Here is a 57003-nt window from a genome sequence, read left to right on the forward strand (position 1 = left end):
GCCGGAACCGGCCTTGACCAGCAGGCTGTCGGAGTGGCCGTGGTAGCAGCCTTCAAACTTGATGATGCTGTCGCGGCCAGTGAAACCACGGGCCAGACGGATAGCGCTCATGGTTGCTTCAGTGCCGGAGCTGACCATGCGGACCATTTCCATCGATGGCACGATGGAGCAGACCAGATCGGCCATCTGGGTTTCCATTTCAGTCGGGGCGCCATAGGACAGCCCGTGTTCGAGCTGCTTGCGCACCGCATCGAGCACGTCCGGGTGGCTGTGGCCGAGGATCATCGGGCCCCAGGACCCGACGTAGTCGACATAGCGCTTGTCATCTTCGTCCGTCACATAGGCGCCTTCGGCGTGCTTGAAGAACAACGGCGTGCCGCCGACGCTCTTGAAGGCACGAACAGGCGAGTTCACGCCGCCGGGAATATGTTTCTGGGCATTGGCAAACAACGTTTCGGAACGAGACATGATCGGGCTCTCTGAATCAGGATTCGGCTATTTAGATATGAAGCAAGGCTTTGAAGGCAAGGGCGCGCCGCGTCACTTCCTGGGTGCTCTCGGCGCCGAACAGGCCGTGGACCACGGCCAGCAGGTCGGCACCATGGGCCACCAGCGGGGGGGCGTTTTCCAGGGTGATGCCACCAATCACGCAGATCGGCATGTGTAATTTGGTACGGGCCTGGTCGAGCAAGTCGAGGCTGGCCGTCGGCGCGCCAGGCTTGGTGTTGGAGTTGAAGAAGCGGCCGAAGGCGACATAGCTGGCGCCTTCTTTGGCAGCTTGTTCAGCGAGTTCGAGTTGACCGTGGCAGGTCGAGCCGATGATCGCGTTGCGCCCGAGCAGAGCGCGGGCCGGTGTCAGCGGGCCATCGGTTTGACCCAGGTGGACGCCGACACCAAGGCGGGCGGCCAGTTCGGCATCGTCATTGATGATCAACTGGGCGTTGTATCGCTCGCACAACGTGCGCAGGGTTTCGGCTTCGCGCAGGCGACGGGCTTCGTCGGCGCTCTTGTCGCGGTACTGCAGCAGCGTGACGCCACCATCCAGTGCTGCTTCCACATAGGGCAGGAATTTACCGGCCAACAGTTGGCTGTCGGTAATGGCATACAGGCCACGTAGTTTCATCGAGCAAGCCTCATGGCGTTACGAGCAAAAATCCAGCGGCAGACGACGCGGGACGAACTGGCCTTTGCCAAGTTGTTCTGCATCGCGCAGCGTGCGCCAGGTGTAGTTCAGTGCTGATTGCACGGCGCTGGAGAGGTTTTCACCTAAGGCCAGACGACCGGCCAACGCGCTGGCCAATGTGCAGCCGGAGCCGTGGTAACTGCCCGGCAAGCGTTGGCAGGTGTAGGTCTGGCGGCTGCCATCGCGGCTGTACAGGCGATTATGGACTTCATGCTCATCACCATGGCCGCCGGTGATCAACAGATGTTTGCAGTAGGGCAGGAGTTTTTCTGCGCACTCGTCAGGGGTGCCTTCAGGCAGTTCGGCGAGGATGCGGGCTTCGGGAAGGTTAGGGGTAGCGATGGTCGCCAGCGGCAGCAGTCGCTCGCGCATGGCGTAGCCGACTTCGTCTTTACCCAGGCGACCGCCGCCGCCGGCGCGCAATACCGGGTCACAGACCAGCGGCAGATGCGGATGCGCCCGGAGCAGTTCGACCACGGTGTCGACCATTTCCAGTGACCCGAGCATGCCCAGCTTGACCGCCGCGACCGTCGAGTCGTTGAGTACGGCGTTGGCTTGAGCCAATACCCACTCGCGATCGAGGACGCGGAAGTCGCTGACATTGACGGTGTCTTGCACGGTCAGAGCGGTCACTGCGGGAGCAGCATGACAACCCTGAGCGAGCAGGGCTTCGATATCTGCCTGCAAGCCGGCGCCACCACTTGGGTCGTGGCCGGAGAGACAGAGGACAACGGGGCGAGAGCTGTAGATATTCATGGTGCGCGAGCTTACCACCAAACGCTTTTTTTCGGGGCAGTGGCCGGCCCTATAAAGATGGCGGGCGAATGCAAAACCGTAGGAGCAGCCGGTCGACGCTCGATTGCTCGCGATGGACTTGAAGCTGACGCATTTCGTCAGGAAGCACGCGTAATCGTTAACGACCATCGCGAGCAATCGAGCGTCGACCGGCTGCTCCTACAAAGGCATGTAGCGACAGTTGCTTACACGGGCCTTATCACAACCCGATCAGACAAACAGCTCTAGATCAAATGATTGCGCTGAGACGCCCGTTCTAGAGCCTTTAAACTAAAATTTTCAGTGGTGTTCAATGGCCACCAACGGCTATGCTAGAGTGGATCCAAACCAATAACAGGTAATGCCGGTTTTACGTCTACTCAAAGGGAATGGGGGGCTTCCTGACACAACCGGATAGGCCACGCTGGGGCTTTATGCGCTATTTGCTGATGTTGCTGTTGAGCTTGCCGATGCTGGCTGGCGCGGCTGAGTTTAATGAGTTCACTCAAAGACTCCCTTTGGGCCGAGTGATGCAGGTGTTCGAAGACGTGGGCGGCGAGGCGAGCATCGCCGATGTCAGTTCGCAGGCCTTGGCCGGCAGCTTCAAAACGCACGATAAAGACACCCTGAATGCCGGTTATTCGCACTCGGCGTTCTGGTTGAAAATCGACCTGCATTACCGCCCGAGCAACCCTACCTCTCAGCGCAACTGGTTGCTGGAACTGGCCTATCCGCCCCTGGATCACCTCGACTTATACCTGCCCGATGCCGCAGGTCGCTATCAATTGGTCCAGCGTACGGGAGATGCCTTGCCGTTTGCCAGCCGGCAGATCCGCCATAATAACTATGTATTTGACCTTGATTTCGAGCCGGATCAGCGCAAAACCGTGTATCTGCGGCTGCAAAGCCAAGGCTCGATCCAGGCTCCGCTGACCCTTTGGTCAAGTACGGCCTATCTCGAAGAGCAGCCTCTGCGTCTATACGTGCTGGGCCTGATCTATGGCGTACTGCTGGGTATGCTGGTCTACAACCTGTTTATCTATCTCGCCGTGCGCGACACCAGCTATCTCTATTACATCCTCTATATAGCCTCGTTCGGTTTGTACCAGCTGTCGGTGAATGGTGCCGCGGTTGAGTATTTCTGGCCGAACAACCCTTGGTGGGCCAACGCCTCGACACCTTTCTTCATCGGTGCTGCTGGATTGTTCGGAAGCCAGTTCGCCCGTAGCTTTTTGCAGACGGCCAGCCACAGTCGCTGGCTCGACCGGTTGCTGTTGGTGTTGATTGCATGCAGCGCGGTGGTCGTTGTGCTGTCGTTGATGACCAGTTATGCGCTGGCTCTGCGTTTGGCGACGGCGTTGGCGCTGGCCTTTACCGTGACGATTTTCGCCGCCGGGATTTTCGCGTGGTGTCGCGGTCTGCGAGTGGCCCGGTATTTCATCATCGCCTGGTCGGCGTTTTTGCTCGGTGGTGTGGTTAACACGCTGATGGTGTTGGGTTACCTGCCGAACGTGTTTCTGACCATGTACGCCAGCCAGATCGGTTCGGCAATTGAAGTGGCGTTGCTGTCGTTGGCGCTGGCCGATCGCATCAACACGATGCGTGAACAGCAGGCCCGGATATTGTTTGATGCGGGTCAGAAACTCGAGGTGTTGAACCAGAAGCTGGCCCACAGCAATCGGCTCAAGGACGAGTTCCTCGCGACCCTGACCCATGAGTTGCGCACGCCCATGAACGGGGTGATCGGTTCGCTGGAACTCATGGAGACCATGGATCTGGATCTGGATCCGGAGCTGGAGCAATATCAACAGACCGCCGCCGGCTCGGCGCGGGACATGATGCGCATGGTCAATGGCATCCTGACCCTGACGGAGTTGCAAGCCGGCAGGCTCAAGGTGCAACGGGAGGACTTCAACCTGCGTGGCGTGCTCGATAGGCTGCGAACACAGTTTGCCGCCAACGCCATGAGCAAGGCGCTGGACTTTGAGATCGAGGTGGCGACGGGTCTGCCAGACCGCCTGCAAGGTGACAGCACAAAACTGATTCAATGCCTGGAGTGCTTGCTGGATAACGCCATCAAGTTCACTCGCGAGGGCGGGCTGGTGCTGCGGGTGACTGGCAAATCGGCGGGCAAGGGCCGGATGGCGCTGACCTTCGCAGTGATCGACACCGGTATCGGTTTCACCCATCTGGATGAAGCCGCCCTGTATCAGCGATTCTTCCAGCTCGACGGTTCGATGACCCGCGAATACGGCGGGCTGGGAGTGGGCTTGGCCATTTGCCGGCAACTGATCGAGCTGCTGGGCGGGCGTTTGACCCATCAATCGGAGCTGGGACGCGGCAGTCGTTTCCAGTTGGACGTCGAGTTCGATGTTCGCAATGTGCAACCGTCCCCTGCTGAGCAAACCTTCAAGGGGCGTGCGCCGATAGTTCGTCGTGTGCCTCAGGAGTGCACGGTGTTGTTGGTCGATGATAACAGCGTCAATCAGCTGGTGGTGCGCGGCATGCTGCTCAAGTTGGGCTATCGAGTGCGCACGGCGGACAGTGGTCGGGCGACACTGGAGCTGCTGCGGCGCGAATCCTTTGACGCGGTGTTGCTTGATTGCCAGCTGCCGCAGCTTGAGGGTGTCTCGATCTGTTCCCAATTGCGTGCTCTGCCAGGTTACGCAGAGTTGCCGGTGCTGGCGGTGGTTCAGATCGCTGAACGCGAACGTTGCCAGGCTGCCGGGATGACGGATTACTTGAGCAAACCGGTGAAATTCGAAGAGCTGCAGGCGACTTTGTATCGCCGGGTGTTGTGTCCTGAACAAGGTGAAAGCGCCGACATTTAGGCGTATATGCCACTTTTTTCGGGCGGGGGGCGGTGATTAACTGGAGTTCTGGTCCACCCTAAAGGAGCCCCGCCATGAACCTGCATCAGTTCGCCGAAACCCACGAGGTCACCAACCAGCCGCCATCGCTGGATGGCACAAACCTCTATCGCATCGACCTGCCGCTGCAGGAGTGGGCGCGGCGATTTGGTGCTGGCTGGGCCGAATCACGGATGGATGGCTATGGCGCGCTGGCCGGCGGACCGTTGATGGAGGCCGGGTTTCTGGCCAATCAGAATAAACCGGTGTTCTCGAGTCATGACCGTTACGGTCATCGCATCGACCTGGTGGAATTTCACCCGGCCTACCATGAACTGATGCGCACCGCCGTCGAGCATGGTTTGACCTCATTGCCCTGGACCGATCCACAGTCCGGCGCACACGTGGCCCGAGCGGCCATGAGTTACCTGCACAGCCAGGCCGAGGCCGGTAGCGGTTGCCCGCTGACCATGACGTTCGCCTCTGTACCGGCGCTTCGATTGCAACCGGACATCGCCGCGCAATGGCTACCGAAAGTTCTCGCCACCGAATACGACCCACGCAACATCGGTATCGCCCATAAGGCGGGCGCCACTATCGGCATGGCCATGACCGAAAAGCAGGGCGGCACCGACGTGCGGGCCAACACCACCAAGGCTTATCCGGTGGGGGCCGCAGGCCCGGGTCAAGCCTATGAATTGGTCGGACACAAATGGTTCTGTTCCGCGCCGATGTGCGATGCGTTCCTGACCCTGGCCCAGACCGACAAGGGGTTGACCTGCTTTCTGCTGCCGCGCCATCGCCCGGATGACACCCGCAACCAGTTCTACATCCAGCGTCTAAAAAACAAACTCGGCAATTGCTCCAACGCCTCCAGCGAAGTGGAGTTCCGTGGCGCTCTGGCCTGGATGATCGGCGAGGAAGGCCGCGGTGTGCCGACCATCATCGAGATGGTCGCCATGACTCGTTTCGATTGCATGGTCGGGTCCAGTGCCCTTATGCGTCAGGCGCTGACTCAGGCCGCTCACCATTGTGCGCATCGAATGGTCGGCGGCCGTTTGCTCAGCGAACAACCCTTGATGCAAAACGTACTGGCCGATCTGGCACTGGAAAGTGAAGCCGCACTGGCCCTGAGCATGCGTATGGGCCGCGCTCTGGATCATCTTGACGACTCACAGGAAGCCAAATTCGCCCGGCTGGTGACGGCGGTGGGCAAGTATTGGATCTGCAAGCGTGCACCGGCCATGATCAACGAAGCCGCTGAGTGCATGGGTGGCGCCGGTTACGTCGAAGACAGCATCCTGCCGCGTCTGTACCGTGAGGCTCCGGTGAATTCGACGTGGGAAGGTTCCGGCAACGTGCAATGCCTCGACGTGCTGCGGGCCTTGTCGAAAGAGCCGGGCGTGCTCGATGCACTGTTTGCCGAGTTGGGCGATGGTCATGGTGACAAGCGTCTGGCCGGGCATATCGTCAATCTGAAAGCCGCGTTTCAAGACACCGACGACATTCAGTACCGAGCTCGGCAACTGACCGAAGACATCGCGTTGGGCTTGCAAGCCAAACTATTGCTGGAAGCGGGCAATGCCAACGTCAGCGACGCCTTTATTGCCAGCCGCCTGGGTACCGCCGGTCGAGTCTACGGCACGTTGCCGCGAGGCCTGGATGTGGAAGCGATTGTCGCGCGTTCGACACCTCAGGGCTTCTGATCGCGCTGACTTGCAGGCAAGATGAAGGTCTGCAAGTCAGAACACAGGATGCTTATCGTGACCGAAGCTTTTATTGTCGTTCAAACCGCCGAGCAAGCCGTAGATCGGCTTGCCGCTCTTCACGAGCGTGCCACCACGGCATTGAGCCAGGCCCTCAAACGCTACCTGAAGGATCGGGTCGAGCCGGATGCCGAGCAGCGCGCCTTGTTTCGCTATCCCGAATTGCGCCTGACCTACCTCTGCCAGGGCGAAGTTCCGCAGACTACCAGGGCTTACGCCAAGGTCCAGTTGCCCGGCACCTACAGTGTGACGGTGACCCATCCGGCAGCTTTTCGTAACTATCTGCTCGAGCAACTGGTGCCGCTGATGCACGACTTCACCGTGACGGTGGAAGTGGGCGTCAGCGAGCAAAACATTCCTTATCCGTACGTGGTTGAGCAGGGCGATGAGCTCGGCGGTTCCGGTGTCACCGCTGCGGCGTTGGCGCGGGTGTTTCCGAGTACCGACTTGTCGGCTGCCACCGACGGCATCGCCGATGGCCTGTACGATTGGGAAAACACCGATCCGCTGCCGTTGGCGCTGTTCGACGCGGCGCGGGTCGACTTCTCGCTTCGTCGTCTGGTGCACTACACCGGCAGCGACTGGCGACATGTCCAGCCATGGATCTTACTGACCAACTATCACCGCTACGTCGACCAGTTCATCGTTCACGGCCTCGAGCAATTGCGCAGTGATCCGCGCTTCGTGCGCATGGTGTTGCCCGGCAATGTGATTATCGAAAAGAGCATGGACCACGGCGAAGCCTCGGCGATTGCTGCTGGCGTGGTTTGGCATCGTTATCAAATGCCGGCCTATCACCTGCAAGCCAGTGACGGTCATGGCGTGACCCTGGTGAATATCGGTGTCGGTCCGTCCAACGCCAAGAACATCACCGACCACTTGGCCGTGCTGCGTCCCCATTGCTGGCTGATGATCGGTCACTGCGGCGGCTTGCGTCAGTCACAGACCATTGGCGACTACGTGCTGGCGCACGCCTATATGCGTCGCGACGGGATTCTTGACCGGGTCGTGCCACCGAATATTCCGATTCCGGCTCTGGCCGAAGTACAGATGGCGCTTCAGCAAGCGGCAGCCAATGTCACGGGCGAGAAGGGCGACGATCTGAAAAAACGCCTGCGCACCGGCACTGTGCTGACCTACGACGACCGGAACTGGGAATTGCGCTGGGCTCAGGAGCGTCCGCTGATCAACCTGTCGCGCGCTGTGGCGGTGGACATGGAAAGCGGCACCATCGCGGCCCAGGGTTATCGCCTGCGAGTGCCTTACGGCACATTGCTCTGTGTCTCTGACAAACCACTGCACAGCGAAATCAAACTGCCGGGTTCGGCCAACGCGTTTTACGAGCGTGCGGTCAGCCAGCATTTGAAGATTGGCATCGCCGCGGTGGATCTGCTGCGCACCGAGCTCAACTCGCTGCACTCCCGCAAACTGCGCAGCTTCGACGAACCGCCATTCCGCTGATTGTTGCGATGGTCATTTAGCGGTCAGGGCACTAGCATTGCCAGTCCTGACCGTTAGATGTTCTTTTTGCCATGCCTCGTCCACCTCGTCCCGTTTCTCGCCGCCCTGGCGCGAACAACCCGCAATCCTCCTCAGCACCGCGCCGTGTCGCCAAAGCGCCACCGGCCGAGCCGAAGCTGATTCTGTTCAATAAGCCGTTCGATGTGCTGACTCAATTCAGCGACGGCGAAGGGCGGGCGACGCTCAAGGACTATATCGAGATTCCCGGCATTTACCCGGCGGGCCGGCTGGACCGTGACAGCGAAGGCTTGCTGCTGCTGACCAACGACGGCCAGTTACAGGCGCGGATTGCTGACCCCAAGCACAAATTGGCCAAGACCTATTGGGTGCAGGTTGAAGGTGAGCCAAGCGCTGAACAACTGCAGCGTTTGCGCGACGGTGTCGAGTTGAATGACGGCATGACCCTGCCCGCTGAGGCGCGGCAGCTTGAGGAGCCACAGCTGTGGCCGCGCAACCCACCGGTGCGGTTCCGCAAAAGTGTGCCGACCAGTTGGCTGGAGCTGGTGATTCGCGAAGGGCGCAATCGACAAGTGCGGCGCATGACGGCTGCGGTGGGCTTGCCGACTTTGCGCCTGGTGCGCGTGCGAATTGGCGATTGGACTATCGAAGGGCTTGATCAAGGGCAGTGGAAAGAAGTGCCGGCCAGCCTATGAGGAGCTGTTCTCGATATAAGCGATGACAACGCTTTTGATGATGAACGCGAGAATGCCCAGGCCCAGTACGAAGAACAGAATGAAGGTGCCGAACTTTCCGGCCTTGGATTTTTTCGCCAGATCCCAGACGATGAAACCCATGAAAATGATCAGGATGGTCACCAGACCGGTCATCATCCACTCTTCGAATACTGCAGGATCCATCGAAACTCTCCAGCGCGGGCAGGGCAAAAAAGGCCGGGGGAGTATACGCCAAGGGTGATTGCTGGTGCATTGACCTGTGACGGATGGAAAAGATCGCAGCCTGCGGCAGCTCCTACAGGACCGAGGTCGGACATGGCTTTTGTAGGAGCTGCCGCAGGCTGCGATCTTTTAACTGCGCAAATGCGTTAACGGCAACTCAGTGCTGTTGAGCACCTGATTCAGCACAAAACTCGACCTCACGCTGGTCACGCCTTCGATGCGGGTCAGGTGGCCGAGCAGCAGCTTCTGGTAGTGATCCATGTCCGGCACCACCACTTTGAGCTGATAGTCGGCGTCCATTCCAGTCACCAGGCTGCATTCGAGCACTTGTGGCAGGCTGCGAATAGCCGCTTCGAAGTTCTCGAAGCGCTCGGGTGTGTGGCGGTCCATGCCGATCAGTACGTAGGCGGTGAGGCTCAGGCCAAGCATTTTTCGATCGAGAAGGGCGACCTGGCGGGAAATGTAGCCGTCGTCTTCCAGTTGCTTGACCCGTCGCGAGCAGGGCGACGGGGATAGGCCAATACGTTCGGCGAGCTCCTGATTGGAGATACGGGCGTCACGCTGCAATTCCGCCAAAATGCTCAGGTCGTATCGGTCGAGTTTGCTCATGGATCAGGCCTTTGTCATAACTATTGCGGCTAATTATCTATCTTTAGTTAAAAATTGCGCAAGCTATGTTTATTTGAGCAATCTTCGCAATCCTCTGCCGGGGCCTCAGGCCTATTCTTATTACCAGAATCACTGCCCGGACAAACAGTCCAGTGCGGCTCGCCGAATCAGGCCAGCTGCGGTCGCCAATCCCACAGGGTTGAGTCGGCCCCCGGGCTACACACTGTCCATAAGACGGAGTGAGGTGAGCCGGCGTCATAAGCGTCGAGCACGGACGAAGTTCTCAAAGGGAGGCCGACGGGTCTCCCTTTTTTATTGCCTGCGAAATAAGTCTCGTGACTGATAACCTGTTGCAGAACCGGCCTACGCTTTTCCAGTCTTATAGATAGGTCCTGAACTGCAGTGAGGAATAGCATGAAGTCGCGCATCTGGCGTTTGGCAGGTGTTGGTTTGCTTTGCATGAGTGTCAGCGCGCAATTGCTGGCAGAGGCGCGGGATGATCCGCAGCAACCTCGACAACATAATGGTCAAAATGGCGAGGGACAGCGTGAGCATGGCTCCGAAGGGCGTCCGGGAAATAATCAGCCTCGTCCAGAGAACAATCAGCCGCGCCCGCAAAATAATCAGGCGCGTCCAGAGAACAATCAACAGCGTCCGCAAAACAATCAGCCTCGCCCGCAGAACGAGATTATTCGCGGCGAGAACAGCCGACAGTTCGAACACAACGGCCAGAATCAGGGCGGCCAGTGGCAAAACCGTCCGCAGCATGATCCCAATGGGCAGGGCCGGCCGGTGCAGCAGCAACCGAGCAACAACCTGCCGATTCAAGGCCGCCCGGATACGGTTCGCCAGACCCAGGAGCCACAGCGTGGCACCTATCAGGACGTTCCTCGGCGCAACGACCATGATCAGCACTGGCAAGCCGGTGGTGCCGGTTCGCGTCAGGGTGATGACGGTCGCCGCCATGACGATCGTCGCTGGCCGGGTCGACCTGAGGGGCATGGCAACGGCTGGGGTCCTGGGCCGCAATATCGGCCGGGTTATGTGATCGATCGGTTCCCGGATCGCAATTACCGTGTACCGTATCGCGGTCATGATTACTTCTTCTCCGGTGGTTACTGGTATCGCCCACAAGGTCCGCGTTATGTGGTGGTCAGGCCGCCTCGTGGTATCCGCGTGGGTTACCTGCCCGATTACGCGCAGGAAGTCTGGATCGGCGGCGCACTGCTCTTCCTCGCGGCCGGCGCTTATTACATGTACGAAGAGAGCACCCAGCAGTACGTGGTTGTCGATCCACCGGTTGCCAGCCCACAACCGGTCAGCAACGGCTATGACGTGGTCGCTTACCCGGCCAATGGGCAAGGGCCCGAGCAGATCAATCAGGATCGCTACGATTGCTATCGCTGGGCGGTTGAGCAAAGCGGCTTCGATCCTGCGGCCATCACCTACCAACCGGCGCCTGCGGTGGTGCAAGCCTACCGTCAAGCGCAGGGCAACTGCCTGAGCAGCCGCGGTTATCAGGTTACCTATTAGTTAGGTAGAAGCACTCAGGCCTTCGCGTCTGTCACCACTTCTTGCGGGTCGGCGTGCACCAGCACCTCGGCCCGTGGATAAACGGTGTTGATCGCCTCGGCGGCGCGATCACTGATGCCGTGAGCGACGGATAACGTCAGTTCCCCCGGCAACTCCAGATGCAACTGCACGAACCAGTGGCTGCCGGAGATGCGCGTGCGCAGGTCATGGGCACCGAGTACACCCGGTACGCTGCAGGCCAGCTCGAGCATGTGCTGACTAACGTCCGGCGGCAGTTCTTCGTCCATCAACACCGCCACACTCTCCCGGGCGATTTGCACCGCGCTCCAGAGGATGTACACCGCGATTGCCAGACCAAACCAGGCATCCAGTTGTTCCCAGCCCAAACTGGCCAGGACCAGCGCTACCAGGATGCTGGCATTGAGCAGCAGATCGGAACGGTAATGCAGCGAGTCAGCGCGTATCGCCGTCGAGCCGGTTTCGCGAATCACTCGATGTTGCAGCATCAACAACGCAACCGTCAGTGCCAGCGACAAGAGCATCACGCCGATGCCGATCCAGGGGGCTCCCAGTGGCTCGGGGTGTTTCAGGCGTTCAATCGCTTGCACGGCAATCAACACCGCACTCACCGCGATAAACAACGCCTGAGCTATACCTGACAGCGACTCGGCTTTGCCGTGCCCGTAACGATGGTCATCGTCCGCCGGGCGCAAGGCGTAATGCACCGCTAGCAGATTGAGAAACGATGCCGCGCCGTCGAGCAGGGAATCGGTCAGACCGGCCAGCAGGCTGACCGATCCACTCAACCACCAGGCGATCGCCTTGGTCACGATCAGAATGCTCGCCACCGCCAACGAGGCGCGTGTCGCCAGACGCAACAGGCGAGCGTGTTCCGGGCTACTGGTCATAGGTGTTTACGTTCCTTCGAGTTCGCGACATCAAGCGGCGGGTTGCAAGCCGTACATGGCCAGTTGCTGGACGCTGCCTTTGTGTTGAATCAGACGCGGATCATCCAGCGGAAAGCTGCGGCCCAGTTCGCTTTCGAGAATCGCCTGTAGCTTGCTGTTATCGACCTTGCCGTCAGCGCCAATGGCCTGCTGGAGTTTTTCCGGGGCGACCTGGGCGGTCTTGCCGGGTTCCAGGTAGATGGCGCCGGTGGCGAAGTCCACGCCGAAGGCGATCAGCCCGGGAATAATGTAGAACAACAGACCCACAGCATCGAGGGCGGCCACCACAGGGTCGATCTTGCCGTCGATCTGGCCGCGACGGTCCGGGAAGAAGATCGAGCCGCAAGCGGTCATTTGGGTCAGCAGGGTAGCGAGCAGAACGCCGCCAATAACACGTGAGGGAATACGCATGTGGATCTCCTGAGCAAACTCGAAGCGAAACGGTGAAAGAGCGTTGTCGGTATCAGTTCAGACCATGATTAACGCTTGGCAGTTCGCCGTTATACTCGCCGCTCTGTTTTGGAGCCAGCATGATCTCTCTGCCGATTGATGAAGTTTTACCTGCACTGCATGAAGCCTTGGCGACACGCCACGAAGCCGTGCTCGAAGCACCGCCCGGCGCTGGTAAAACCACCCGCGTGCCGTTGGCTTTATTGAATGAGCCATGGCTGGCCGGCCAAACCATTCTGATGCTCGAGCCGCGACGCCTCGCTGCGCGGGCTGCAGCCGAGAGATTGGCCAGTGAGCTGGGGGAAAAGGTCGGCGAAACCGTGGGCTATCGCATTCGCCTCGACAGCAAAGTGGGCCCGAATACCCGCATCGAAGTAGTCACCGAGGGGATTCTCACCCGACGTCTGCAAGATGACCCGGCGCTGGAAGGTGTCGGTCTGTTGATCTTCGACGAATTCCACGAGCGCAGCCTCGACGCTGATCTGGCGTTGGCATTGAGCCTGAATGGCCGCGATCTATTTCGTGACGATCAGCCGCTGAAGATTCTCTTGATGTCAGCGACCCTCGAAGGCGAACGCCTCGCGGGGCTGCTGGATGACGCGCCGATTTTGCGCAGCGACGGCCGCATGTACCCGGTGACGATGCGCTGGGGCCGGGCGTTTCAGCCTGGAGAGTTTATTGAGCCGCGCTTGGTGCAGACCATTCTCGAAGCCTTGAACGACGAAAGCGGCAGCCTCCTGGTTTTTTTGCCGGGGCAAGCGGAGATCCGTCGGGTGCATCAGCAGTTGGTCGACGCGCTGGGCGAGCGCACAGAAGTACTGCTTTGCCCACTGCATGGCGAACTGGACCTGGCCGCACAACGCGCCGCCATTGAACCGGCACCCGCCGGCAAGCGCAAAGTGGTGCTGGCTACCAACATCGCCGAGACCAGTCTGACCATCGACGGTGTGCGGGTGGTGATCGATGCCGGTCTGGCGCGGGTGCCGCGTTTTGACCCTGGCAGCGGTATGACTCGCCTCGACACTCAACGGATCTCCCGCGCCAGTGCTACTCAGCGTGCCGGGCGAGCGGGGCGTCTGGAGCCGGGCGTCTGTTATCGCCTGTGGTCGCAGGACCAGCATGAGCAATTGGCGGCGTACGCCAGTGCCGAGATTCTTTCGGCCGACCTCGCCGGCCTGGCCTTGCAACTGGGGCGTTGGGGCGTGACGCCCGGGCAATTGGTCTGGCTCGATGTGCCGCCGGCAGCGGCTTATGCACAGGCTCAGGATCTGCTTGAGCGTTTGGGCGCGCTGGAGGGCAAGACAGCTGAAGACTGGAAACTGACCCGTCATGGTCAGGCGATGGCCGAACTGCCGGCTCATCCGCGCATCGCACATTTGTTGTTGCGTGGGCAGGCGCTGGGGCTGGCGAACATGGCCTGTGACGTCGCCGCACTGCTGGGCGAGCGGGACATTTTACGCGGTGCCGGCGCGGATCTGCACAGTCGGTTGGTGCTGCTGTCCGGTGAGGAGCGAGCCGCTCGTGGTGCTCAGGGTGGTGTTCAACGGGCCCGGCAATTGGCGCGGCAGTACCGTGGCTATCTGCGGGGCAAAGCACTGGAACCGGTCAGCGATCCTGATCATCCGCGCTGGCTTGGTGCGCTGCTGGCTCTGGCCTATCCGGATCGTGTCGCACAGCAGCGGCGTGCCGGTGGGGCCGAGTATCGCTTGGCCAACGGTCGCGCCGCGCTGTTCGCCGAGGCTGATAGCTTGATGAAACAACCCTGGTTGGTGATTGCTGATTTGGGGAGTCGTCAGGGGCAGCGCGAAGAACGGATTTATCTGGCGGCGGATTTTGATCCGGCGTTGTTTGATTCGGTGCTGGCTGAACAAGTGCGCAACGTCGATCAACTTGATTGGGATGAGCGTGAAGGCGTGCTACGGGCCGAGCGGCAGCGCAAGGTTGGTGAGCTGATACTCAGCCGCGAGCCGCTAACCGGGCTGGATGAAGCGGCACGCAGCCAGGCGCTGGTCAATCTGGTGCGGCGTAAAGGGCTCGAGTTACTACCCTGGACGCCGGAGTTGCGCCAGTGGCAGGCACGGGTGGCGTTGTTGCGTCAGCTGGATCTGAGCAGCCAGGGGCAGAGTGAATGGCCGGATGTCAGTGATGCGGCGCTGTTGGCTGGTCTGGAACATTGGTTGTTGCCGTATCTGGGGCGGGTGTCGCGACTCAGTCACTTCGCCAATCTGGAACTGGCCAGCATTGTCCATAACCTGCTGCCGTGGCCATTGCCGCAACGCCTGGATGAACTGGCGCCGCACCATTTGACGGTACCTTCCGGATCCTCGGTTCGACTGGACTACAGTGAGCAGCCACCGATTCTGGCGGTGCGCTTGCAGGAGTTGTTCGGATTGGCTGAAACCCCGCGTATCGCGGGTGGCCGGCAAGTGGTCAAGCTGCACCTGTTGTCACCGGCCCGACGACCCGTGCAGGTGACGCAGGATCTGGCGAACTTCTGGCGCAGCACCTATGCCGACGTGAAGAAGGATCTGAAGGGCCGTTATCCGAAACACTACTGGCCGGATGATCCGCTGGTAGCCGAGGCAACAGCGCGGATCAAGCCGCGTAAGTAAGATCAAAAGATTAAGATCAAAAGATCGTCCGAACGCGGCCCGAACCTTCGCCAGCACCTACGACGCCGCCGGCAACAGGAACCGTGCAATCACCGGCAGATGATCGGAGATGCGCAGCGTATCGTCCTGTCTCACCTGGGCTTCGACCCGTTTGATTCGTGCGCTGTAAAACAGGTAGTCAACGGTGCGGTCCGGGCCGCTGAGGGTCGTATCATTGGGGTAGTGGGTCAGCCACTGCTCGCGGTCGATGCCGCTGGCTTCGTTGTTGGTGGGGATCATCGGGTACTTGTCCCAGAGCACATGCAGCGCGCTGTCGGCTGAGTACGGGGTGCGTTGCTCGGGGGCGAGTCGTTGATACTGGCCCAGCGGCAACAGGTTGAAGTCGCCGCCAATCAACCACGGCGTACCTCGACTTTCGAACGTGTCGAGCACCTTGGCGGTCGTTGTCACTTGCTGTTGCAGAGTATCGTCAGGCTGAGCTGATCGGTCCAGATGGGTATTGAGTACCGCTATTTGCCTGCCGTCGCTCAACGGCAGATAGCTCACCAGTAGCGCGTTCTTTGGCTGGAATTGACTGCTGATAAGATTGGCCGGTACCTGGGGTAATTGCAGGCGTTCGGCGTGTTCGATCTGGTAGCGGCTCAATGTCGCCAGTTGTCGGCCTACACTGCCAAAAATGTGCGGACCGGGAACGAAGTCAGCTTTCCAGTCGAAAGCATGGGTGCTGCACGGGTAAAGGTCGGTCAGGCGTTCCTGGAGCAGTTTTAACTGGTTTTGATAGTCGCTGGCCTTGGCGCCATCATCCAGCTCTTGCAGCAGGACAATATCCGGCTGCTCATCGCGAATCACTCGTGCGACTTCATCGAGGCTGAAGGCCATATCTTCGGCAGTGGGATGTTCGTCGTCGCCCTGGGCCAGGTCATTCCAGAATACGTAGCGTTTGCCCGCCAGGTACTGGACGTTCCAGGTCATCACTTTGAGAGCCTGGCCGGGTACCAGGGTCGGTGCCTGCGCGCTGCAGCTGACGGGCATTTGTTCCTTGGCATCCGGGCGCCAGGTCAAGCTGTAGATCAGAGCTGACAAAAGACCGGCAATAATCAGCAGGCCCAGCAGGGTGTAACGCAGTAGACGGGTCATCGGCTCGGCTTATGGCGTTGCAGGATTGAGTCCGAGCATACCCGAGAGCAGGTCGGACCCCAAGACCAGGCCTGCCAGACCGTTCTATCAGTTCTTGTCGGACGCTTCGCTGATCAACATGAACAGGCGAAACAGCACCACGCTGGTGAAGAGTTGCAGAAAACTGTGGGCGCTTTCGATCAACAGTGCCAGCGCAGGGTTCTGTGGCTCGGGGTAAACCGCAAGGCTTGCACCCTTGAGTATCCACAGCGGGCCCATCACACACAGAATGCAGACCAGGATGCGCAAGAAGTGCCCGCGGGTCAGGCGAAAGCTTTCCTTGATGGCCGCCAGCGGTTGCAGGCCTCGCAGGACCAACAAGTACTCGGCAAAGGCCAGCGTCACCATCAGCCACAAACCCGGCAGGAAATACAGCGACAGGCCAAGCAGGATCAGCAGGGTACTGATCGCTGTCAGTAACGCGAACCTGGGCCACAGTCTGACAGACAGCGCCAGCAGATCACGGGTTCGCGGCGATTCGCCACGGCTGCGTGCATCCAGAAAAAGAATCAGCGCAGCGGTGTACAGCGGATAGATCAATAGCCCGACGATTACGCTATAACCGGGGAACGCATCCGGGCCCTGGGCGCTGTCGACCAGTTGCTGAAGCAGGGCCTCAAACACCACCAGCGGCAGGCACAGCTGGACGATCTTGCCCAGGTTGCGCTTGAAGAAATACAAAGAGTCGCGGAGCACTTCTAACGGATTCATGGGTCGATATCGCAGGTGAAAAGCAGTTCGACACTTTAACCGATGCAGCCCCGGTGCGAGCAAACGTAAACGTTAGGTAAAGGCCATTGAAACTCCCCGTAACAACCCCATTACGTGTAGGCACCTTTCCACACTGGAAAAGGCCAAGTTTTCTACCGGCAGAAGGGTGTGTTGACGTTTTCTGACGATCCATCATAAAACGTCAACACAGCCTTAATACGAGGTCGCCATGAACAGCGAAGAACAAACCCTGATCGATGGACTGTTTTCACGGCTGCAGCAAGCCGAAACGGATTCAGCCCCGCGCGATGCTCTGGCCGAGGCGCGGATCAAGGAGCACCTGGCTCGCCAGCCTGCGGCGGGGTATTTCATGACCCAGGCGATTCTGGTGCAAGAGGCGGCGATCAAAAGCCTCGACGAACAGAACAAACAGCTCGCTGAGCAAAATCAGCAACTGGCTCAACAAAACCAGCAACTGCAAGCTGAACTGCAGCAAGCCAAATCCCAGGCGGCGGCACCTTCGGCGGCACCGAGCAGCGGTGGCGGCGGTTTCCTGTCGAGCATCTTCGGTGGCGGTTCCCGTGATCCGCAACCGGCCCCAAGCGCTCCGGCCTCGACTGGCGGTGGCTGGCGTGAGCCGGCACGGCCTTCGTTCAATGCCCAGCCGGGCGTGGCGCCACAGCAAAACTTCGGCGCCCCGCAACAGAACTATGCGGCACCACAGCAACAGGCTCCGGCCGCTGCGGGCAGCAGTTTCCTTGGCGGCGCCTTGAAAACCGCGGCCGGCGTGGCCGGTGGTGTGATGCTGGCGCAAGGCATCAGCAGCCTGTTCCACAACAATCAGCAACCGCAGGAAGTGGTCGAAGTCATCAAGGAAGAGCCGGCACAGGTCAAAGACAGCGGCAACGACGACCAACGTATGGTCAGTAACGATTCCTACGGCAATGACCAAGGCGGGTTTGCGGACGCCGACGATAGCGATGACAGCTCATCGTTCTTCGGCGACGACGATTCCTTCGTCTGATGCACCATTCGTCCGGGGCGCTAAGGCGCCCCGGACTGATTATTCGCGGAAAATTCCCTCTGGCTGGCATACTGGGTGACTTTTCGGGTCTTGCACCTGATCAATTGCCTGCGCGTGCCTGCGCCATGAGGATTTGCGGTGAAAAAAATCGCTGTGTTCGCCGATGTCCAGAACCTCTACTACACCGTGCGCCAGGCCTACGGCTGTCACTTCAACTATGCCGCCCTGTGGGCTGACATCAGCCAGCGCGGGCAAATCGTCGAGGCCTACGCTTACGCCATCGATCGCGGCGACAGCAAGCAACAGCAATTCCAGCAGATCCTGCGCAACCTCGGTTTCACCGTAAAACTCAAACCCTACATCCAGCGCAGCGATGGCTCGGCCAAGGGCGATTGGGACGTGGGCATCACCATCGATATCATGGACGCCGCCTCCCACGTCGACGAAGTGGTTCTGGCTTCCGGTGACGGTGATTTCGACATGCTGCTTGAACGTATCATCAACAAACACGGCGTTGAAGCCGTCGCCTACGGCGTGCCTGGCTTGACTGCCAACTCGTTGATACGCGCCGCCAGTCGCTACGTGCCCATCGAAGGCGCGTTGCTGCTTAAAAACTGAAATTGATTATTTTTTGATGGGGTTGGAACAGGTTTGGAACGGATAGCGGTCATCGACTTTGAAACCACCGGGATCTCCCCGAGCAGCGCCTGCCGGGCCACGGAAATTGCCGTGGTGATTCTTGAGCAGGGGCGCATCGTCGAGCGTTACCAAAGCCTGATGAACGCCGGCGTACGCGTCCCGGCTTTCATCGAAAGCCTGACCGGTATCAGTAACGCCATGCTGCGCACCGCGCCGTCTGCCGAACAAGTGATGAACGAAGTCAACGAGTTCGTCGGCACCACACCGCTGTTGGCCCACAATGCCGCGTTCGACCAGAAGTTCTGGGACTACGAACTGGGGCGAATCAAACGTACACGGCTGCAGAACTTCGCCTGCTCCCTGTTACTCGCCCGACGCCTGATGCCGGCCGCGCCGAACCACAAACTCGGCACCCTCACCACCTTCGCCAAACTGCCCCATACCGGCCAGGCTCACCGAGCCATGGCCGACGCCGAAATGGCCGCGAACCTCACCGCGCATCTGGCCCAGGAACTTCGTCAGCGACATGGCTTGCGGGAGTTGTCTCATGATCTGCTGTGCAGCTTGCAGAAAGTCCCTGCGGCGAAGATCAATGAGCATCTCAAGCGCCATCGCGGGTTTTAAAGTTCAGCGTTGATCCTGCCGGCCTCTTCACGGCATGGGTATCTACATATCTCCAAAGGTTAGAACTCCCGTAGCAGCTGTCGAGTAGAACGAGGCAGCGTCCGAGGACGGAGTCCTCGTAAAACCTGCGCGCGCGGTTTATCTGAAACACCGAGGTGCAGGGTTTTACGGCTGCTTCGCAGCCGGACGCAGCCTCGTTCTACTCGACAGCTGCTACGCCCAGCCAAGCATCAAAAAATGTGCAGATACCTATGCTCTTTGCGGCAGACGGTAGAGCGGTCACCCTCCATTCTTGCCATTCCCCTCCAAATGCCCCAGCGGCACACGTTTCTCTATGGCACTGGAAAGCACGATCGAGGTTTTGCTGAAGCCGAACTGGGCGATGCGATTGATCAATTCTTCGAGTTCCGGCATTGAGCCGACGGCGGCTTGCATGATGACGCAGGGGTCGCCGGTGACTCGGTGGCATTCGGTGAGTTGCGGAATTTTGATCAGTTCGTCGTAGGATTTTTGGCTGCCCTGGTGGCTCAGTCGTAGTTCGATGACGCATTGAATCGGCAGCCCGACCTTGGTCATGTCGACTTTCGCCTGGTAGCCGGTAATCACGCCGCTGGCTTCAAGTTTCGCCACGCGCTCGGCCACAGCCGGGGCGGACAGGTTGACCTTGCGCGCCAGTTCCGCGTACGAAGCCCGGCCGTTTTCCAGTAATGCACTGAGGAGCATGCGGTCGTATTTGTCCATGAATCGGCTCCTGAAATGCGCAACCTTTGAAAGCATGGTTTATAGCCGTGATCTCCATGCTTTGAAAAGTGTACTGGCGCTATAAACAGGTTTTGTAACTTAAATTCCGCCTAAGAGCTTTCTAAAATAGCGTTCCCCTTATCCTGTCTTCGAGCTTTCCATGTCTGCTTTAGAGCTTTCCATGCCAGGTCCACGCCGTTTTCCGTTGCCGCTGATCGGTGCCTTTTTTGCGTTGTATGTGATTTGGGGATCCACTTATCTGGTGATTCGAATCGGTGTGCAATATTGGCCACCGCTGATGCTTGGCGGGATTCGCTTCATCATCGCCGGGACCTTGATGTATGGCTTTCTACGCTGGCGCGGGGTGCCTGCGCCGACCTGGCCGCAATGGCGGGCGGCGGGGATGATCGGGATCTTGTTGCTGAGTATTGGTAACGGCGCGGTGAGTGTCGCCGAGCACACCGGCGTGGCTTCCGGCGTGGCGGCGTTGGCGGTGGCGACGGTGCCGCTGTTCACCTTGCTCTGCGGTTACTTCTGGGGGCAGCGCAATACCCGACTGGAGTGGGCCGGAATTGCCCTCGGGCTGATCGGCATTGCCATGCTCAACTTCGGTTCTAATTTGCAGTCGAGTCCGTTGGGCGCGGTGTTGCTGGTGTCCGCGGCGGCGGCCTGGGCGTTCGGGTCGGTCTGGAGCAAGCACTTGCCGTTGCCTCAGGGCGCGATGGCCAGCGCTGCGGAAATGTTAGTGGGCGGCGTGGTGCTGTTGATTGGCAGCGCGCTGAGCGGTGAGCATCTGGACAGCTTGCCGCCTGTCGAGGGCTGGGTTGCTTTGGCCTATTTGATCGGCTTTGGCTCGATCATCGCGTTCAACGCTTATATGTACCTGCTGAAAAACGTCCGCCCGGCGGCGGCAACCAGCTATGCCTACGTCAATCCGGCAGTGGCGGTATTGCTGGGGATCGTCTTTGCCGGCGAAAGCATCGGGATCGAAGAGGCCTTGGCGATGGCAGTAATCATCAGCGCTGTGGTGTTGATCAGCCTGCCGCAGTGGCGCAGGCAGAAACCGCAGTGAATTAGGGTAAACTGCGGCGCATTGCACACCTGCGCTGACATTTCCCTACGGTACCCCCATGACTTTCGCCACTCTTGGCCTGATCGAACCCTTGCTGCGCGCCCTTGAGACGCTCGGTTACCAGACCCCGACGCCGGTGCAGGCGCAAGCCATGCCTGCGGTGCTGGCCGGTCGCGACTTGATGGCTGCGGCCCAGACCGGCACCGGCAAGACCGCCGGTTTTGCCGTGCCGCTGCTGCAGTTGCTGGCCATGGAAGGGCCGAAGGTCGCCAGTAACTCGGTGCGTGCGCTGATTCTGGTGCCCACCCGCGAGCTGGCCGAACAGGTTCACGAGAGCGTTCGCCAATACGCCGAACACCTGCCGTTGAGCACCTTCGCGGTGTACGGTGGTGTCAGCATCAACCCGCAGATGATGAAGCTGCGTAAAGGCGTTGACGTGCTGGTGGCCACACCGGGTCGCTTGCTCGACCTGTATCGGCAGAAGGCACTCAAGTTCAACCAGCTGCAAACCTTAGTGCTCGACGAAGCCGACCGTATGCTCGACCTCGGATTTTCCGAAGAGCTGGGGAACATTTACCGGGTCCTGCCGAAGAAACGTCAGACGCTGTTGTTCTCTGCGACATTCTCCGATGCGATCCGCCTGCTGGCCGGGCAAATGCTCAATGATCCGCTGAGCATTGAAGTCAGCCCGCGCAACGTCGCTGCCAACACCGTCAAGCAATGGGTGGTGACGGTGGACAAGAAGCGCAAAGCGGAGCTGTTCATTCACCTTATGCGCAAAAACCGCTGGAAGCAGGTGCTGGTATTTGCCAAGACCCGTAATGGCGTCGATCAGTTGGTGGAAAAACTCCAGGGCCTGGGTGTGAACGCCGACGGTATTCACGGTGATAAACCTCAAGCGACTCGCCAGCGTGCGCTGGACCGGTTCAAGGCCAGCGAAATTCAGATTCTGGTGGCCACCGATGTGGCGGCCCGTGGTCTGGATATCGAAGATCTGCCATTGGTAGTGAATTTCGACCTGCCGATCGTGGCTGAGGACTACATCCACCGTATCGGCCGTACCGGTCGCGCGGGCGCTACTGGCGAGGCCATTTCGCTGGTGTGTGCCGACGAAGTGAATATGCTCTCGGCCATCGAGACCTTGACCCGTCAGACACTGAACCGTGAGGAAGAGCAGGATTTCGAACCGGAACACCGTGTGCCGGACACCGATGCCAGCGGCCAGGTGATCAAGAAACCGAAAAAGCCGAAGAAGCCAAAAATTTCGGGCGGCGGTAAACGCAACCTGGGCAAGTGGGTGGACAGCGGCGAGGTGGCGCCTGAAGCGCCAGCGATCAAGCCTGTGCGTAAGGTGCCGGTGTTTAACACTGGGCCGCGTAAGCGTAAGCCTTAAGCTCAACTGATCCCGCGATCGTTCCCACGCTCCCGCGTGGGAATGCCTCTTGTGACGCTCTGCGTCACGGGGGACGCGGAGCGTCCATGGCTGCATTCCCACGCAGAGCGTGGGAACGATCATTCAACGGTGCGTTTTCAACCACTCCACCATCCCCAACCCTGCCGCTCGGCCACTGGCAAAGCAGGCGGTGAGCAGATAGCCGCCAGTCGGCGCTTCCCAGTCGAGCATCTCGCCGGCGCAAAACACGCCGGGCAGTTGCTTGAGCATCAGACTTTCATTCAACGCCTGGAACGGCACGCCGCCAGCGCTGCTGATGGCTTCGTCCAATGGGCGGGTTTTCACCAGCGTCAGGGGCAGGGCCTTTATTGCTTTGGCCAGCAGTACCGGATGAGCGAAGCATTCTGCGGGCGTGAGCTCGCGCAGCAAGGCGGCTTTCACGCCGTCGATGCCGAGCTGACTGTGCAGGTGTTTGGCCATCGAGCGTGAGCCACGAGGCTTGGTCAGCGCTGCGTGAATCTTGTCGAGAGTTTTGCCCGGCAGCAGGTCGATGTGAATGGTCGCCGAGCCGCTTTGATTGATAGCTTCGCGAATCGGTGCAGACAGGGCGTAGATCAAACTGCCTTCGATACCTGTGGCGGTGATCACGCACTCACCCAGTCGCGGCACGTCGTCATTCAGGCCAATAGCGATGTTCTTCAGTGGCGCGCCAGCGAATTTGCTGCGCATCAGCTCACTCCAGGCCGTCACTTCGAACCCGCAATTGCTCGGTTGCAGTGGTGCCAGGCTGATACCGCGCTGTTCCAGCAGGGGTAGCCAGGCGCCGTCCGAACCCAGGCGCGCCCAACTGCCACCGCCAAGGGCCAGCAGCAGGGCGTCGGTTTGCAGGGCATTTTCGCCTTCCGGGCTGTCGATTCGCAGGCTGGCGTCGTTATTCCAACCGAGCCAGCGGTGACGGGTGTGGATAACTACGCCAGCGTCGCGCAGGCGTTTGAGCCAGGCACGCAGTAGGGGCGCGGCTTTCATGTCGGTAGGAAACACTCGGCCGGAACTGCCGACAAAGGTTTCGATTCCCAATCCATGAATCCATTGGCACAGCGCCTCGGCACCGAATTCGCGCAGCAGCGGGGCGATTTGCGGCGCCCGTTCGGCATAGCGCGAGAGAAACGCCGGGTAGGCTTCGGAATGGGTGATGTTCATGCCGCCTACACCGGCCAGCAGAAACTTGCGGCCCACAGAGGGCATGCCGTCGTACAACTCGACCTTGATCCCGGCCTGGCTCAGTACCTCGGCCGCCATCAAACCGGCAGGGCCGCCGCCGATGATGGTGACGTGGTGGGGGAGAGTCGGGCTGGGGTTGTTCATGGTATGAGCTGCGGTTCGGCGAAATAAGTCGGGCATTCTACCCGAGGCACGGTAGTCGCGAGCGGCTACAGGGATGATGTGTGTTCTGATCGAAAAATGTACAGCACTCTGCAGGCTGTACACCCTCTGGCCTGTAGGTCCTTTCACTCAGGTTATCCACAGGCAGCTCCACAGGCATTGTGGGTAAAACATCCACAACTCAGTGACAACCTGATGACTCCCAGACCCGCTGCGCGCTGTGATGAAGAATGCCATGGCGTCGCGCCAATGCTTTACGGTCCTTGCTGTAACCACCGCCAATCACCCCGACCACTGGGATGTCCCGCCCCAGGCAATGGCGCAGGACGCTTTCATCGCGGGCGGCGACACCCTGGTCGGTCAGCTTCAGGTAGCCCAGTGCGTCATCTTTATGCACATCCACCCCGGCGTCATACAGCACCAGGTCCGGCTTGTAGAGCGGCAGCAGGTAGTTCAACGCATCGTCGACCACGTTGAGGTAGTCCGCATCACCCATGCCCATCGGTAATGGAATGTCCCAATCGCTTTGGGCTTTACGCGCCGGAAAGTTCTTTTCGCAATGCAGGGAAACGGTCACGGCGTCCGGGGTATGTTCCAGAATGCGTGCAGTCCCGTCACCTTGATGCACATCACAATCAAAAATTAATACTCGACCTACCCGGCCGCTTTCCAGCAGATAACGGCTGATTACCGCTAGGTCATTGAAAATACAAAATCCTGCCGGATGATCGTAATGCGCGTGATGGGTGCCGCCGGCCAGATGACAGGCCAGCCCATGCTCCAGCGCTTGCTCGGCGGCCAGAAGCGAACCGCCGACCGCACGCACGGTGCGCCGGGCCAGCGCTTCGCTCCAAGGCAAACCGAGTCGCCGCTGGTCTTCACGGGACAATTCGCCGCCCATATAGCGTTCGATATACCCAGGGTCATGAGCGAGGGCGAGAATGTCAGGCGGGCATAGCTGCGGGCGCAACAGCTCGGGATCTCGGGTCAGGCCGCTGTCCACCAGGTGATCGCGCAGCAGGCGAAATTTGTCCATGGGGAAACGATGTTCCGCCGGAAATTCGGGACTGTAGTCTTCGTGGTAGATCAGCGGCAGCGGCATGGCAGATTTATCTAGGAAGGCATGTAGGAATGAGTGAAGGATCCTACCAGCGATGTAGACTTGCGGCATGGAAACGGAGGGGATGATGGAGCCGATACTGGAACTTGAGAGCGCACGACTGCTGCTACGCCAGTGGCACGATGATGATTTGCCGGAATTTGCAGCAATGTGCGCCGATCCGCAGGTCATGCGTTACTTTCCAGCGCCCTTGAGTCGTCTGGAAAGTGCGGCATTGATCGGCCGAATACGCGGTCATTTCGCCGAACATGGCTTCGGTTTGTGGGCGCTGGAGCGTAAGGACACCGGGGATTTTATCGGTCTGACCGGCCTGCTGTATCTCGGCTTCGACGCGGCATTCGCACCGGCGGTGGAAATCGGCTGGCGTCTGGCGCGTGAGCATTGGGGGCTGGGTTATGCCAGCGAAGCAGCCTGGACCGCTCTGCGTTGCGGCTTTGACCGGTTGGCGTTGAAGGAAATCGTGGCGTTTACCGCCGCGACCAATCTGCCGTCGCAGAAAGTCATGCAGGCGATCGGCATGCACTACGACCCTGCGCACGACTTCGAGCATCCGACGCTCGGCAGCGATGATCCGTTGCGCCATCATGTGCTGTATCGCATCACCCGTGAACAATGGTTGGAAACCTTGCATGGATAAGCAGGCTGGGACGTTTATGATGTGTCCATTGTTGGCCTATAGCCCAATTGAATCGACCGCCGCAGCCAAGACTGCGCGGCATTGCTCTGTGTGAGGAGAGTCTGAATGAGCCATGTATTGGATGATCTGGTCGACCTGCTGACCCTGGAACCGATCGAAGAAAACCTCTTTCGCGGTCGCAGCCAGGACCTGGGTTTCCGTCAGTTGTTCGGTGGCCAGGTACTCGGCCAATCGTTGTCTGCAGCCAGCCAGACCGTAGAAGAAGCGCGCCACGTGCATTCGATGCATGGTTATTTTCTGCGCCCTGGTGACGCTGGTTTGCCGGTGGTCTATCAGGTTGATCGAGTGCGCGATGGCGGCAGTTTCAGTACCCGTCGCGTCACGGCGATCCAGAAGGGCAATCCGATTTTCACCTGCAGCGCCTCGTTCCAGTATGACGAAGCAGGTTTCGAGCACCAGCTTCAGATGCCGCAAGTGGTTGGCCCGGAAAATCTGCCGTCGGAACTGGAGATCACCCAGCAGAGCGCGCACCTGATTCCGGAACACATGCGCGAAAAGCTGCTGTGCCCCAAGCCGATCGAAGTACGCCCGGTGACGGAAAAAGACCCCTACAACCCGCAACCCGGTGACCCGATCAAATACGTGTGGTTCCGGGCTGACGGTGCCTTGGCCGACTCACCGGCGCTGCACAAATACCTGCTGGCTTACGCTTCGGACTTCGGTTTGCTGACCACTGCTTTAATGCCCCATGGCAAATCGGTCTGGCAGAAAGACATGCAAGTCGCCAGCCTCGATCATGCGTTGTGGTTCCACGGTGATCTGCGCGCCGATGATTGGCTGCTGTACGCGATGGACAGCCCGTGGGCCGGCAATTCCCGTGGCTTTTCCCGTGGCAGCGTGTTCAATCGCGCCGGACAATTGGTGGCATCGGTCACTCAGGAAGGCCTGATTCGTCATCGCAAGGATTGGGCATGAGTCTTTGTGAGGTGCGGTACTGGGTGTTCGACATGGACGGCACGCTGACGATTGCCGTGCATGACTTTGCGGCGATCCGTGAGGCGCTGGCGATTCCCGCTGAAAACGACATCCTGACCCATCTCGCCGCGCTGCCTGCCGATGAGGCTGCGGCCAAACATGCCTGGCTACTCGAACACGAACGGGATCTGGCGCTGGGCTCCCGGCCTGCGCCAGGTGCGGTGGAGTTGGTGCGGGAGTTGGCCGGGCGCGGCTATCGCCTCGGCATTCTGACCCGCAACGCCCGTGAGCTGGCCCATGTGACCCTGGAGGCGATTGGCCTGGCGGACTGCTTTGCGGTGGAGGATGTGCTGGGCCGCGATGAAGCCCCGCCAAAACCTCACCCGGGTGGTTTGCTGAAACTGGCCCAAGCCTGGAATGTGGCGCCGAGTGAGTTGGTGATGGTCGGTGATTATCGCTTTGACCTGGACTGCGGTCGGGCGGCTGGGGCACGGACCGTGTTGGTCAATTTGCCGGATAATCCGTGGCCTGAATTGACGGATTGGCATGCGCAGGATTGTGTGGCGTTGCGGCAGATGCTTTCGGCTTGAGGCCCAGCCCCTGTAGGAGCGAGCTTGCTCGCGATAGACGTTAACGATAACGCGTGTTTTCTGAATAAACGCGTCGCCCTTGAGTCCATCGCGAGCAATCGAGCGTCGACCGGCTGCTCCTACAGAAGGCGCCAGATCAGACACTTGTGTTCCAGTTACCTGAACAACGCCTTCCGCCCCTCAGGCGAGGTAAACATCCCATCCCCGTCATGCCCGACACCCGGCACTTCAATCAGCTGCTGATCCAGCCCCTGCGGGTGACGCTTGCGCAGATAATTAAAAAAATTGTGCCCACGAATCAACCGATTCGCGCCCTGGGCTTCGGCCTCACAACTTTTATCCAGCGCCGGATGATTCGGGTCGATGTCCTGCTGCCCCAGTAAATAAACGATGTCACGTTTGACGTAGTTTTCCTCTAGTTGTGCGGGTGTTTGCCCACCGGCATAAGCGGGCAAGTCCGTCAGCCCGTACTTCCAGCGATTGTATTGCGGACAACCAGCGTGATTGAAGGCCTCCGGCCGTTGCTCATTGAAATACGCATATGACGAGGGATTGGCGATCACATAGCGCACCTGCACGCCGGCCGTCTTGAGGGCCGGCTGATCGCGACTCAACAATGCGTAACGCTGAACCACCTGAGCGCCGCCGGAGTGACCGGCGATGACGATTTCCTTCACGTCCGGAAACTGTTGTCGATCACTAAGTCGGGCGACGATTTCGTCAATAACAGCGTAGGAGCTCAGAGGATTTGGACCTGTGGATAAGCCGCCGGCCATCCAGTCATTGCCCTGCCAGCGCAACACGTTGCCCAGCAGTTGACGGCCAGCGATATCGGTTTCATTGAGAAATTGCGGGACGATCACCAGAGTGGTCGCGCTTTGCCCAGCCTGCTTGGCCGCGTGTTCAGCGCTCCGGCGGTAGGTTTCAGCATTGCGTAATCGACCATGAATGATGATCAGCATGCGCTCGATTTTCGTCGGCGACGGGCCTACGCTCACCGCCATCTCGCCGGCCTCCAACTGCAAGCGCCCGGAGCTGATCGCCTCCACTCCGTGCTCGGCAGCCTGGGTGCTGGCGCAGGTGATCAGTAGAGCCAGCAGCCACTTACGCATTACAGGCTCCTCGCGGCGAAGGTATCGCACTGGCTGATCTGGCCTTGGGCGAAGCCGGTTTTGAACCAGCGAACTCGTTGCGCCGAGGTGCCGTGAGTGAATGAGTCCGGCACCACTCGGCCTTGACCTTGCTGTTGTAAGCGGTCGTCACCGATGGCATTGGCTGCGTTCAGCGCTTCTTCGATGTCGCCCGGCTCGAGCCAGTTCAGACGTTTTTGCGCATTGTTAGCCCAGACGCCGGCCAGGCAGTCGGCCTGCAATTCTTGACGCACCAGCAAGCCACCATCGCCCTCCATACGCTGGCCCTGTTGCCGAGCGGCCTGAATTTTGGCGGAAACACCGAGCAAGGTTTGTACGTGGTGACCGACTTCGTGGGCGATCACATAGGCCTGCGCAAAGTCGCCCGCTGCGGAGAAACGCTGGGACATTTCCCGGAAGAAGCTCATGTCCAGGTAAACCTTTTGGTCCGTCGGGCAATAGAACGGGCCCGTGGCGGAGCTGGCAAAGCCACACGCAGAGTTCACCCCCTTGCTGAACAAAATCAATGTGGGGTTCTTATATTGGCGCCCGGCCTGCTGGAAAATTTGACCCCAGGTGTCCTCAGTATCGCCGAGGATGGAACGGACGAATTCCGCTTGTTCATCATTGGCGGGCGGCGCTTTGCGGGTCTGCTGGGTGGCGGGTGCGGATTGTTCAGTCATCCGGCCGGTCAGTTGCCCGAGAATCTGCATCGGATCCTGGCCGGTCAGCCAACCGATGCCGACAATCAGCACAATGGCCGTCAGGCTCAGCCCCTTGCCACCCCCGAAACGCATCCCACCGCCGCCCCCGCCGGTATCGTCACCGCGAGCATCCACCACGTTGTCGCTGCGTCGGCCTTTTTTCCATAGCATGTGGGAATACTCTTTTAGTTTGGTGTGAGTGTTGCTGGTGAGCAGAACTAGCGCCAGCCCGGCGGTCCGGCATTCGCCGCGAACGGTAGCAATCTCGGCAACGATTTCGTGGTTACCGAGAAATATGCAGAATTCCATAGAACATCAACAACCGATAAAATTCCGTACGGGACTGGGCCGGTAGACGCCTGACAAAAGCTGTTCACGAATCGCAGCCCATTGAGTGAGCAGGTATTTGGCAGTCTGATCAATATCCAGGCCTTGCCCCCCGCAGTCGGTCGCCCTATACGGTTGCGCTTCACTTCGTTCGCTGTGGTCAGCTTGCGGCGGGACGTTCACCCACGAGATTGCGCCCATGCTGGGCGCACAAAAAAAATGCCTCCATGGCGGAGGCATTTTTGTTCGCTTTACAGCAGTGCTGGCTAGCGACGGGTCAACAACACCCCGGACTCCATGTGATGAGTCCACGGGAATTGGTCGAACATCGCACAGCGGGTGATGCGGTGGGTGTCGTGCAGTTGCGCGATGTTGGCGGCGAGGGTTTGCGGGTTGCACGAAATGTAGAGGATGTTCTCGAAGCGTCGGGTCAGCTCGCAGGTGTCCGGGTCCATACCGGCGCGCGGCGGGTCGACGAACACACTACCGAACTCGTAGCTCTTGAGGTCGATGCCGTGCAGGCGTCGGAACGGGCGAACCTCGTTCAGGGCTTCGGTCAGCTCTTCGGCGGACAAGCGCACCAGTGTGACGTTATCCACAGCGTTTTCGCTGAGGTTGCTCAGCGCGGCATTCACCGAGGTCTTGCTGATCTCGGTCGCCAGTACTTTGCGCACGCGGGTCGCCAGCGGCAGGGTGAAGTTACCGTTGCCACAATACAGCTCCAGCAAATCATCGGAACGCTCGCCGAGCGACTCGAAAGCCCAGTTGAGCATCTTCTGGTTGACTGTGCCGTTGGGCTGAGTGAACGCGCCCTCCGGTTGGCGGTAGCTGAACGTGCGGCCGCCGACGTCGAGTTTTTCGACCACATGATCGTGGCCGATCACTTCGCGTTTGCCCTTGGAACGACCGATCACACTGACATTCAAATCAGCGGCCAGCTGCTGGGCAGCCACTTGCCAGTGTTCGTCCAGCGGGCGGTGATAGCACAGGGTGATCATTGCATCGCCAGCCAGGGTGGTCAGGAAATCCACCTGAAACAGCTTGTGACTCAAGGCTGCGCTGGCTTGCCATGCCGCTTTGAGCTGCGGCATCAATTGATTGATGCGCAGGCTTGCGATCGGGAACTCTTCGATCAGGATCGGCGTGCGATTGTCCCCTGGGGCGAACATCGCGTAGTGGCGCTGGCTGTCTTCGCGCCACAGGCGGAATTCGGTGCGCAGGCGGAAATTTTTCAGTGGCGAGTCGAACACCTGAGGCTCGGGCGCATCGAACGGCACCAGCAGTTCACGCAGGCGCGCCGCTTTTTCGTCGAGCTGACGGGTGTAGGACTCGGTGTCGAAAGATTGCGCACTCATGCGTTGAACCAACCCAACTTGATCACGAACAGAATCGACAGAGTCACCAGCGCCGGGTTCAGTTCACGGCCACGGCCGGACAGCAACTTGATCGCGGTCCAGGCAATGAAACCGAAGGCGATGCCGTTGGCGATGGAGTAGGTGAACGGCATGGCCAGCGCAGTGACCACCACGGGTGCTGCGACGGTGATGTCGTCCCAGTCGATTTCGGCCAGACCGGACGTCATCAATACCGCCACGAACAGCAACGCCGGCGCGGTAGCGAAGGGCGGAATACTGCTGGCGAGCGGTGAGAAGAACAGCGCCAACAGGAACAGGATCGCCACGACAACGGCGGTCAAACCGGTACGGCCACCGGCGGCGACGCCTGCAGCCGACTCGATGTAGCTGGTGGTGGTCGAGGTCCCCAGCAAGGAACCGGCCATGGCCGCGGTGCTGTCGGCGATCAGGGCGCGGCCCATTTTCGGCATGTGGCCGTCCTTGCCCATCAGCCCGGCGCGTTTGGCCACACCGATCAGGGTGCCGGAGTTGTCGAACAGGTCGACGAACAGGAAGGCGAAGATCACGCTGACCAGACCGATATCCAGTGCGCCTTTGATGTCCAGTTGCAGGAAGGTCGGTGCCAGCGATGGCGGCATCGACATTACGCCGCCGAACGGGGTGAAGCCCATCAGGATCGAGACGATGGTCACCGCCAGAATACCGATCAGTACTGCCCCGCGAACCTTCAGCGCTTCAAGGGCGACGATCAGCGCAAAACCGAGGGTGGCGAGGATCGGAGCCGGTTGTTTCAGGTCGCCCAGGCCGACCATGGTCGCCGGGTTGCTGACCACGATGCCGGCGTTATGCAGGGCGATCAGAGCCAGAAACAAACCAATACCGGCGGCAATCGCCGAGCGCAACGCCAGCGGGATGCTGTTGATGATCCACTCGCGGATGCGGAAGATCGACAACAGGAAAAACATCACCGCAGAGATGAACACCGCGCCCAACGCTACTTGCCAGGTGTGACCCATGTGCAGGACTACGGTGTAGGTGAAGAAGGCGTTCAAGCCCATGCCCGGCGCCAGAGCGATCGGGTAGTTGGCGATCAGGCCCATCACGGTCGAACCGATGGCCGCCGCCAGACAGGTCGCGACAAACACCGCCCCTTTGTCCATGCCGGTCTCGCCGAGGATGCTCGGGTTGACGAACAGAATGTAGGCCATGGCCAGGAAGGTCGTGAGGCCCGCAAGAATCTCGGTCTGCACGTTGGTGTTGTGTGCCTTGAGTTGAAACAGCCTTTCCAGCATGTCTGCTCCCCGTGGCGCGCCCGGCGCCGTGAATGTATCGACTTAAACAGCAAAGCACAGACTGCCTGAAGCACCTGTTGATTTTCTGTGGGTCGGAAAAAGCCGCGCATCATACCAGCAGCTAGCGCCAATGACTGCGATCGTCGGCGTTGTTTTGCCGTCGTGGGTAGTGGGGCATACTGCGCGCAAGTTTTGGGGGTAGGTATGTATTGCACAAAGAACAGTGTCGTTTTCTGCCTTGGGCTGTTGGGCGCCCTGCTAATGGGGACGCAAACCGCCTGGGCTGCTTCGGCTCCGCCGTTGAACGAGGTGAAAATCCTCAAGGTCCAGTCGCCGGACTGTGGCTTGGAAGACGTATCGGATGGCCGTGAGCAGACCCAATGCAATCACGGTGGTGGGAACATCAGGGTTTTCGTGCTGGAGCAGGGTTATGGCCGCAATCCAAATGTCGCGTTGGACGGTTTTGCGGTGAGCGGCAGTAAAACGCGAGTGTGCGGGGACGCAGGCAACGGTTTGGGGGAGTGTTCCGGTTCGGCGAAGATCGTCGGTTATCTTTACGTCTTTGATCTGGTCGGCAAGCAGGGGGGCACCTTCACCTTCAGTAACACGTCTATCAATGCGCCTGGAAATACCCTGTCAGCGCAGATCTACATCAAGTAATCGCACTGCCCGGACGCTTGTAAGGAAAGCTGACTAAGCTTTAAAGACCATTATGTGGAAAACCCCCATGACCTTTAGAGCTCTGATCACCCTCGCCGAAGGCATCGACGACCTGCAAAGCGTGACCCTGATAGATGTACTGCGTCGCGCCGGGATTGAAGTGGTGGTGGCCAGCATTGAATCGCGGCGCATGCTCACTTGCGCGCGCGGTACCCGCCTGACCTCCGATGCCATGCTGGTGGATGTGTTGGCCCAGCATTTCGACTTGATCGTACTGCCCGGCGGCGCAGTCGGCGTCCAGCATCTGACGGCCCATCAACCCTTGCTCCAATTGGTCACGGACCAAGCTGCGGCCGGGCGTCTGTTTGCGGGTATCGCCGAAGCCCCGGCGCAGGCCTTGCAGACCTACGGCGTTCTACGTCAGCGACGCATGACCTGCCTGCCAACGGCCAGCCATCAGTTGTCCGGTTGCAACTTCATCGACCAACCGGTCGTCGTGGACGGTAACTGCATCACCGCCCAAGGCTCCGGCGCGGCGCTGCAGTTTGCGTTGACGCTGGTGGAGCAACTCTGCGGCAAGGCCAAGCGGGCGGCGCTTGCGGGAGAGTTAGGGGGGTAATCGCGGGGGCACTTCAGGCGTTGCTTTCGACACTCACATCCGCATGCATCCGGTCACGATTGGCCAGGGTCGGGAACAGCTTGATCCACACGCCGGTGACCATCAGCGTACCGATCCCACCGAGCACCACCGCCGGCACGGTGCCGAACCAATGGGCGGTCACCCCTGATTCGAACTCACCCAATTGGTTCGAAGCGCCAATGAACAAACCGTTCACGGCGCTGACCCGGCCGCGCATTTCGTCCGGTGTTTCCAGTTGCACAAAAGAGGCGCGAATCACCATGCTGATCATGTCCGCCGCGCCCAGCACCGCCAGCACCGCGAGGGAGAACCAGAACGAGGTCGACAAGCCGAAGGCGATGGTCGCGACACCGAACACGCCGACGGCGGTGAACATGATTCGCCCGACGTTGCGCTCCACGGCAAAGCGCGCCAGCCACAGCGACATCAGCAAGGCGCCGACAGCGGGGGCGGAACGCAGTAACCCCAAGCCCCATGGCCCGGTGAGCAGGATGTCTTTGGCGAACACCGGCAGCAATGCTGTCGCACCGCCCAGCAGTACGGCGAACAGGTCCAGGGAAATTGCCCCGAGAATGTCCGGTCGACTGCGAATGAAGCGAATCCCGGCCAGTAGCGAATCCAGCGTCGCCTTGCCTTTGTTCAGCGGCGTTTGCCGGGCGGGCAGGTTGAGCATCAGCAGGCAGGCGATGAGGTACAAAATCACCGTGGGACCGTAAACCCAGACACTGCCGAAGGCGTAGAGCAAACCGCCCAGGGCCGGCGCGACGATGGTGGCCGATTGCTGGGCAGACTGCGAAGCCGCAACGGCTCGCGGGAACAGCGCACTGGGGACGATGGTCGGCAGCAACGCTTGAGTCGTCGGCATTTCGAACGAGCGTGCGGCACCCAGCAGGAACGCGAGGATGAAGATCATTTCCCGAGTGACATTGTCGGTGACACTGCCGATGACCAGGGCCAAGGCGATCAATGCTTGCAGTGACTGACAGATGGCTGCGATTTTGCGTCGGTCATAACGGTCCGCCACATGCCCGGTGTGGAGCATGAACAGCACCCTCGGTGCGAACTCCACCAGCCCGACCCAACCGAGGTCCAGGACATTGCCGGTCAGCTGATAGAGGTTCCAGCCGATGGCCACGGTGAGCATCTGGAAACCACTGGCGGTAAACACCCGCGCTAGCCAAAACGCAATGAAAGGGCGGTGATGACGCAACAGCAGCGGGGCTTGGCTAGGCATCTGAAAGGCAGGTCTGAGCGGGAGAAAGGCGAGATTATCACCAAGCTGTAACCATAAGTTGCAGGCACAGGAAATTTAGTTAGCTAGACACCGATATGGCTTCGATGTCGTCGGCTCACCTTTGTAGCAGTTGCCGAAGGCTGCGTTCGGCTGCGCAGCAGTCGTGAAGTCAGGCACTGCAGTGTTTCAGACAGAGCGAGTCGTCAGGGTTTACGACTGCTTTAGCTGAACTCAGTCTTCGGCAGCCGCTACAGGTGGGGACTCAGGCTCTAGGTTGAAGCAGTGAGGCAACCTGTCACGCGACAAAAAACCACACAGTCCAGGCCTGAAAATGGGACTACTCTTTGAACGTTGCTTGATCCAGATCAATTCCTTTCCCGGAACTGATCTGACGGCCAGATGGCCAGAATCCCTACGTTGTGATGGTTTAGAAAGAACGAATTTGAATTCGCCACACTCCATATCCGTGGGGGCCGTGGGTGCAGGCCTCTAGCCGGCAGCCAGTATTACCTGACAGAGGAAGACTTATGTTCGGTTTGGAGGCACTTGATCTCGCCCGAATCCAGTTCGCGTTCACCATCTCGTTCCACATCCTGTTTCCGGCCATCACCATTGGTTTGGCGAGTTACCTGGCGGTGCTCGAAGGCTTGTGGCTGAAGACACGTAACGATACCTACCGTGATCTGTATCATTTCTGGTCGAAGATCTTTGCCGTCAACTTCGGCATGGGGGTGGTTTCCGGGCTGGTCATGGCCTATCAGTTCGGCACCAACTGGAGTCGCTTCTCCGATTTTGCCGGGTCTGTCACCGGGCCGCTGCTGACCTATGAAGTGCTCACGGCGTTCTTCCTCGAGGCCGGCTTCCTTGGCGTCATGCTGTTCGGCTGGAACAAGGTCGGGCGCAAGCTGCACTTCTTTGCAACCGTCATGGTGGCCATCGGAACGATCATTTCTACCTTCTGGATTTTGGCTTCCAACAGCTGGATGCAGACCCCGCAAGGCTATGAAATCGTCAACGGCCAAGTGATTCCGGTGGACTGGCTGGCGGTGATTTTCAACCCCTCGTTCCCGTATCGCCTAATGCACATGGCCACGGCAGCCTTTGTCGCCACGGCGTTTTTCGTCGGTTCGTCGGCCGCCTGGCACCTGTTGCGCGGTCGTGACAATCCGGCGATCCGCACGATGCTGTCGATGGCGATGTGGATGGCGCTGATCGTGGCGCCGATTCAGGCAGTGATCGGTGACTTCCACGGCCTCAATACGCTCAAGCATCAACCGGCGAAAATCGCCGCGATCGAGGGTCACTGGGAAAATATCGGGAATGAGCCGACCCCACTGATCCTGTTCGGCTGGCCGGACATGAAAGCTGAGAAGACCCGCTTTGCCGTAGAGATTCCGTACTTGGGCAGCCTGATTCTGACCCACTCGCTGAACGAACAAGTACCGGCGCTCAAGGACTTCCCGCCTGAAGACCGGCCGAATTCGACCATTGTTTTCTGGTCATTCCGGGTCATGGTCGGGCTGGGCATGCTGATGATTTTCACCGGTCTGTGGAGCCTCTGGCTGCGCAAGCGCGACAGCCTGTACTCGTCTCGTCCGTTCCTGTATCTGGCGCTGTGGATGGGGCCGTCCGGCCTGATCGCAATCCTTGCTGGCTGGTTCACCACTGAGATCGGTCGCCAGCCGTGGGTGGTCTACGGATTGATGCGTACGGCAGATGCCTCATCGGGGCATAGCTTCACGCAAATGAGCATCACCCTTGCGTTGTTCGTCGTGGTGTATTTCTCGCTGTTTGGCGCGGGTCTGGGCTACATGATGCGTCTGGTACGCAAAGGCCCGGTGATCAACGAAGGTGCCGAACCAAGCCACGGTGGTCCTGGCCAGAAACGTACACCCGCCCGTCCGCTTTCCGCTGCTGATGATGACGATCACAGCGACAGCCTGAATAAGGGGAACTGAATCATGGGTATTGATCTTCCGCTGATCTGGGCCGTGATCATCATCTTCGGCATCATGATGTACGTGGTTATGGATGGGTTCGATCTGGGGATCGGAATCCTTTTCCCCTTCGTCAAGGGCGACCGCGATCGCGACGTGATGATGAACACCGTCGCGCCGGTCTGGGACGGTAATGAAACCTGGCTGGTGCTGGGCGGTGCGGCACTCTTCGGGGCCTTTCCGCTGGCCTACTCGGTGGTGCTCTCGGCGCTGTATCTACCGCTGATCCTGATGCTGATCGGGCTGATCTTCCGCGGTGTGGCGTTCGAGTTCCGCTTCAAGGCCAAGGACGACAAACGCCACATCTGGGACAAGGCTTTTATCGGCGGCTCAGTGACGGCGACCTTCTTCCAGGGCGTGGCGCTGGGGGCGTTTATTGATGGCCTGCCGGTGGTCAATCGCCAGTTTGCCGGTGGTTCGCTGGATTGGTGCACACCGTTCACGCTGTTCTGCGGCGTGGCGCTGGTGGTGGCCTATGCGTTGCTCGGCTGCACCTGGCTGATCATGAAGACAGAAGGCAAGTTGCAGGAGCAGATGCATAACCTGGCGCGACCGTTGGCATTCGTGGTGTTGGCGGTGATCGGCATCGTCAGTATCTGGACGCCGCTGGCCCACGCTGAGATCGCGGCACGCTGGTTTACCCTGCCGAACCTGTTCTGGTTCCTGCCGGTGCCGATTCTGGTGCTGGTGACCATGTATGGTTTGATCCGCGCCGTAGCCCGTAATGCGCATTACACGCCGTTCCTGTTGACCCTGGTGTTGATCTTCCTCGGCTACAGCGGCTTGGGAATCAGCTTGTGGCCGAACATCGTGCCGCCGTCGATATCGATCTGGGACGCCGCCGCACCGCCACAGAGCCAGGGCTTCATGCTGGTCGGCACGCTATTTATCATCCCGTTCATCCTGGGCTACACCTTCTGGAGCTACTACGTGTTCCGCGGCAAGGTCACCCATGAAGACGGTTATCACTAGGTGTAGGAGCGAGCTTGCTCGCGATGGCGTCTTCTTGGGCACCATCAAACCCCCAGAGAGGATTCCAGGCTATGACCGGCAAACACTCCTTGCAGGAAATCGAACAGGCCGAGAAAAAGCCGCTCTGGCAAAGGCTTGGCTGGCTGGCGGTGATCTGGACGGGCAGCGTGCTGACCCTGGCCATCGTTGCCAGCCTGATGCGCATGTTCATGAACGCTGCTGGCCTGACCACTCACTGAAATTCGCGTCACCGAATCCCATCCCGTTGCCTTGCGGCACGGATTTATAACCCTCCGTATGGAGGGTTTTTTTTCGCTTGTGATTGCGCGTTATTTACGCGCCTTGAGAATCACGAATTTGGGCGTGGACGCCACCTGCTCGACGCCACGGAACAACCGGGCGAGTTTGCTGTGGTAGCCTAGATGACGATTGCCGACGATGTACAATGCGCCGCCGACCACCAATGCTTCACGGGCCTGCTGGAACATCCGCCAGGCGAGGAAATCACCGACTACCTGTTGCTGGTGAAACGGTGGGTTGCACAGCACGACATCAAGCGATTGCGGCTCTTGCCCGCCCAGGCCATCACCCGCGCGAACGATCACTTCGCGTTCGCCGAGTGCGGCGCGCCAGTTTTCGGTCGCCGATTGCACCGCCATGAAGGATTCATCCACCAGGGTGTACTGAGCTTCGGGGTTTTGCAGCGCGCTGGCGATGGCCAGCACGCCATTGCCGCATCCCAGGTCGGCGACCCGTGCGCTGCCAAGGTTTTTCGGCAGATGGGGGAGAAAAGCCCGCGTGCCAATATCCAGCCCTTCGCGGCAGAACACATTGGCATGGTTCAGCAGCTCGATGGCAGGCTCCTCGAGGGTATAGCGAGTCGGGTAGGGCGATACGGCCGGTGTTTTACTTTCGGGGGTGGCGATCAGCAGACGGGCCTTTTTTACCGCCAGCGAAGCTTGCACCGGGCCAATATAGCGTTCCAGCAGATCGCCGGCGGCGCGTGGCAGGTGTTTGATCATGGCGGCCGCAATCACCTGGGCGCCGGGAGCCAGTTGGTCTTGCAGGCGAATCAGCTGTTCTTCCAGCAAGGCCAGGGTTTTCGGCACCCTGATCAACACCCGGTCGAACGGTCCGGCCAGGTTTTCGCTGGCGGGCACGATTGATACGGCATCGAAGGCCTGGCCGTTACGTACCAGATTTTTCTCCAACGCCTGGGTGGCGAGAAACGAGTCGCTGCTGCTGGTGACTTGTACATGCCCGACCAGGCTGGCTGCCAGTGCGCCGAAGCTGTCGTTGAGCACCAATACCCGGGTATCCGCTGTCGGCTGTTGCTCGGCCAGATGGTTGAGCAGGTATTCATCAGCCGCGTCGAAGGCCTGCAAAGGCTCGTTCTGTTGTTCAGGCTGGCGGATCAGGTCGAGCTGGGCGAAGGGGCTGTCGAGCAGGGGCATGATGCGGGGACTCTGGGTAATCAACGGGTGTCCCGCAAGGGCTTGGCGGCTTTGATACTTGCAGGACTGTCTGAGTGGACTGCGCCGCGGTGCTGGGCAACTCGCGTCTTCACTCAGATGGGGTGGCAAATGGTACGTTTTTTTCTAATGGATTACTCGTTGGTTTTATCGGCTCGCAACGCGTAGCGCCGATCTGTCTTTGCGTAGGTCAGAGCAAACCCAGCCTGGCAGCGCGCACCACTGCCGAGATCTTATTGTTGACGCCCATCTTTTTTATTGCGCTGCTCACATGGTAATTCACGGTCCGCTCCGAGAGGCAGAGAATGGTTGCAACATCGGAGGCGGTCTTGCCGTCTGCGGACCATTTCAGGACTTCAGTTTCCCGGATCGTTAAACGGGTCTCGCGGAAAAAAGTAGTGTTGGATAACACCTTCTGCGCGACGACCGCGTGCAGGGCGTGGCATAGCCACATAAGCTGGCCTGCCTTGTCGTTGAGCTCGTTTGGGGTAATCGGATGATGGCTTCGCGAAAGACTCAGCATGCTGAACACGCCACGAGAATCATGAAGCGATTGCGACAAGCCATGACACATTCCGTGGGTTTGTGCCTCCTCCCAAAAGGCCGGGAAGGTTGAGAACGTGTCGTCGTTCCAGAGGATGGGCAAAACCGAATGGCTGCAATGTTTCATGATCGAATCTTGCGCAGTATAGTTATATGTTTCGTATTTTTTATTCCATTCGCTCGGGTAGTTATTGATCCTTATATTATGTGATTGATCGTCGAGCGAGTGAGGGGATATCGCAAATGCACAGTATTCAAATCCCATCTCGTCGGTAAGGCGCAGAGCCATGTCGAATATGGACTGTATGTCGTCATCTTGAGTCAACCGCTGTAGCTGGGCTTTCTTCCGGATTGTCATCGATAATGCCCCCTATTTGGCTGCTCCGCGGACGCAAGATTGGATCCAAAGGTTGTTCGTGCCGAGTGTAGAGTATTCATTACAAAAACGGTGAATATATTTTTGCTCTGAAAGTACTCTTGTCCCGACTTTGTTTTTGACAACGTAAACTTGATAGGCTGCCAAAAACAGGAACTTATGTGTTAGATGCAATGCGTAATCTAATGGCCGGGAAGAGAATAATAGTGAATAGGTTTCAGTGATAATGTTGTGGGTGAGGGCTCAGGTCGAGCAGGCTTATTTCTAAATAGTCAGTGGCCTATTACTAAATTTATGACGTCGTCATTTATTTGCTTAACGAGAGTATTGAACTTGGGCAACCTTCACTCAGCTCTATAACATTACAAACCACCGGTGTTCCTGCGCTCGGCTTTGCGGGAAACTGAGGGCATCTGTTCAATGGAGCGCCCCATGACCGCCAGCGCCGAAAAATTTACCTGCCAAACGTTGCTCGACGTTCATCCACTGACCCCAAGTCTGTTCACATTGCGCACGACCAGGGATCCGGGCTTCCGCTTCCGGGCCGGGCAATTCGCTCGCCTGGGGGTCACCAAGGCGGACGGCAGCACGGTGTGGCGGGCGTATTCCATGGTGTCTTCGCCTCATGACGAGTTTCTTGAGTTCTTTTCCATTGTGGTGCCGGGTGGTGAGTTCACCAGTGAATTGAGCCGTTTGGGAGAGGGCGACACGTTATTGGTCGACCGTGAGGCGTTCGGTTTTCTGACCCTGGACCGCTTTGTCGATGGCCGTGATCTCTGGTTGTTATCCACAGGTACCGGTGTTGCGCCGTTTTTGTCGATCCTCCAGGACTTCGAGGTTTGGGAGAAGTTTGAGCGAATCATCCTGGTCTATAGCGCACGCGAAGCACGAGAGCTTGCCTACCAGGACCTTATCGCCGGGCTGGCGAAGCGCGAGTACCTGGCTGAATACGGCCATAAATTGCAGTTCATCGCGACCGTCACCCGCGAGCAGTACCCGGGCGCCTTGAACGGGCGGATCACTCAATTGATCGAGAATGGCGAGCTGGAGCGAGCGGCGGGCGTGGATCTGACGGCCGAGCATTCGCGGGTGATGCTCTGCGGTAACCCACGGATGATCGATGACACGCGCCACCTGCTTAAAAAACGCGATATGCAACTCAGCCTGAGTCGCAGGCCTGGGCAGGTTGCGGTGGAAAACTACTGGTAAAAGCCCGGCGCCCTGATGGCGCCGTTCTTTATAGCGACAGAACCGTTCAGGGCCTGTTGTTCTGTGTTTTGAGCAGGTCGCGAATTTCGCCCAGCAGCTCTTCTTCCTTGGTCGGAACCGGCGGCAGGGTTGGCGCAACGGCTTCTTCGCGTTTCAGACGATTGATTGCCTTCACCCCCATGAAAATCGCGAACGCGATAATCAGGAAGTCGATGATGCTCTGGATGAATTTGCCATAGGCCAACATCACCGCGGGTGCGTCGCCTTGGGCTGCCCTGAGCGTGATCCCCAGATTACTAAAGTCCACCCCACCGATCAGCAGGCCAATGGGCGGCATCACCACGTCACCTACAAATGACGAAACGACTTTACCGAAGGCTACGCCGATGATGATACCGACGGCCATGTCGACCACATTCCCTTTGACCGCAAAGGCCTTGAACTCACTTAGCACGCCCATAGGTTATTCCTTGTTACAGATGAGGTTGGTGAACGCAGTGTAATTCAGCAAAACGCATCGTGCTTGACGCAACTGCTAATAGCGTTCGGAGGTGTCGACCTGCCCGCCAGCAAACGGCCACAAAGTACCGTCAAGCGCGCGGAAATTCGTGGGAATCTCATCATCGTGATCGGCAACCTGACCGGGCGGCCAAGGCCAACGTACTCACTGCCAACTAGCCCTTACCGATGTTCATGTGCTGCCGCGGGGGCACGGCAGTCCGTCGCCACGTTCTATAGCGGTAATAACGATGACTTATGTCTGGTTCGATTATTTTTCATGCTCCAAAAAATAGGTGTAAACAGACAGAGTTATTTTTCAATAACGGTACGCCCGCAGTCATTGGAAGAGCGCAGTAGCGGGAGTGTACGTCTATAAGTTGGCCTGCACCAAGGATGACATGCATGGCATAAAAAATTCGCCGGGAAAGCGATAATCTAAAACAGTCTAAAGTGTCCGGGGTAAGGTTGAAGTGGTTGGGGTAAAATAAGTGTTCCTATTATTATTAAAAATACTTTTCAACGTAATACTTGTACATTGCGTTATTTAAGTAGCAAGGTTTGTACAGGTTTTAGTTCGATTTATTGGGTGAGGTCAAGGTCTGGTCTGATGCATCAAAGCGAAAGTTGTACAGCCAGTGCCGCATCGTCGTTCAGTTAATCTGTTTCAGGAAATAGAACACGTTACTAAGGCGTCTGGCCAAAATGATTGATTGAATCTGCCTTAAAGCGACTCAACTCCGGTGTAAACGTAACAGTAAGACTGAAATCCAGACGACGCGTGTCGCACTGATCGCAGCCAGCTGAGCTATCATCGCGGTTTTTCGTTGGAGTTCAGATGGCCAAGGCAAAGCGCATGTACGGCTGCACCGAGTGCGGCGCAACCTTCCCCAAGTGGGCCGGCCAATGCGCGGAATGCGGGGCCTGGAACACGCTGACTGAAACCATGGTGGAAAGCGGTGGCGCAGCGGCCCCTGGCGGGCGTACCGGATGGACGGGGCAGCAGGCTCAGATCAAGACCCTGGCCGAAGTCAGCGTCGAAGAGATCCCGCGCTTTTCCACGGCGTCCGGCGAACTGGACCGGGTGCTTGGCGGTGGCCTGGTAGACGGCTCGGTGGTGCTGATCGGTGGTGACCCAGGCATCGGCAAGTCGACGATCCTGTTGCAGACGTTATGCAGTCTTGCCGCGCGAATGCCGGCGTTGTATGTCACTGGCGAAGAATCCCAGCAGCAAGTGGCCATGCGCGCCCGTCGCCTGGGATTACCTCAGGACAAGCTGCGGGTCATGACCGAAACCTGCATCGAAACCATCATCGCCACGGCTCGGGTAGAAAAGCCGAAAGTCATGGTGATCGACTCTATTCAGACGATCTTCACCGAGCAACTGCAATCCGCACCAGGCGGTGTGTCCCAGGTGCGTGAAAGTGCGGCGTTGCTGGTGCGTTACGCGAAACAGAGCGGTACCGCGATTTTCCTGGTCGGCCACGTCACTAAAGAGGGTGCACTAGCCGGGCCGCGGGTGCTGGAGCACATGGTCGATACCGTGCTGTATTTCGAAGGTGAGTCGGATGGTCGTCTGCGTCTGTTGCGGGCAGTAAAAAACCGCTTTGGCGCAGTCAACGAACTGGGTGTGTTCGGCATGACCGACAAAGGTCTGAAAGAAGTCTCCAACCCGTCGGCAATTTTCCTGACACGTGCTCAGGAAGAAGTGCCGGGAAGTGTGGTAATGGCAACCTGGGAAGGCACGCGTCCGATGTTGGTGGAAGTCCAGGCACTGGTGGACGACAGCCATCTGGCCAACCCGCGTCGGGTAACCCTGGGCCTGGATCAGAATCGACTGGCCATGCTGTTGGCGGTCCTGCATCGTCACGGCGGCATTCCGACACACGATCAGGATGTTTTCCTTAACGTGGTCGGCGGGGTCAAGGTGTTGGAAACGGCTTCCGATCTGGCCTTGATGGCGGCAGTGATGTCCAGTTTGCGCAACCGGCCATTGCCCCATGATCTGCTAGTGTTTGGCGAAGTCGGTTTGTCCGGTGAGGTCCGGCCAGTGCCCAGTGGTCAGGAGCGCCTGAAAGAAGCCGCTAAACACGGCTTCAAACGGGCCATCGTACCCAAGGGTAACGCACCGAAAGAGGCGCCACCAGGGTTGCAGATTATTGCTGTGACACGCCTTGAACAGGCATTGGACGCATTGTTTGAATAAAGACGACTGTAGGAGCTGCCGAAGGCTGCGATCTTTTTTGCCACGCTGCCGAGGCTGGGTCTGAAGATCAAAAGATCGCAGGCTCCGCCAGCTCCTACAGGGGATATAGCCTCTATGCGACTCGCGACCGGCTCATGGTTGATCCGCCATGATCAAACCTCGATCAGCGCTCCCAGCTCCCGTTCAAGTTCGGCCTGGTCGCCCAGATTGAGCTCGACCAAGCGCCGCAGGCGGCTGACGGATTCCAGGTTGATGTACCGGCAGACGAAGCCGAGCTGGCCGTGATCCTCATGGGTAAGCTGCACGTCCATGGCGATCTCGACCTCAGTGCTCAAGTGAATGTCGACTGAAAAAATCTGTTCCTTGTTCCCCAGCCAAGGCTCGGGACGTTCGATCAGTAAGCCCTTGAGTGATAGATCAATCAGCTTCACCGGCCAACGATACTCACCCTGGCTCAGTTCAGTTCTGGCATCGAAGGCAATACGTTTGAAGCGGCGGCGATTTGCAGGGTGGTCGCTCATGGCGCAGTCCTCTTGATTTTCGCTGACTATAGACCTGCATCTGTAGAAGCCGCCACCGCCAGTGCCCACTCAGGAAGGTTGAAGAGGGGGCCTTGAAACAAGGTTCTAGACCAATGTCGGGTATGGTCTTTAGTGTAAGTAGGGCTAAACTCGGGGTGGCTTCCTCTAAAGTCCACCTGGCTGGAATAAAAAAGATGAAAAATAATAATAGCCTACTACGCCACTTACCCTGGCTGCTGCTGGCAATTGTAGGTGCGTGCGCCCTGGGCGTAGTGGCCTTGCGCCGCGGCGAGGCGATCAACGCCTTATGGATTGTGGTCGCGGCAGTGGCCATTTATCTGGTTGCTTATCGTTACTACAGTCTGTTCATCGCTAACCATGTGATGCAGCTCGATCCGCTGCGGGCCACCCCTGCAGTGCTCAACAACGACGGTCTGGACTATGTGCCGACCAACAAACACATACTTTTCGGTCACCACTTCGCGGCCATCGCGGGTGCGGGGCCGTTGGTCGGCCCGGTTTTAGCAGCGCAAATGGGCTACCTGCCCGGTACGCTCTGGCTGATCGCCGGCGTAGTGCTGGCGGGTGCTGTGCAGGACTTCATGGTCCTGTTCATGTCGACCCGCCGCAACGGTCGCTCCCTGGGCGATATGGTCCGTGAGGAAATGGGCCGTATCCCCGGCACCATCGCGCTGTTTGGCTGCTTCCTGATCATGATCATCATCCTCGCGGTGCTGGCGCTGATCGTGGTCAAGGCCCTGGCCGAGAGCCCGTGGGGCATTTTCACGGTGATGGCGACCATCCCGATTGCGATGTTCATGGGCATTTACATGCGCTACATCCGCCCGGGCCGCATCGGTGAAATCTCGGTTGTCGGGGTGCTTCTGCTGCTGGGTTCGATCTGGTTGGGTGGGCAGATTGCCGCTGATCCGGTCTGGGCCAAAGTCTTTAGTTTCACCGGGATCCAGATCACCTGGATGCTGATTGGCTATGGTTTCGTCGCCGCAGTGCTGCCGGTCTGGCTGATTCTGGCGCCGCGCGACTACCTGTCGACCTTCCTCAAGATCGGCACCATCGTCGCTTTGGCGATTGGCATCCTGATTACCATGCCCGAGCTGAAAATGCCGGCACTGACCCAGTTCACCGACGGTACCGGGCCGGTGTGGAAGGGCGGGTTGTTCCCGTTCCTGTTCATCACCATCGCCTGCGGTGCGGTGTCGGGTTTCCACGCGCTGATCGCTTCCGGGACGACACCGAAGCTGCTGGCCAGCGAAGGCCATGCCCGTTACATCGGTTACGGCGGCATGCTGATGGAGTCCTTCGTGGCCATCATGGCGATGGTGGCTGCTTCGGTGATCGAGCCGGGTGTCTATTTTGCGATGAACAGCCCGGCGGCCATCGTCGGCGGTGACGTTGCTTCGGTTGCCCAGATGGTCAGCAGCTGGGGTTTTGCCATTACTCCGGAAGCTCTGCAAGCCGTGGCCAGGGACATTGGTGAAACCACCGTTCTGGCCCGCGCTGGTGGCGCGCCGACTCTGGCGGTCGGTATCGCGCAGATCCTGCACAACATTCTGCCGGGTGAGAACACCATGGCATTTTGGTACCACTTCGCGATTCTGTTCGAGGCGCTGTTCATCCTGACCGCTGTAGACGCCGGCACCCGTGCCGGGCGTTTCATGCTGCAGGATCTGCTCGGCTCCTTCGTTCCGGCGCTCAAACGGACTGAATCCTGGACCGCGAACCTGATCGCGACTGCAGGTTGCGTGGCGATGTGGGGTTACCTGCTGTATCAAGGCGTGATCGATCCACTGGGCGGCATCAACACCTTGTGGCCACTGTTCGGCATTTCCAACCAGATGCTGGCCGGTATCGCGCTGATGCTCGGCACCGTCGTGCTGATCAAAATGAAGCGCCAACGCTACATCTGGGTGACCTTGCTGCCCGCGGTCTGGCTGCTGATCTGCACCACCACCGCCGGTTTCATCAAGCTGTTCGATGCCAACCCGGCGATCGGCTTCCTGTCTCTGGCCAGGAAGTACAGTGATGCGCTGGCCAACGGTCAGATTCTGGCGCCGGCCAAGGACATCAACCAGATGCAGCACGTGATCTACAACGCCTACACCAACGCGACACTGACAGCGCTGTTCCTGTTCGTGGTGTTCAGCATCCTGTTCTATGCCATCAAGGTCGGTGTTTCGGCCTGGGGCAGTAAAGAACGCACGGATAAAGAAACGCCATTTCAGGCCTTGCCGGACGCGTAATCGAGGAGTGCAAACATGTTCAATGACCTGAGTCGCCTCGGTAAATACCTCGGGCAGGCCGCGCGCCTGATGGTCGGCATGCCCGACTACGACAACTACGTCGAGCATATGCACACCAAACACCCGGACAAGCCGGTGATGACCTATGAGGCGTTCTTTCGGGAACGCCAGGAGGCTCGTTACGGCGGTAAGGGTGGTCCGAAATGCTGTTGAAACACGGCGTTTAGGCAACACACCACTGTAGGAGCACGGCTTGCCGGCGATAGCGATCTTCAGGACGCCATCGCCGGCAAGCCGCGCTCCTACAGCTTTTTCTGCGTATGGGAGATCTTCGTTTTGCTACCCACCATCCCCGTCACGGTCCTCAGCGGCTTTCTCGGCGCTGGCAAAACCACGCTGTTGCGCTATCTGCTCAAGGCCGAACACGGCCTGAAAATCGCCGTGATCGAAAACGAATTCAGCGACGCCGGAATCGACACCCAACTGCTGGGCGACGAGCCAGTGCAAGTCATGACGCTGTCCAACGGCTGCGTCTGCTGCACCATTCACACCGACCTGACCAAGGCGCTGTACCTGCTACTGGAGCGTCTGGACAGCGGCGAAATCGCCTTCGACCGGCTGGTGATCGAATGCACCGGGCTGGCTGATCCCGCACCCGTGGCACAGACTTTTTTTATCGATGAAGAGTTGCGCGAGCGCTACATCCTCGACGGCATCATCACCCTGGTTGACGCTGCCCATGCCGAGCATCACCTGACCCAGACCATCGCCCAGGCCCAGATCGGTTTTGCCGATCGCTTGCTGGTGAGCAAACGCGATCTGGTGGACGAGGCAACCTTTAGCGCCCTCTGCGAACGGCTGACGCGTATCAATCGCCGTGCGCCGATTCGCGTCGTCGAGCATGGCAAGATCGACCTGGCCGAACTGTTGGATGTTCGCGGCTTCAACTTGAATGCCGACCTGGGCGGTGGCCTGAGCCTGCGACCGGTGAGCAAGGCACCGTCCATCGACCGAATCTCCAGCCTGGTGCTGCGCACTGACAAGCCGCTGAATATCGACAAACTCAGCGACTTCATGAACGAGCTGCTGGAAGATCACGGCAAACAACTGCTGCGCTACAAAGGCGTGCTGAATATCGTCGGCGAGCCACGGCGGATGGTGTTTCAGGGCGTGCTAAAGCTGTACGGTTTCGACTGGGACACCGAGTGGGCAGAAGGCGAGGCGCGTGAAAGCGTCATCGTGTTTATCGCCGACGATTTGCCGGAAGAGAAAATTCGCGCGGGGTTTGCATGTGTGCATGACGCTTGATTCGCACCGCAGATCAAGTATGGGAGCGAGCAAGCCCACATAAACCCCCCGTTCCAACACTGGGTTTACGTGTTTTCAGGCACAAAAAAGCCCGGCTCTTGAGCCGGGCTTTCTCATTCAAACCACTGCAATCAAGCGCCGTACACCGGCAGCTTGGCGCAGATGGCCTTGACCTTCTCACGAACGGCGTCGATGACGGCGTCGTTATTCAGGTCCGCCAGGATGTCGCAGATCCAGCCGGCCAGCTCTTTGCACTCAGCCTCTTTGAAGCCACGAGTGGTGACTGCAGGAGTACCAAAGCGCAGGCCCGAGGTGACGAACGGGGAGCGTGGATCGTTGGGTACCGAGTTCTTGTTCACGGTGATGAAAGCCTTGCCCAGAGCGGCGTCGGCATCTTTACCGGAAATTTCCTGTTTGATCAGGGACAGCAGGAACAGGTGGTTTTCAGTACCGCCGGAGACCACGTCGAAACCGCGCTCGATGAACACACCGGCCATGGCCTGGGCGTTTTTGACCACTTGTTGCTGGTAGGTCTTGAACTCAGGCTGCAGCGCTTCTTTGAAACAGATGGCCTTGGCCGCGATCACGTGTTCCAGCGGACCACCCTGAGCGCCCGGGAAGACGGCAGAGTTCAGCTTCTTCTCGATGTCGGCGTTGGCGCGAGCCAGGATCAGGCCGCCACGTGGACCGCGAAGGGTCTTGTGAGTGGTGGTGGTCACGACGTCAGCGAATGGCACCGGGTTCGGGTAGACGCCAGCGGCGACCAGACCGGCTACGTGAGCCATGTCGACGAACAGGTAGGCACCGACCTTGTCAGCGATTTCACGGAAGCGCGGGAAGTCCAGTATTTGCGAGTAAGCGGAGAAGCCCGCAATGATCATTTTTGGCTTGTGTTCCACAGCCAGACGCTCGACTTCGTCGTAGTCGATCAGGCCATTGCCGTCGATGCCGTACTGCACCGCGTTGTACAGCTTGCCAGAGGAGGAGACGCTGGCACCGTGGGTCAGGTGACCGCCGTGGGCCAGGCTCATGCCCAGGATGGTGTCGCCAGCTTGCAGCAGCGCCAGGTAAACCGCGCTGTTGGCTTGGGAACCGGCGTGTGGCTGAACGTTGGCGTAATCGGCGCCGAACAGTTCTTTGGCGCGGTCGATGGCCAACTGCTCAACCACGTCGACGTACTCGCAACCGCCGTAGTAGCGCTTGCCTGGGTAGCCTTCGGCGTACTTGTTGGTCAGTACCGAGCCTTGAGCTTCCATCACCGCTGGGCTGGTGTAGTTTTCCGAAGCGATCAACTCAATATGTTCTTCCTGGCGCTGAGCTTCTTGCTGCATGGCGGCAAAGAGATCGGCGTCGTACTTGGCAATAGTCAAATCACGGCTGAACATGGCGGTCCTCAAGGATCGGGGCAGAAAAGGAGGGCATTCTAACTCAATGGGTTTTGTCTGGCATATGAAACGACATCATGTCGCAGACAAGTGGTGTTCATGAGGGGATCGGCGGCGATCGTGCGGGCCTCATCGCGAGCAGGCTCGCTCCCACAGGGGAACGCATTCCAAATGTGGGAGCGAGCCTGCTCGCGAAGGGGCCGCCCGCATCACCACAAGGCTTCAGTCGAACATGAAGAGCGCATCATTGCTGAACTGCGCTTCGAAGCGGTGGGCCGGCATCGGGCGGCCGAACAGGTAGCCTTGCACCTCGTCGCAGCCATGCTCACGCAGGAAGTCGAGTTGCTGTTGGGTTTCCACGCCTTCGGCGATCACCGCCAGGTTCAGGCTGTGGGCCATGGCGATAATTGCCCGGGCAATCTGCGCGTCCTGCTCGCCAGACGGCAAGCCGTCAACGAAGGTACGGTCGATTTTCAGCACATCGATGGGGAATTGCTTGAGATAGTTCAGCGATGAATAGCCGGTGCCGAAGTCGTCGACCGCGATGCTCAGGCCGAGATTTTTCAGGCTGGCGAGGATCTGCATCGCCTCGCTGACTTCACGCATCAGGATACTTTCGGTCAGTTCCAGCTCCAGGCAGGCCGGCGGTAAGCCGGTGTCCTTGAGGATGGTGGCAATTCGCGTGCCGAGCTGGCCGTCGGAGAACTGCCGGGCCGAGATGTTCACCGAGACTTTCGGCACCCGGACCTTGGCTTGGTGCCAGCTCTTGAGCTGACGGCAGGCCTCGCTGATCACCCAGTCACCAACATCCACCACCAATCCGAGTTCTTCGAGCACCGGAATGAAGTCTCCCGGCGGCACCAGTCCGCGCCGTGGATGACGCCAGCGCAGCAGGGCTTCGGCGCCGGTCAGGCGTTTGCCGTCGCCGCTGAATTGCGGCTGGTAGTAGAGAACGAATTCATTTTGATCAAGGGCATGGCGCAAATCGCTTTCCAGCTCTAAACGCTCCAGGGCGCTGGCGTTCATGTCTGCCTGATAAAACTGGAAGTTGTTCTTGCCGCGTTCCTTGGCGTGGTACATCGCGGTGTCAGCGTTCTTCATCAATTGGCTCAGCTCGTTGCCGTCCTGCGGACTCAAGGCAATACCGATACTGGCGGTGACAAAGAATTCCCGACCTTCGAGCACGAACGGCTTGACCAGGCTGGCGAGGATTTGTTCGGCAACGTGAATGGCCCGGTTCAGCGCCATTTCACGGCTGGTCCGCGGTTGCAGGAGCAAGGTGAATTCGTCACCGCCCATGCGCGCCACAGTGTCGTCATCGTCCACGCAGCCGAGCAGGCGTATCGCCATTTCCTTGAGCATGCGATCGCCGGCGGCATGACCGAGGGAGTCGTTGATGGGTTTGAAACGGTCAAGGTCCAGGAACATCAGCACGACCCAGGACTTCTGCCGCTCGGCCGATTGCAACGCAGTGTGCAAGCGATCCTGGAACAGTGTGCGGTTGGGCAGGTGGGTCAGGGCGTCGTAATACGCCAGACGGTGGATGCGCTGTTCACTGGCCTTGCGCTCGCTGATGTCGCTAAAAAAGCAGACGTAGCTGGCAAGGTCGCCTTCGTCGTCGAGCACCGCGGTGATCCCGACCCAGGCCGGGTAATGTTCGCCGTTGCGCCGCTTGAGCCAGACTTCACCTTCCCAGGTACTGTGCTGATGAAGTTGTTTGAGCACATAACGCAGGTGAGCTTCTTGCTGCTCATCGACCGTCAGCATGTTCGGCAACTGATCGAGGACCTGCGCCACGGCATAACCACTGACGCGGCTGAACGCCTCGTTGGCCTGGACGATATAACCGGCCGGATCGGTGATCAGAATCGCCGAGGTCGAGTGCTCGAATACCGTGGCCGCCATGCGCAGGTCTTTTTCCGCGCGGCGTTGCTGGCTGATGTCGCGACCGACACCGAGCACGCCTTCGAAGGCGCCGTGTTCGTCCCACACCAGTACCAGCCGCAGTTCGATTGGAATCTTGCGCCCGTCGGCCCGCAGGCAGTCGAACAGGAACAGTTGGGTCTGCACCTGGCTGCGCAATTGAGCAAGCTGTTCGGGTTTATCCAGGGCTTTGCTGACCCGTTCCATCAGCGTGTAGATGCCGGTCAATTGTTGCGGGTTGGCGATGATCGATTGCCAACCGTTCTGGAAGAACCAGTCGGCGTCATAACCGAGTACGGCCTGCACTGAGGGGCTGACGTAATTGAGCGCCAGCTTGCTGTCGGTGGAGAAAATCACGTCGCTGATGCTTTCAGCGAGCATGCGGTAGCGCTGCTCGCTGTCGCGCAGGGATTCGCTGGCTTCGATCTGGTCGGTGATGTCCTTGGCTACGCCGATGATGCGCGTGACCTGATCGTGCTTGTCGCGGGCCAGCGCCTGTTCGCGGATATCGAAACGGCGCCATTGATTGTTGCGGTGGCGGAAGCGCAGTTGGCATTGCAGTAATTGCGCGTAGCCGGATTGCCGCTGTTCCTGACGCAAACGGTGATAGTGATCGGCGTCTTCCGGGTGCAACAGGATTTCCCAGAAATACTCGCCCATCTGATGCAGCTCGGTCTTGTTGTAGCCCAGGGTCTGGCCCAGGTGGTGGTTGCTGAAGATCATTCGTTGGCTGATCACATCCTGCACATACAGATGATCAGGCACCGTGCGCACCACGTCGGACCAGAAGCCTTCACGCTCCAGCAGGGACAGTTCGACGAGCTTGCGGCTGGTGATGTCGCTGATGCTGAGAATCACCGCCTGGTAGTCGTGCTGCTCTTCCGGCAGTCGCAGTACCAGCCACAAATGCTGGTCATGGCCCTGGGCATCCTTGAGTTTGATTTCCAGCTCAAGTTGTTTTTGCTGGTTGAGCACGGCCTCGAGCAACGGGTTGCCGATGGCGTTGTTGTCCAGCGGATAGCCGTCAATGAGGACTTTCCAGGCCTGTTCACAGGACTCGACATTGAGCAGTCGCAGAGCGACCTGGTTGACCTCGGTGATGCGCAATTCTTGCAGCAGTTGCTGGCGTTGCTCGGGGCTGTTGTCCAGCCAGAGCCGCAGCTGTTCACTGGTCTGTAGCTGAGCGTTGTCGAAAAACGCCTGAAGACCGGACAGATCGAGAACACACAAGGCAACGCCTGTGCCTTCGAAAATATCCTGATAGCGGCGGCGCCCTTTATGCAATTGCCGCTGCCGGCGCCGGATGCTCAGCAGTGCGATCACCGGCACAAGGGAGAAGGCCAGCCCCAGCAGGCATTTGCCGATAAAGGCCGGCAACAGCTCTTCGATCACTGCTTGCTCATCAAGCAAGCCTCGCAGTTGCCAGTCGCTTTTGCTCAAGGGCACGGCCAGGACACTATTGGTCAGGTCATCCGGGTTCAGTACATTGGGTCTGGCGGTTGGCAGGCTATTGTTGCGCGTGATGATTTGATGATTGAGCTGGTTCTCCACCAGCCACATCGGCGATGGCGGATGTTCGGTCTGTTTGGTCAGTGACTCGAAAAACGTCGGAGCCAGCCGCAACGCCCAGTAGCCTTTGGCCGCGTCACTGGATGGGTGCAGCAATAGATACACCACCGAACCATCGGCGGTGCTGCTATAGAAGTAGCGCTGGGCACTGCTACGTTTGACCAGCTCAGCGAGCCAGGTGTCATCGTGGCTGCCCGTGGCGCTGTCGCTGAGCACTTCGCCGGTCGGCCCCAGCAATGCCACGCTGCGTAGATCGGGGAGAGATAGCTGCAGTTTTTTCAGCAGCGCCTGCTGTTGGTCGGCATTTTGTGGTTGTTCGACGATCGGTAGCAGGTTGAGGGCTATTTGCGCATTCAACGCCATGTTCAGGCTGACATGATCAGCCAGATCAGCGGTGTAATCGATGGTGTATTGAAGCTGGTGCTTTTGGGTTTGCTTGAGCTGATCGAATAACTGCCAGAACAGCAGGGCGAGCAGCAGCAGAACCAGTGCCGCCAACCCGCCTTTGAGCGTACCGCGCAGGGGGGAGCCGGGCGCAGAGTTTGATGCGCGCACGGAAGATGGCGGAGTGACATTGGACAAACTGTGATCCTGCGGTTTGGCTGGACTGACGCGACGTGCACTATAAGCCGGACGCCCGGAGGGCGGCTAGCATGCCCGGAGTTGTGGCAAAGTGCCAGCCCCTACTGGCTGGACTGGCATCGTCCATTAGGGTAGCTTTGCCGGTTACGCGGGGGCGTTCCAGCTCCTAGACTCAGGCTTTTTCCGCGCGCAGGTATTGATTGCGATCAATCGCTGGCGCCGCGCATGGCCTGGCCCGAGCTTCGCTCGCGCTTTATTCATCAGTCACTGACGCTAGGTTCTCCATGGCTCAATACGTCTTCACCATGCATCGGCTGAGCAAAGTTGTTCCGCCGAAGCGGGAAATCCTGAAAAACATTTCTCTGTCGTTCTTCCCCGGCGCCAAGATCGGCGTGCTCGGCCTCAACGGTTCGGGTAAGTCCACCCTGTTGAAAATCATGGCAGGCGTCGACACTGAGTTCGACGGCGAAGCCCGGCCAATGCCGGAGCTGAACGTCGGCTATCTGCCGCAAGAACCACTGCTGGATCCGACCAAGACCGTGCGTGAAGTGGTCGAGGAAGCGGTCAGCGTGATCAAGGACGCCCAGGCACGTCTGGATCAGGTCTACGCCGAATACGCCGACCCGGATGCCGACTTCGACAAGCTGGCCGCCGAACAAGCCAAGCTCGAAGCCATCCTGCAAGCGGGCGACGGTCATAACCTTGATCGTCAACTGGAAGTCGCCGCCGATGCGCTGCGTCTGCCGGCCTGGGACGCGAAGATCGAATTCCTGTCCGGTGGTGAAAAACGTCGCGTGGCCCTGTGCCGTCTGCTGCTGTCCGCGCCGGACATGCTGCTGCTCGACGAACCAACCAACCACCTGGACGCAGATTCCGTGGCCTGGCTGGAGCATTTCCTTCACGACTTCCCTGGCACCGTGGTTGCGATCACGCACGACCGGTACTTCCTGGACAACGTCGCTGGCTGGATTCTCGAGCTCGACCGCGGCGCGGGTATTCCTTACGAGGGCAACTATTCGGGTTGGCTGGAAGCCAAGTCCAATCGTCTGGCCCAGGAATCCAAGCAGCAGTCGGCCCACGAAAAGGCCATGAAAGACGAGCTGGAATGGGTGCGCCAAGGCGCCAAGGCCCGTCAGTCAAAATCCAAGGCCCGTCTGCAGCGCTTCGAAGAAATGCAATCGCAGGAATTCCAGAAGCGCAGCGAAACCAACGAGATCTACATCCCGGCGGGTCCGCGTCTGGGCGACAAGGTCATCGAATTCAAGAACGTTTCCAAGGGTTACGGCGATCGCGTGCTGATCGACAACCTATCGTTCTCCATGCCTAAAGGCGCGATCGTCGGCGTGATCGGCGGTAACGGTGCCGGTAAGTCGACCCTGTTCCGCATGCTGATGGGCAAGGAAACACCGGACTCCGGCACCATTGAAGTCGGTGAAACCGTGCAGTTGGCGTGTGTGGATCAGAGCCGCGAGGACCTGGACGGCAGCAAATCGGTATTCCAGGCGATTTCCGATGGCTCCGATCAGATCCGCATCGGCAACTATGAAATCCCGTCGCGCACCTACGTTGGTCGTTTCAACTTCAAGGGCGGCGATCAGCAGAAGTTCGTCAAGGACCTGTCCGGTGGTGAGCGCGGTCGCTTGCACCTGGCGCTGACCTTGAAAGAGGGCGCGAACGTCCTCTTGCTCGATGAACCGTCCAACGACCTCGACGTCGAAACCCTGCGTTCGCTGGAAGAAGCCTTGCTCGACTTCCCGGGCGCCGCCATTGTGATCTCTCACGATCGGTGGTTCCTTGACCGCGTCGCGACTCACATCCTGGCGTACGAAGACGACTCGCAAGCGGTGTTCTTCGAAGGTAACTACACCGAGTACGAAGCTGATCGTAAAAAGCGCCTCGGCGAAGCTGCTGCCCAGCCGCACCGGGTACGGCACAAGAAACTGGCCTGATAAGGCTGATTGCATAAAAAACGGAGCCCTTTGGGGCTCCGTTTTTTTTTGCGTGTTTTTCAGGGCGCCGTTGTGTCTGTATTAAAAGATCGCAGCCTGCGATCTTTCCGGGCGCGCTTACCTGGTGCACCAGCCGCAGGCGGCTTTCCTGTTTCGGTGCAAAAGGCTGTTGAATACCGCCAAATTTATATCAATTGCACCATTTAAATTCAAAACTGCGACATTTTGCTCTGTCACGGTGCGAAATGAATTGTTAAAGTCCCGGGCAAATCTCCTTTAACGACAATAAATTTGCCGAGACTTTTCATGATCGAATCCGTCGAAGATTTCCTTGCCCGTCTGAAAAAACGCGACCCTGATCAGCCCGAATTCCATCAGGCGGTGGAAGAAGTCCTGCGCAGTTTGTGGCCGTTTCTTGAGGCCAACCCGCACTATCTGACTTCAGGCATTCTCGAGCGGATCTGCGAGCCGGAACGAGCCATTGTGTTCCGGGTTTCGTGGGTCGACGATCATGGCAACGTGCAGGTCAACCGTGGCTTCCGGATTCAAATGAACAGCGCTATCGGCCCTTACAAGGGCGGCCTGCGTTTCCACCCTTCGGTGAACATGGGTGTGCTGAAATTCCTCGCCTTTGAACAAACCTTCAAAAACTCCCTGACGTCCTTGCCCATGGGCGGCGGTAAGGGCGGTTCGGACTTCGACCCGAAAGGCAAAAGCGATGCCGAAGTCATGCGCTTCTGCCAGGCGTTCATGAGTGAGCTGTACCGTCACATTGGTGCGGATCTGGACGTGCCGGCCGGTGATATCGGTGTTGGCGCGCGCGAGATCGGTTTCCTGTTTGGCCAATACAAACGGCTGAGCAACCAGTTCACCAGCGTGCTGACCGGTAAAGGCATGAGCTACGGCGGCAGTCTGATTCGTCCTGAAGCTACCGGTTTCGGTTGTGTGTATTTCGCCGAAGAAATGCTCAAGCGCAGCGGCGAGAAAGTCGAAGGCAAGCGGGTGGCGATTTCAGGCTCCGGCAACGTCGCGCAATATGCGGCGCGCAAGGTCATGGACCTGGGCGGTAAGGTGATTTCCTTGTCCGACTCCGAAGGCACGCTGTACTGCGAAGCCGGTTTGACTGAAGAGCAATGGCTGGCCGTGCTGGAGCTGAAAAACGTCAAGCGCGGGCGGATCAGTGAGTTGGCCGCTCGTTTCGGTCTGGAGTTCCGTGCCGGTCAGTGCCCTTGGGATCTGGCGTGTGACATCGCACTGCCGTGCGCGACCCAGAACGAGCTGGATGCCGACGCTGCACGTACCTTGCTACGCAATGGCTGCGTGTGTGTCGCTGAGGGCGCGAACATGCCGACCACCCTGGCGGCTGTGGATATCTTTATCGAGGCGGGCATTCTGTTCGCGCCGGGCAAGGCGTCGAACGCAGGCGGTGTCGCTGTCAGCGGTCTGGAAATGTCGCAGAACGCCATGCGTCTGCTGTGGACCGCGGGTGAGGTCGACAGCAAGCTGCACAACATCATGCAATCGATCCATCACGCGTGTGTGCATTACGGTGAAGAGAACGGTCGGATCAACTACGTCAAAGGCGCGAACATCGCAGGTTTCGTCAAAGTCGCCGATGCGATGCTGGCTCAGGGCGTTGTCTAGGCCGGTTCGATGCGGATGATC

Annotated in this window: 50 protein-coding genes (2 of these 50 only partly in view); 26 read left to right on the forward strand and 24 right to left on the reverse strand. The window is 58.9% G+C overall.

The window, feature by feature from the left end:
• The 3 genes in view from hemL to ACZYSM_RS08095 are tightly spaced (at most 31 nt apart) and all read right to left on the reverse strand, a layout consistent with a single transcriptional unit that may run on beyond the window.
• Positions 1-468 carry the beginning of a glutamate-1-semialdehyde 2,1-aminomutase gene (hemL, locus tag ACZYSM_RS08085; RefSeq protein ID WP_489070562.1) on the reverse strand. It extends 816 nt beyond the left edge of the window, so the window shows 468 of its 1284 coding nt (coding positions 1-468); the start codon lies at positions 466-468; its stop codon lies off the left edge, out of view.
• Positions 469-499: 31 nt separating this feature from the next.
• Complete coding sequence (gene thiE / locus ACZYSM_RS08090) at positions 500-1123, reverse strand: thiamine phosphate synthase (protein ID WP_489070564.1); 624 nt, start codon at positions 1121-1123, stop codon at positions 500-502.
• Between the two features lie 18 nt (positions 1124-1141).
• Positions 1142-1939, reverse strand: a complete 798-nt coding sequence (locus ACZYSM_RS08095; protein ID WP_489070566.1) for a hydroxymethylpyrimidine/phosphomethylpyrimidine kinase — start codon at positions 1937-1939, stop codon at positions 1142-1144.
• 452 nt (positions 1940-2391) lie between these two features.
• On the opposite strand from ACZYSM_RS08095, the gene ACZYSM_RS08100 reads away from it, so the two are divergent.
• The 4 genes from ACZYSM_RS08100 (at position 2392) to ACZYSM_RS08115 (ending at position 8746) form a co-directional block, all read left to right on the forward strand.
• A complete protein-coding gene (locus tag ACZYSM_RS08100; protein WP_489070568.1) occupies positions 2392-4788 on the forward strand; it encodes a hybrid sensor histidine kinase/response regulator in 2397 nt (798 codons plus the stop codon).
• A 74-nt stretch (positions 4789-4862) separates the two neighbouring features.
• Positions 4863-6512 (forward strand): acyl-CoA dehydrogenase family protein, encoded by a 1650-nt coding sequence (locus tag ACZYSM_RS08105; protein WP_489070570.1) that lies wholly within the window; start codon positions 4863-4865, stop codon positions 6510-6512.
• A gap of 21 nt (positions 6513-6533) precedes the next feature.
• Complete coding sequence (gene amn, locus ACZYSM_RS08110) at positions 6534-8033, forward strand: AMP nucleosidase (RefSeq protein ID WP_489070572.1); 1500 nt, start codon at positions 6534-6536, stop codon at positions 8031-8033.
• Positions 8034-8104: 71 nt separating this feature from the next.
• A complete protein-coding gene (locus ACZYSM_RS08115; protein ID WP_489070574.1) occupies positions 8105-8746 on the forward strand; it encodes a pseudouridine synthase in 642 nt (213 codons plus the stop codon).
• Here the strand turns inward: ACZYSM_RS08115 and ACZYSM_RS08120 are convergent.
• The gene (locus ACZYSM_RS08120; RefSeq protein ID WP_489070576.1) at positions 8741-8950 is read right to left on the reverse strand and encodes a DUF2788 domain-containing protein; all 210 of its coding nucleotides are present in this window, start codon (positions 8948-8950) and stop codon (positions 8741-8743) included. The genes ACZYSM_RS08115 and ACZYSM_RS08120 overlap by 6 nt on opposite strands.
• A gap of 168 nt (positions 8951-9118) precedes the next feature.
• The gene (locus tag ACZYSM_RS08125) at positions 9119-9598 is read right to left on the reverse strand and encodes an Lrp/AsnC family transcriptional regulator (protein ID WP_040071220.1); all 480 of its coding nucleotides are present in this window, start codon (positions 9596-9598) and stop codon (positions 9119-9121) included.
• A gap of 414 nt (positions 9599-10012) precedes the next feature.
• Between ACZYSM_RS08125 and ACZYSM_RS08130 the strand changes: the two genes are divergently transcribed.
• Entirely contained in the window at positions 10013-11131 is a 1119-nt protein-coding gene (locus ACZYSM_RS08130; RefSeq protein ID WP_489070578.1) for a DUF6515 family protein, read from the forward strand.
• Positions 11132-11145: 14 nt separating this feature from the next.
• Here the strand turns inward: ACZYSM_RS08130 and ACZYSM_RS08135 are convergent, their stop codons facing one another.
• On the reverse strand, positions 11146-12039 hold the full coding sequence (locus tag ACZYSM_RS08135) for a cation diffusion facilitator family transporter (RefSeq protein WP_489070580.1): 894 nt from the start codon (positions 12037-12039) through the stop codon (positions 11146-11148).
• 30 nt (positions 12040-12069) lie between these two features.
• On the reverse strand, positions 12070-12489 hold the full coding sequence (locus ACZYSM_RS08140; protein WP_489070582.1) for a polyribonucleotide nucleotidyltransferase: 420 nt from the start codon (positions 12487-12489) through the stop codon (positions 12070-12072).
• Positions 12490-12608: 119 nt separating this feature from the next.
• Between ACZYSM_RS08140 and hrpB the strand changes: the two genes are divergently transcribed.
• The gene (gene hrpB, locus ACZYSM_RS08145) at positions 12609-15140 is read left to right on the forward strand and encodes an ATP-dependent helicase HrpB (protein WP_489070584.1); all 2532 of its coding nucleotides are present in this window, start codon (positions 12609-12611) and stop codon (positions 15138-15140) included.
• Between the two features lie 57 nt (positions 15141-15197).
• On the opposite strand, the gene ACZYSM_RS08150 is transcribed toward hrpB, so the two are convergent.
• Together ACZYSM_RS08150 and ACZYSM_RS08155 are read right to left on the reverse strand one after the other, a co-directional pair.
• The gene (locus ACZYSM_RS08150; protein ID WP_489070586.1) at positions 15198-16277 is read right to left on the reverse strand and encodes an endonuclease/exonuclease/phosphatase family protein; all 1080 of its coding nucleotides are present in this window, start codon (positions 16275-16277) and stop codon (positions 15198-15200) included.
• Positions 16278-16364: 87 nt separating this feature from the next.
• The gene (locus ACZYSM_RS08155) at positions 16365-17027 is read right to left on the reverse strand and encodes a DUF7847 domain-containing protein (protein ID WP_489070588.1); all 663 of its coding nucleotides are present in this window, start codon (positions 17025-17027) and stop codon (positions 16365-16367) included.
• 229 nt (positions 17028-17256) lie between these two features.
• Between ACZYSM_RS08155 and ACZYSM_RS08160 the strand changes: the two genes are divergently transcribed.
• The 3 genes from ACZYSM_RS08160 to ACZYSM_RS08170 all read left to right on the forward strand — a co-directional run bounded on the left by ACZYSM_RS08160 (position 17257) and on the right by ACZYSM_RS08170 (position 19314).
• Complete coding sequence (locus ACZYSM_RS08160; protein WP_489070590.1) at positions 17257-18051, forward strand: DUF2076 domain-containing protein; 795 nt, start codon at positions 17257-17259, stop codon at positions 18049-18051.
• 138 nt (positions 18052-18189) lie between these two features.
• Complete coding sequence (locus ACZYSM_RS08165; protein WP_489070592.1) at positions 18190-18669, forward strand: LabA-like NYN domain-containing protein; 480 nt, start codon at positions 18190-18192, stop codon at positions 18667-18669.
• 33 nt (positions 18670-18702) lie between these two features.
• The gene (locus ACZYSM_RS08170) at positions 18703-19314 is read left to right on the forward strand and encodes a 3'-5' exonuclease (protein WP_489070594.1); all 612 of its coding nucleotides are present in this window, start codon (positions 18703-18705) and stop codon (positions 19312-19314) included.
• Between the two features lie 279 nt (positions 19315-19593).
• Here ACZYSM_RS08170 and ACZYSM_RS08175 read toward each other — a convergent pair whose 3' ends face one another.
• Entirely contained in the window at positions 19594-20055 is a 462-nt protein-coding gene (locus tag ACZYSM_RS08175) for an Lrp/AsnC family transcriptional regulator (RefSeq protein ID WP_489070596.1), read from the reverse strand.
• A 181-nt stretch (positions 20056-20236) separates the two neighbouring features.
• On the opposite strand from ACZYSM_RS08175, the gene yedA reads away from it, so the two are divergent.
• A complete protein-coding gene (yedA, locus tag ACZYSM_RS08180; protein ID WP_489070598.1) occupies positions 20237-21127 on the forward strand; it encodes a drug/metabolite exporter YedA in 891 nt (296 codons plus the stop codon).
• Positions 21128-21185: 58 nt separating this feature from the next.
• Positions 21186-22520 (forward strand): RNA helicase RhlE1, encoded by a 1335-nt coding sequence (rhlE1, locus tag ACZYSM_RS08185; RefSeq protein WP_489070600.1) that lies wholly within the window; start codon positions 21186-21188, stop codon positions 22518-22520.
• A 123-nt stretch (positions 22521-22643) separates the two neighbouring features.
• Here rhlE1 and ACZYSM_RS08190 read toward each other — a convergent pair whose 3' ends face one another.
• On the reverse strand, positions 22644-23885 hold the full coding sequence (locus tag ACZYSM_RS08190; RefSeq protein ID WP_489070602.1) for a TIGR03862 family flavoprotein: 1242 nt from the start codon (positions 23883-23885) through the stop codon (positions 22644-22646).
• Positions 23886-24084: 199 nt separating this feature from the next.
• Complete coding sequence (locus ACZYSM_RS08195; protein ID WP_489070604.1) at positions 24085-25005, reverse strand: histone deacetylase family protein; 921 nt, start codon at positions 25003-25005, stop codon at positions 24085-24087.
• 85 nt (positions 25006-25090) lie between these two features.
• On the opposite strand from ACZYSM_RS08195, the gene ACZYSM_RS08200 reads away from it, so the two are divergent.
• From ACZYSM_RS08200 to ACZYSM_RS08210, 3 genes are all read left to right on the forward strand, one after another.
• Positions 25091-25660, forward strand: coding sequence for a GNAT family N-acetyltransferase (locus tag ACZYSM_RS08200; protein ID WP_489070837.1), 570 nt, complete (start codon positions 25091-25093; stop codon positions 25658-25660).
• Positions 25661-25765: 105 nt separating this feature from the next.
• On the forward strand, positions 25766-26635 hold the full coding sequence (tesB, locus tag ACZYSM_RS08205; RefSeq protein ID WP_489070606.1) for an acyl-CoA thioesterase II: 870 nt from the start codon (positions 25766-25768) through the stop codon (positions 26633-26635).
• A complete protein-coding gene (locus ACZYSM_RS08210; RefSeq protein ID WP_489070608.1) occupies positions 26632-27225 on the forward strand; it encodes an HAD family hydrolase in 594 nt (197 codons plus the stop codon). The genes tesB and ACZYSM_RS08210 overlap by 4 nt, the downstream gene beginning before the upstream one ends.
• A gap of 155 nt (positions 27226-27380) precedes the next feature.
• Here the strand turns inward: ACZYSM_RS08210 and ACZYSM_RS08215 are convergent, their stop codons facing one another.
• The 4 genes from ACZYSM_RS08215 to ACZYSM_RS08230 all read right to left on the reverse strand — a co-directional run bounded on the left by ACZYSM_RS08215 (position 27381) and on the right by ACZYSM_RS08230 (position 32033).
• Positions 27381-28337, reverse strand: coding sequence for an alpha/beta hydrolase (locus ACZYSM_RS08215; RefSeq protein WP_489070610.1), 957 nt, complete (start codon positions 28335-28337; stop codon positions 27381-27383).
• Complete coding sequence (ypfJ, locus tag ACZYSM_RS08220; RefSeq protein ID WP_489070839.1) at positions 28337-29230, reverse strand: KPN_02809 family neutral zinc metallopeptidase; 894 nt, start codon at positions 29228-29230, stop codon at positions 28337-28339. The genes ACZYSM_RS08215 and ypfJ overlap by 1 nt, the downstream gene beginning before the upstream one ends.
• Positions 29231-29652: 422 nt before the next feature.
• Complete coding sequence (trmA, locus tag ACZYSM_RS08225) at positions 29653-30741, reverse strand: tRNA (uridine(54)-C5)-methyltransferase TrmA (RefSeq protein WP_489070612.1); 1089 nt, start codon at positions 30739-30741, stop codon at positions 29653-29655.
• A complete protein-coding gene (locus ACZYSM_RS08230; RefSeq protein ID WP_489070614.1) occupies positions 30738-32033 on the reverse strand; it encodes an NCS2 family permease in 1296 nt (431 codons plus the stop codon). Before ACZYSM_RS08230 ends, trmA begins: the two co-directional genes overlap by 4 nt.
• A gap of 204 nt (positions 32034-32237) precedes the next feature.
• On the opposite strand from ACZYSM_RS08230, the gene ACZYSM_RS08235 reads away from it, so the two are divergent.
• Together ACZYSM_RS08235 and ACZYSM_RS08240 are read left to right on the forward strand one after the other, a co-directional pair.
• A complete protein-coding gene (locus ACZYSM_RS08235; protein WP_489070616.1) occupies positions 32238-32693 on the forward strand; it encodes a DUF4879 domain-containing protein in 456 nt (151 codons plus the stop codon).
• A gap of 67 nt (positions 32694-32760) precedes the next feature.
• The gene (locus ACZYSM_RS08240) at positions 32761-33312 is read left to right on the forward strand and encodes a DJ-1 family glyoxalase III (RefSeq protein ID WP_489070618.1); all 552 of its coding nucleotides are present in this window, start codon (positions 32761-32763) and stop codon (positions 33310-33312) included.
• A 13-nt stretch (positions 33313-33325) separates the two neighbouring features.
• Here ACZYSM_RS08240 and ACZYSM_RS08245 read toward each other — a convergent pair whose 3' ends face one another.
• A complete protein-coding gene (locus ACZYSM_RS08245) occupies positions 33326-34567 on the reverse strand; it encodes an MFS transporter (protein WP_489070620.1) in 1242 nt (413 codons plus the stop codon).
• A gap of 527 nt (positions 34568-35094) precedes the next feature.
• Between ACZYSM_RS08245 and ACZYSM_RS08250 the strand changes: the two genes are divergently transcribed.
• The 3 genes from ACZYSM_RS08250 (at position 35095) to ACZYSM_RS08260 (ending at position 37775) form a co-directional block, all read left to right on the forward strand.
• Positions 35095-36525: a cytochrome ubiquinol oxidase subunit I gene (locus tag ACZYSM_RS08250; protein ID WP_489070622.1), complete on the forward strand. Its 1431-nt coding sequence runs from the start codon at positions 35095-35097 to the stop codon at positions 36523-36525.
• 3 nt (positions 36526-36528) lie between these two features.
• Positions 36529-37536 (forward strand): cytochrome d ubiquinol oxidase subunit II, encoded by a 1008-nt coding sequence (gene cydB, locus ACZYSM_RS08255; RefSeq protein ID WP_489070624.1) that lies wholly within the window; start codon positions 36529-36531, stop codon positions 37534-37536.
• 71 nt (positions 37537-37607) lie between these two features.
• Entirely contained in the window at positions 37608-37775 is a 168-nt protein-coding gene (locus ACZYSM_RS08260) for a DUF2474 domain-containing protein (RefSeq protein WP_489070626.1), read from the forward strand.
• Positions 37776-37865: 90 nt separating this feature from the next.
• Here ACZYSM_RS08260 and ACZYSM_RS08265 read toward each other — a convergent pair whose 3' ends face one another.
• Both ACZYSM_RS08265 and ACZYSM_RS08270 read right to left on the reverse strand, forming a co-directional pair.
• A complete protein-coding gene (locus ACZYSM_RS08265; RefSeq protein WP_489070628.1) occupies positions 37866-38990 on the reverse strand; it encodes a methyltransferase in 1125 nt (374 codons plus the stop codon).
• A gap of 208 nt (positions 38991-39198) precedes the next feature.
• Positions 39199-39909, reverse strand: coding sequence for a helix-turn-helix transcriptional regulator (locus ACZYSM_RS08270; RefSeq protein WP_489070630.1), 711 nt, complete (start codon positions 39907-39909; stop codon positions 39199-39201).
• A gap of 450 nt (positions 39910-40359) precedes the next feature.
• Between ACZYSM_RS08270 and ACZYSM_RS08275 the strand changes: the two genes are divergently transcribed.
• Positions 40360-41136 (forward strand): ferredoxin--NADP reductase, encoded by a 777-nt coding sequence (locus ACZYSM_RS08275; RefSeq protein WP_489070632.1) that lies wholly within the window; start codon positions 40360-40362, stop codon positions 41134-41136.
• 46 nt (positions 41137-41182) lie between these two features.
• On the opposite strand, the gene mscL is transcribed toward ACZYSM_RS08275, so the two are convergent.
• The gene (gene mscL / locus ACZYSM_RS08280) at positions 41183-41596 is read right to left on the reverse strand and encodes a large-conductance mechanosensitive channel protein MscL (RefSeq protein WP_489070634.1); all 414 of its coding nucleotides are present in this window, start codon (positions 41594-41596) and stop codon (positions 41183-41185) included.
• An 876-nt stretch (positions 41597-42472) separates the two neighbouring features.
• Here mscL and radA point away from each other — a divergent pair.
• A complete protein-coding gene (gene radA / locus ACZYSM_RS08285) occupies positions 42473-43840 on the forward strand; it encodes a DNA repair protein RadA (RefSeq protein WP_489070636.1) in 1368 nt (455 codons plus the stop codon).
• 152 nt (positions 43841-43992) lie between these two features.
• Here the strand turns inward: radA and ACZYSM_RS08290 are convergent, their stop codons facing one another.
• The gene (locus ACZYSM_RS08290) at positions 43993-44361 is read right to left on the reverse strand and encodes a PilZ domain-containing protein (protein WP_489070638.1); all 369 of its coding nucleotides are present in this window, start codon (positions 44359-44361) and stop codon (positions 43993-43995) included.
• Between the two features lie 194 nt (positions 44362-44555).
• Between ACZYSM_RS08290 and ACZYSM_RS08295 the strand changes: the two genes are divergently transcribed.
• From ACZYSM_RS08295 to yjiA, 3 genes are all read left to right on the forward strand, one after another.
• Complete coding sequence (locus ACZYSM_RS08295; RefSeq protein ID WP_489070640.1) at positions 44556-46622, forward strand: carbon starvation CstA family protein; 2067 nt, start codon at positions 44556-44558, stop codon at positions 46620-46622.
• A gap of 15 nt (positions 46623-46637) precedes the next feature.
• A complete protein-coding gene (locus ACZYSM_RS08300; protein ID WP_419116328.1) occupies positions 46638-46835 on the forward strand; it encodes a YbdD/YjiX family protein in 198 nt (65 codons plus the stop codon).
• Between the two features lie 123 nt (positions 46836-46958).
• Complete coding sequence (gene yjiA, locus ACZYSM_RS08305; RefSeq protein ID WP_489070643.1) at positions 46959-47930, forward strand: GTPase; 972 nt, start codon at positions 46959-46961, stop codon at positions 47928-47930.
• A 131-nt stretch (positions 47931-48061) separates the two neighbouring features.
• Here yjiA and glyA read toward each other — a convergent pair whose 3' ends face one another.
• Together glyA and ACZYSM_RS08315 are read right to left on the reverse strand one after the other, a co-directional pair.
• Positions 48062-49315: a serine hydroxymethyltransferase gene (glyA, locus tag ACZYSM_RS08310; RefSeq protein ID WP_489070645.1), complete on the reverse strand. Its 1254-nt coding sequence runs from the start codon at positions 49313-49315 to the stop codon at positions 48062-48064.
• A 222-nt stretch (positions 49316-49537) separates the two neighbouring features.
• On the reverse strand, positions 49538-53389 hold the full coding sequence (locus ACZYSM_RS08315; RefSeq protein ID WP_489070648.1) for a sensor domain-containing protein: 3852 nt from the start codon (positions 53387-53389) through the stop codon (positions 49538-49540).
• 284 nt (positions 53390-53673) lie between these two features.
• Here ACZYSM_RS08315 and ettA point away from each other — a divergent pair, with 284 nt between their 5' ends.
• Entirely contained in the window at positions 53674-55338 is a 1665-nt protein-coding gene (gene ettA, locus ACZYSM_RS08320) for an energy-dependent translational throttle protein EttA (protein ID WP_489070650.1), read from the forward strand.
• 306 nt (positions 55339-55644) lie between these two features.
• Positions 55645-56982 (forward strand): NADP-specific glutamate dehydrogenase, encoded by a 1338-nt coding sequence (gene gdhA / locus ACZYSM_RS08325; protein WP_489070652.1) that lies wholly within the window; start codon positions 55645-55647, stop codon positions 56980-56982.
• On the opposite strand, the gene ACZYSM_RS08330 is transcribed toward gdhA, so the two are convergent.
• Positions 56979-57003: the 3' end of a GreA/GreB family elongation factor gene (locus ACZYSM_RS08330; RefSeq protein WP_489070654.1), read on the reverse strand. Its footprint extends 470 nt past the window's final position; only the last 25 of its 495 coding nucleotides appear in the window; the start codon falls outside the window, past its right edge — the gene reads right to left on this strand; it ends in the stop codon at positions 56979-56981. The genes gdhA and ACZYSM_RS08330 overlap by 4 nt on opposite strands.

Source organism: Pseudomonas sp. F220, assembly GCF_057813935.1.

Coding starts and splice junctions, on each gene's coding strand:
- thiE (WP_489070564.1), bottom strand. CDS start 1,123: ATGAAACTACGTGGCCTGTATGCCATTACCGACAGCCAACTGTTGGCC.
- ACZYSM_RS08095 (WP_489070566.1), bottom strand. CDS start 1,939: ATGAATATCTACAGCTCTCGCCCCGTTGTCCTCTGTCTCTCCGGCCAC.
- ACZYSM_RS08100 (WP_489070568.1), top strand. CDS start 2,392: ATGCGCTATTTGCTGATGTTGCTGTTGAGCTTGCCGATGCTGGCTGGC.
- ACZYSM_RS08105 (WP_489070570.1), top strand. CDS start 4,863: ATGAACCTGCATCAGTTCGCCGAAACCCACGAGGTCACCAACCAGCCG.
- amn (WP_489070572.1), top strand. CDS start 6,534: ATGAAGGTCTGCAAGTCAGAACACAGGATGCTTATCGTGACCGAAGCT.
- ACZYSM_RS08115 (WP_489070574.1), top strand. CDS start 8,105: ATGCCTCGTCCACCTCGTCCCGTTTCTCGCCGCCCTGGCGCGAACAAC.
- ACZYSM_RS08120 (WP_489070576.1), bottom strand. CDS start 8,950: ATGGATCCTGCAGTATTCGAAGAGTGGATGATGACCGGTCTGGTGACC.
- ACZYSM_RS08125 (WP_040071220.1), bottom strand. CDS start 9,598: ATGAGCAAACTCGACCGATACGACCTGAGCATTTTGGCGGAATTGCAG.
- ACZYSM_RS08130 (WP_489070578.1), top strand. CDS start 10,013: ATGAAGTCGCGCATCTGGCGTTTGGCAGGTGTTGGTTTGCTTTGCATG.
- ACZYSM_RS08135 (WP_489070580.1), bottom strand. CDS start 12,039: ATGACCAGTAGCCCGGAACACGCTCGCCTGTTGCGTCTGGCGACACGC.
- ACZYSM_RS08140 (WP_489070582.1), bottom strand. CDS start 12,489: ATGCGTATTCCCTCACGTGTTATTGGCGGCGTTCTGCTCGCTACCCTG.
- hrpB (WP_489070584.1), top strand. CDS start 12,609: ATGATCTCTCTGCCGATTGATGAAGTTTTACCTGCACTGCATGAAGCC.
- ACZYSM_RS08150 (WP_489070586.1), bottom strand. CDS start 16,277: ATGACCCGTCTACTGCGTTACACCCTGCTGGGCCTGCTGATTATTGCC.
- ACZYSM_RS08155 (WP_489070588.1), bottom strand. CDS start 17,027: ATGAATCCGTTAGAAGTGCTCCGCGACTCTTTGTATTTCTTCAAGCGC.
- ACZYSM_RS08160 (WP_489070590.1), top strand. CDS start 17,257: ATGAACAGCGAAGAACAAACCCTGATCGATGGACTGTTTTCACGGCTG.
- ACZYSM_RS08175 (WP_489070596.1), bottom strand. CDS start 20,055: ATGGACAAATACGACCGCATGCTCCTCAGTGCATTACTGGAAAACGGC.
- yedA (WP_489070598.1), top strand. CDS start 20,237: ATGCCAGGTCCACGCCGTTTTCCGTTGCCGCTGATCGGTGCCTTTTTT.
- rhlE1 (WP_489070600.1), top strand. CDS start 21,186: ATGACTTTCGCCACTCTTGGCCTGATCGAACCCTTGCTGCGCGCCCTT.
- ACZYSM_RS08190 (WP_489070602.1), bottom strand. CDS start 23,885: ATGAACAACCCCAGCCCGACTCTCCCCCACCACGTCACCATCATCGGC.
- ACZYSM_RS08195 (WP_489070604.1), bottom strand. CDS start 25,005: ATGCCGCTGCCGCTGATCTACCACGAAGACTACAGTCCCGAATTTCCG.
- ACZYSM_RS08200 (WP_489070837.1), top strand. CDS start 25,091: ATGGAGCCGATACTGGAACTTGAGAGCGCACGACTGCTGCTACGCCAG.
- tesB (WP_489070606.1), top strand. CDS start 25,766: ATGAGCCATGTATTGGATGATCTGGTCGACCTGCTGACCCTGGAACCG.
- ACZYSM_RS08210 (WP_489070608.1), top strand. CDS start 26,632: ATGAGTCTTTGTGAGGTGCGGTACTGGGTGTTCGACATGGACGGCACG.
- ACZYSM_RS08215 (WP_489070610.1), bottom strand. CDS start 28,337: ATGCGTAAGTGGCTGCTGGCTCTACTGATCACCTGCGCCAGCACCCAG.
- ypfJ (WP_489070839.1), bottom strand. CDS start 29,230: ATGCTATGGAAAAAAGGCCGACGCAGCGACAACGTGGTGGATGCTCGC.
- trmA (WP_489070612.1), bottom strand. CDS start 30,741: ATGAGTGCGCAATCTTTCGACACCGAGTCCTACACCCGTCAGCTCGAC.
- ACZYSM_RS08230 (WP_489070614.1), bottom strand. CDS start 32,033: ATGCTGGAAAGGCTGTTTCAACTCAAGGCACACAACACCAACGTGCAG.
- ACZYSM_RS08235 (WP_489070616.1), top strand. CDS start 32,238: ATGTATTGCACAAAGAACAGTGTCGTTTTCTGCCTTGGGCTGTTGGGC.
- ACZYSM_RS08240 (WP_489070618.1), top strand. CDS start 32,761: ATGACCTTTAGAGCTCTGATCACCCTCGCCGAAGGCATCGACGACCTG.
- ACZYSM_RS08245 (WP_489070620.1), bottom strand. CDS start 34,567: ATGCCTAGCCAAGCCCCGCTGCTGTTGCGTCATCACCGCCCTTTCATT.
- ACZYSM_RS08250 (WP_489070622.1), top strand. CDS start 35,095: ATGTTCGGTTTGGAGGCACTTGATCTCGCCCGAATCCAGTTCGCGTTC.
- cydB (WP_489070624.1), top strand. CDS start 36,529: ATGGGTATTGATCTTCCGCTGATCTGGGCCGTGATCATCATCTTCGGC.
- ACZYSM_RS08260 (WP_489070626.1), top strand. CDS start 37,608: ATGACCGGCAAACACTCCTTGCAGGAAATCGAACAGGCCGAGAAAAAG.
- ACZYSM_RS08265 (WP_489070628.1), bottom strand. CDS start 38,990: ATGCCCCTGCTCGACAGCCCCTTCGCCCAGCTCGACCTGATCCGCCAG.
- ACZYSM_RS08270 (WP_489070630.1), bottom strand. CDS start 39,909: ATGACAATCCGGAAGAAAGCCCAGCTACAGCGGTTGACTCAAGATGAC.
- ACZYSM_RS08275 (WP_489070632.1), top strand. CDS start 40,360: ATGACCGCCAGCGCCGAAAAATTTACCTGCCAAACGTTGCTCGACGTT.
- mscL (WP_489070634.1), bottom strand. CDS start 41,596: ATGGGCGTGCTAAGTGAGTTCAAGGCCTTTGCGGTCAAAGGGAATGTG.
- radA (WP_489070636.1), top strand. CDS start 42,473: ATGGCCAAGGCAAAGCGCATGTACGGCTGCACCGAGTGCGGCGCAACC.
- ACZYSM_RS08290 (WP_489070638.1), bottom strand. CDS start 44,361: ATGAGCGACCACCCTGCAAATCGCCGCCGCTTCAAACGTATTGCCTTC.
- ACZYSM_RS08295 (WP_489070640.1), top strand. CDS start 44,556: ATGAAAAATAATAATAGCCTACTACGCCACTTACCCTGGCTGCTGCTG.
- ACZYSM_RS08300 (WP_419116328.1), top strand. CDS start 46,638: ATGTTCAATGACCTGAGTCGCCTCGGTAAATACCTCGGGCAGGCCGCG.
- glyA (WP_489070645.1), bottom strand. CDS start 49,315: ATGTTCAGCCGTGATTTGACTATTGCCAAGTACGACGCCGATCTCTTT.
- ettA (WP_489070650.1), top strand. CDS start 53,674: ATGGCTCAATACGTCTTCACCATGCATCGGCTGAGCAAAGTTGTTCCG.
- gdhA (WP_489070652.1), top strand. CDS start 55,645: ATGATCGAATCCGTCGAAGATTTCCTTGCCCGTCTGAAAAAACGCGAC.